Annotated in this window: 55 protein-coding genes and 1 tRNA gene (1 of these 56 running past the window's edge); 27 read left to right on the forward strand and 29 right to left on the reverse strand. The window is 43.7% G+C overall.

Translation table 11 applies throughout. The features are described from left to right. The 3 genes from ACFSR5_RS00005 to putP all read left to right on the forward strand — a co-directional run. Positions 1-256: hypothetical protein (locus ACFSR5_RS00005; protein ID WP_380899402.1), on the forward strand; the 256-nt coding region annotated here is incomplete at its 5' end. Beyond that, positions 253-1,731 carry a S10 family peptidase gene (locus tag ACFSR5_RS00010; RefSeq protein WP_380899404.1) on the forward strand — a complete coding sequence of 493 codons (1,479 nt, stop codon included), beginning with the start codon at positions 253-255 and terminating at the stop codon, positions 1,729-1,731. The genes ACFSR5_RS00005 and ACFSR5_RS00010, both read left to right, overlap by 4 nt. A 21-nt stretch (positions 1,732-1,752) precedes the next feature. After that, positions 1,753-3,258 carry a sodium/proline symporter PutP gene (gene putP, locus ACFSR5_RS00015; protein WP_380899406.1) on the forward strand — a complete coding sequence of 502 codons (1,506 nt, stop codon included), beginning with the start codon at positions 1,753-1,755 and terminating at the stop codon, positions 3,256-3,258. A gap of 50 nt (positions 3,259-3,308) precedes the next feature. Here the strand turns inward: putP and ACFSR5_RS00020 are convergent, their stop codons facing one another. After that, a complete protein-coding gene (locus ACFSR5_RS00020) occupies positions 3,309-5,183 on the reverse strand; it encodes a CocE/NonD family hydrolase (protein ID WP_380899408.1) in 1,875 nt (624 codons plus the stop codon). A gap of 142 nt (positions 5,184-5,325) precedes the next feature. Here ACFSR5_RS00020 and ACFSR5_RS00025 point away from each other — a divergent pair, with 142 nt between their 5' ends. From ACFSR5_RS00025 to ACFSR5_RS00045, 5 genes are read left to right on the forward strand one after another with little or no spacing between them, the layout of a single operon-like run. Continuing rightward, positions 5,326-5,841 carry an RNA polymerase sigma factor gene (locus ACFSR5_RS00025; RefSeq protein ID WP_380899410.1) on the forward strand — a complete coding sequence of 172 codons (516 nt, stop codon included), beginning with the start codon at positions 5,326-5,328 and terminating at the stop codon, positions 5,839-5,841. Beyond that, positions 5,807-6,481 (forward strand): hypothetical protein, encoded by a 675-nt coding sequence (locus ACFSR5_RS00030; protein WP_380899412.1) that lies wholly within the window; start codon positions 5,807-5,809, stop codon positions 6,479-6,481. The genes ACFSR5_RS00025 and ACFSR5_RS00030 overlap by 35 nt, the downstream gene beginning before the upstream one ends. A 10-nt stretch (positions 6,482-6,491) precedes the next feature. Beyond that, positions 6,492-6,968: a DUF4252 domain-containing protein gene (locus ACFSR5_RS00035; protein WP_380899414.1), complete on the forward strand. Its 477-nt coding sequence runs from the start codon at positions 6,492-6,494 to the stop codon at positions 6,966-6,968. A 2-nt stretch (positions 6,969-6,970) separates the two neighbouring features. Then, positions 6,971-7,480, forward strand: a complete 510-nt coding sequence (locus ACFSR5_RS00040) for a DUF4252 domain-containing protein (RefSeq protein WP_380899416.1) — start codon at positions 6,971-6,973, stop codon at positions 7,478-7,480. Positions 7,481-7,533: 53 nt separating this feature from the next. Continuing rightward, the gene (locus ACFSR5_RS00045; RefSeq protein WP_380899418.1) at positions 7,534-8,028 is read left to right on the forward strand and encodes a DinB family protein; all 495 of its coding nucleotides are present in this window, start codon (positions 7,534-7,536) and stop codon (positions 8,026-8,028) included. 79 nt (positions 8,029-8,107) lie between these two features. Here the strand turns inward: ACFSR5_RS00045 and sucD are convergent, their stop codons facing one another. Both sucD and ACFSR5_RS00055 read right to left on the reverse strand, forming a co-directional pair. Beyond that, positions 8,108-8,980: a succinate--CoA ligase subunit alpha gene (gene sucD / locus ACFSR5_RS00050; protein WP_380900298.1), complete on the reverse strand. Its 873-nt coding sequence runs from the start codon at positions 8,978-8,980 to the stop codon at positions 8,108-8,110. 214 nt (positions 8,981-9,194) lie between these two features. Beyond that, the gene (locus ACFSR5_RS00055; RefSeq protein WP_380899420.1) at positions 9,195-9,731 is read right to left on the reverse strand and encodes an RNA methyltransferase; all 537 of its coding nucleotides are present in this window, start codon (positions 9,729-9,731) and stop codon (positions 9,195-9,197) included. A gap of 105 nt (positions 9,732-9,836) precedes the next feature. Here ACFSR5_RS00055 and rpsT point away from each other — a divergent pair, with 105 nt between their 5' ends. Then, positions 9,837-10,091 carry a 30S ribosomal protein S20 gene (rpsT, locus tag ACFSR5_RS00060; RefSeq protein WP_380899422.1) on the forward strand — a complete coding sequence of 85 codons (255 nt, stop codon included), beginning with the start codon at positions 9,837-9,839 and terminating at the stop codon, positions 10,089-10,091. Positions 10,092-10,185: 94 nt separating this feature from the next. On the opposite strand, the gene ACFSR5_RS00065 is transcribed toward rpsT, so the two are convergent. Further along, positions 10,186-11,031, reverse strand: coding sequence for a family 16 glycoside hydrolase (locus tag ACFSR5_RS00065; protein WP_380899424.1), 846 nt, complete (start codon positions 11,029-11,031; stop codon positions 10,186-10,188). A gap of 15 nt (positions 11,032-11,046) precedes the next feature. Beyond that, on the reverse strand, positions 11,047-11,862 hold the full coding sequence (locus tag ACFSR5_RS00070) for a helix-turn-helix transcriptional regulator (protein ID WP_380899426.1): 816 nt from the start codon (positions 11,860-11,862) through the stop codon (positions 11,047-11,049). A gap of 319 nt (positions 11,863-12,181) precedes the next feature. On the opposite strand from ACFSR5_RS00070, the gene ACFSR5_RS00075 reads away from it, so the two are divergent. Next, positions 12,182-13,672, forward strand: a complete 1,491-nt coding sequence (locus ACFSR5_RS00075; RefSeq protein WP_380899428.1) for a succinate CoA transferase — start codon at positions 12,182-12,184, stop codon at positions 13,670-13,672. A 32-nt stretch (positions 13,673-13,704) separates the two neighbouring features. On the opposite strand, the gene ACFSR5_RS00080 is transcribed toward ACFSR5_RS00075, so the two are convergent. The 10 genes from ACFSR5_RS00080 to ACFSR5_RS00115 form a co-directional block, all read right to left on the reverse strand. After that, complete coding sequence (locus tag ACFSR5_RS00080; RefSeq protein WP_449325428.1) at positions 13,705-14,598, reverse strand: Gldg family protein; 894 nt, start codon at positions 14,596-14,598, stop codon at positions 13,705-13,707. A 63-nt stretch (positions 14,599-14,661) separates the two neighbouring features. Next, positions 14,662-15,054, reverse strand: coding sequence for a hypothetical protein (locus tag ACFSR5_RS21265; protein ID WP_449325429.1), 393 nt, complete (start codon positions 15,052-15,054; stop codon positions 14,662-14,664). Next, positions 14,988-15,260, reverse strand: a complete 273-nt coding sequence (locus tag ACFSR5_RS21270) for a DUF7088 domain-containing protein (RefSeq protein ID WP_449325430.1) — start codon at positions 15,258-15,260, stop codon at positions 14,988-14,990. The genes ACFSR5_RS21265 and ACFSR5_RS21270 overlap by 67 nt, the downstream gene beginning before the upstream one ends. Further along, on the reverse strand, positions 15,173-16,117 hold the full coding sequence (locus ACFSR5_RS00085; RefSeq protein ID WP_380899430.1) for an ABC transporter permease: 945 nt from the start codon (positions 16,115-16,117) through the stop codon (positions 15,173-15,175). The genes ACFSR5_RS21270 and ACFSR5_RS00085 overlap by 88 nt, the downstream gene beginning before the upstream one ends. Positions 16,118-16,228: 111 nt before the next feature. Continuing rightward, entirely contained in the window at positions 16,229-16,807 is a 579-nt protein-coding gene (locus ACFSR5_RS00090) for a hypothetical protein (RefSeq protein WP_380899432.1), read from the reverse strand. A gap of 55 nt (positions 16,808-16,862) precedes the next feature. After that, entirely contained in the window at positions 16,863-17,570 is a 708-nt protein-coding gene (locus ACFSR5_RS00095) for an ATP-binding cassette domain-containing protein (protein WP_380899434.1), read from the reverse strand. A 2-nt stretch (positions 17,571-17,572) separates the two neighbouring features. Further along, entirely contained in the window at positions 17,573-18,433 is an 861-nt protein-coding gene (locus ACFSR5_RS00100) for a glycerophosphodiester phosphodiesterase family protein (protein WP_380900300.1), read from the reverse strand. Between the two features lie 79 nt (positions 18,434-18,512). Further along, entirely contained in the window at positions 18,513-19,025 is a 513-nt protein-coding gene (locus ACFSR5_RS00105) for a shikimate kinase (RefSeq protein ID WP_380899436.1), read from the reverse strand. Beyond that, positions 19,026-20,225, reverse strand: coding sequence for a BT_3928 family protein (locus ACFSR5_RS00110; RefSeq protein WP_380899438.1), 1,200 nt, complete (start codon positions 20,223-20,225; stop codon positions 19,026-19,028). Between the two features lie 7 nt (positions 20,226-20,232). Further along, positions 20,233-20,778 (reverse strand): DUF1599 domain-containing protein, encoded by a 546-nt coding sequence (locus ACFSR5_RS00115; protein WP_380899440.1) that lies wholly within the window; start codon positions 20,776-20,778, stop codon positions 20,233-20,235. A gap of 197 nt (positions 20,779-20,975) precedes the next feature. Between ACFSR5_RS00115 and ACFSR5_RS00120 the strand changes: the two genes are divergently transcribed. Genes ACFSR5_RS00120 through cysM form a run of 5 tightly spaced genes read left to right on the forward strand, consistent with a single transcriptional unit; the run spans position 20,976 to position 24,411 of the window. Then, on the forward strand, positions 20,976-21,527 hold the full coding sequence (locus ACFSR5_RS00120) for a DUF4269 domain-containing protein (RefSeq protein WP_380899442.1): 552 nt from the start codon (positions 20,976-20,978) through the stop codon (positions 21,525-21,527). Continuing rightward, a complete protein-coding gene (locus ACFSR5_RS00125) occupies positions 21,514-22,311 on the forward strand; it encodes a HipA family kinase (protein ID WP_380899444.1) in 798 nt (265 codons plus the stop codon). Before ACFSR5_RS00120 ends, ACFSR5_RS00125 begins: the two co-directional genes overlap by 14 nt. After that, on the forward strand, positions 22,289-22,672 hold the full coding sequence (locus tag ACFSR5_RS00130) for a DUF3037 domain-containing protein (protein WP_380899446.1): 384 nt from the start codon (positions 22,289-22,291) through the stop codon (positions 22,670-22,672). The genes ACFSR5_RS00125 and ACFSR5_RS00130 overlap by 23 nt, the downstream gene beginning before the upstream one ends. A gap of 57 nt (positions 22,673-22,729) precedes the next feature. Then, positions 22,730-23,539, forward strand: a complete 810-nt coding sequence (gene epsC / locus ACFSR5_RS00135) for a serine O-acetyltransferase EpsC (protein WP_380899448.1) — start codon at positions 22,730-22,732, stop codon at positions 23,537-23,539. Continuing rightward, positions 23,539-24,411, forward strand: coding sequence for a cysteine synthase CysM (gene cysM, locus ACFSR5_RS00140; protein ID WP_380899450.1), 873 nt, complete (start codon positions 23,539-23,541; stop codon positions 24,409-24,411). Before epsC ends, cysM begins: the two co-directional genes overlap by 1 nt. A gap of 114 nt (positions 24,412-24,525) precedes the next feature. Here the strand turns inward: cysM and ACFSR5_RS00145 are convergent, their stop codons facing one another. Continuing rightward, positions 24,526-25,215 carry a hypothetical protein gene (locus ACFSR5_RS00145; RefSeq protein ID WP_380899452.1) on the reverse strand — a complete coding sequence of 230 codons (690 nt, stop codon included), beginning with the start codon at positions 25,213-25,215 and terminating at the stop codon, positions 24,526-24,528. 173 nt (positions 25,216-25,388) lie between these two features. On the opposite strand from ACFSR5_RS00145, the gene ACFSR5_RS00150 reads away from it, so the two are divergent. Then, entirely contained in the window at positions 25,389-26,222 is an 834-nt protein-coding gene (locus ACFSR5_RS00150; RefSeq protein WP_380899454.1) for a hypothetical protein, read from the forward strand. A 99-nt stretch (positions 26,223-26,321) separates the two neighbouring features. Further along, positions 26,322-27,800 carry a DUF3943 domain-containing protein gene (locus ACFSR5_RS00155; protein WP_380899456.1) on the forward strand — a complete coding sequence of 493 codons (1,479 nt, stop codon included), beginning with the start codon at positions 26,322-26,324 and terminating at the stop codon, positions 27,798-27,800. Positions 27,801-27,855: 55 nt separating this feature from the next. Here ACFSR5_RS00155 and ACFSR5_RS00160 read toward each other — a convergent pair whose 3' ends face one another. The 3 genes from ACFSR5_RS00160 to ACFSR5_RS00170 all read right to left on the reverse strand — a co-directional run bounded on the left by ACFSR5_RS00160 (position 27,856) and on the right by ACFSR5_RS00170 (position 30,008). Then, a complete protein-coding gene (locus ACFSR5_RS00160; protein WP_380899458.1) occupies positions 27,856-28,428 on the reverse strand; it encodes a GNAT family N-acetyltransferase in 573 nt (190 codons plus the stop codon). Positions 28,429-28,521: 93 nt separating this feature from the next. Continuing rightward, positions 28,522-29,856 carry a trigger factor gene (locus ACFSR5_RS00165; RefSeq protein ID WP_380899460.1) on the reverse strand — a complete coding sequence of 445 codons (1,335 nt, stop codon included), beginning with the start codon at positions 29,854-29,856 and terminating at the stop codon, positions 28,522-28,524. Between the two features lie 70 nt (positions 29,857-29,926). After that, a tRNA-Leu gene (locus tag ACFSR5_RS00170) sits at positions 29,927-30,008 on the reverse strand. Positions 30,009-30,209: 201 nt separating this feature from the next. Between ACFSR5_RS00170 and ACFSR5_RS00175 the strand changes: the two genes are divergently transcribed. The 5 genes from ACFSR5_RS00175 (at position 30,210) to ACFSR5_RS00195 (ending at position 35,345) form a co-directional block, all read left to right on the forward strand. Then, on the forward strand, positions 30,210-30,779 hold the full coding sequence (locus ACFSR5_RS00175; RefSeq protein ID WP_380899462.1) for a hypothetical protein: 570 nt from the start codon (positions 30,210-30,212) through the stop codon (positions 30,777-30,779). 2 nt (positions 30,780-30,781) lie between these two features. Further along, positions 30,782-31,084, forward strand: coding sequence for a winged helix-turn-helix domain-containing protein (locus ACFSR5_RS00180; protein ID WP_380899464.1), 303 nt, complete (start codon positions 30,782-30,784; stop codon positions 31,082-31,084). A 48-nt stretch (positions 31,085-31,132) separates the two neighbouring features. Beyond that, on the forward strand, positions 31,133-31,618 hold the full coding sequence (locus tag ACFSR5_RS00185) for a Coq4 family protein (RefSeq protein ID WP_380899466.1): 486 nt from the start codon (positions 31,133-31,135) through the stop codon (positions 31,616-31,618). A gap of 10 nt (positions 31,619-31,628) precedes the next feature. Beyond that, on the forward strand, positions 31,629-33,122 hold the full coding sequence (gene creD / locus ACFSR5_RS00190; RefSeq protein WP_380899468.1) for a cell envelope integrity protein CreD: 1,494 nt from the start codon (positions 31,629-31,631) through the stop codon (positions 33,120-33,122). 129 nt (positions 33,123-33,251) lie between these two features. Beyond that, positions 33,252-35,345 carry a S9 family peptidase gene (locus tag ACFSR5_RS00195; protein ID WP_380899470.1) on the forward strand — a complete coding sequence of 698 codons (2,094 nt, stop codon included), beginning with the start codon at positions 33,252-33,254 and terminating at the stop codon, positions 35,343-35,345. A 137-nt stretch (positions 35,346-35,482) separates the two neighbouring features. Here the strand turns inward: ACFSR5_RS00195 and ACFSR5_RS00200 are convergent, their stop codons facing one another. Both ACFSR5_RS00200 and ACFSR5_RS00205 read right to left on the reverse strand, forming a co-directional pair. Beyond that, the gene (locus tag ACFSR5_RS00200; protein ID WP_380899472.1) at positions 35,483-36,430 is read right to left on the reverse strand and encodes an MlaD family protein; all 948 of its coding nucleotides are present in this window, start codon (positions 36,428-36,430) and stop codon (positions 35,483-35,485) included. 62 nt (positions 36,431-36,492) lie between these two features. Continuing rightward, positions 36,493-37,359 (reverse strand): N-acetylmuramoyl-L-alanine amidase family protein, encoded by an 867-nt coding sequence (locus ACFSR5_RS00205; protein ID WP_380899474.1) that lies wholly within the window; start codon positions 37,357-37,359, stop codon positions 36,493-36,495. Positions 37,360-37,560: 201 nt separating this feature from the next. Here ACFSR5_RS00205 and ACFSR5_RS00210 point away from each other — a divergent pair, with 201 nt between their 5' ends. The 3 genes from ACFSR5_RS00210 to ACFSR5_RS00220 all read left to right on the forward strand — a co-directional run bounded on the left by ACFSR5_RS00210 (position 37,561) and on the right by ACFSR5_RS00220 (position 42,956). Further along, positions 37,561-40,173, forward strand: coding sequence for a putative LPS assembly protein LptD (locus tag ACFSR5_RS00210; protein ID WP_380899476.1), 2,613 nt, complete (start codon positions 37,561-37,563; stop codon positions 40,171-40,173). A gap of 18 nt (positions 40,174-40,191) precedes the next feature. Continuing rightward, positions 40,192-41,454 (forward strand): competence/damage-inducible protein A, encoded by a 1,263-nt coding sequence (locus tag ACFSR5_RS00215; protein ID WP_380899478.1) that lies wholly within the window; start codon positions 40,192-40,194, stop codon positions 41,452-41,454. Between the two features lie 98 nt (positions 41,455-41,552). Beyond that, entirely contained in the window at positions 41,553-42,956 is a 1,404-nt protein-coding gene (locus ACFSR5_RS00220) for a dihydrolipoamide acetyltransferase family protein (RefSeq protein ID WP_380899480.1), read from the forward strand. 37 nt (positions 42,957-42,993) lie between these two features. Here the strand turns inward: ACFSR5_RS00220 and ACFSR5_RS00225 are convergent, their stop codons facing one another. Further along, positions 42,994-44,364: an MATE family efflux transporter gene (locus ACFSR5_RS00225; RefSeq protein ID WP_380899482.1), complete on the reverse strand. Its 1,371-nt coding sequence runs from the start codon at positions 44,362-44,364 to the stop codon at positions 42,994-42,996. Between the two features lie 194 nt (positions 44,365-44,558). Here ACFSR5_RS00225 and ACFSR5_RS00230 point away from each other — a divergent pair, with 194 nt between their 5' ends. Both ACFSR5_RS00230 and ACFSR5_RS00235 read left to right on the forward strand, forming a co-directional pair. Then, positions 44,559-45,050 (forward strand): Sec-independent protein translocase subunit TatA/TatB, encoded by a 492-nt coding sequence (locus ACFSR5_RS00230; protein ID WP_380899484.1) that lies wholly within the window; start codon positions 44,559-44,561, stop codon positions 45,048-45,050. Between the two features lie 76 nt (positions 45,051-45,126). After that, on the forward strand, positions 45,127-47,349 hold the full coding sequence (locus ACFSR5_RS00235) for a Tex family protein (RefSeq protein ID WP_380899486.1): 2,223 nt from the start codon (positions 45,127-45,129) through the stop codon (positions 47,347-47,349). 137 nt (positions 47,350-47,486) lie between these two features. Here ACFSR5_RS00235 and ACFSR5_RS00240 read toward each other — a convergent pair whose 3' ends face one another. From ACFSR5_RS00240 to ACFSR5_RS00270, 7 genes are all read right to left on the reverse strand, one after another. Next, positions 47,487-47,771, reverse strand: a complete 285-nt coding sequence (locus tag ACFSR5_RS00240) for a hypothetical protein (protein WP_380899488.1) — start codon at positions 47,769-47,771, stop codon at positions 47,487-47,489. After that, positions 47,723-48,106 carry a hypothetical protein gene (locus ACFSR5_RS00245; RefSeq protein ID WP_380899490.1) on the reverse strand — a complete coding sequence of 128 codons (384 nt, stop codon included), beginning with the start codon at positions 48,104-48,106 and terminating at the stop codon, positions 47,723-47,725. Before ACFSR5_RS00245 ends, ACFSR5_RS00240 begins: the two co-directional genes overlap by 49 nt. 138 nt (positions 48,107-48,244) lie before the next feature. Beyond that, a complete protein-coding gene (locus ACFSR5_RS00250) occupies positions 48,245-50,251 on the reverse strand; it encodes a calcineurin-like phosphoesterase C-terminal domain-containing protein (RefSeq protein WP_380899492.1) in 2,007 nt (668 codons plus the stop codon). Between the two features lie 179 nt (positions 50,252-50,430). Continuing rightward, entirely contained in the window at positions 50,431-51,681 is a 1,251-nt protein-coding gene (locus ACFSR5_RS00255; protein ID WP_380899494.1) for a BACON domain-containing protein, read from the reverse strand. A 3-nt stretch (positions 51,682-51,684) separates the two neighbouring features. Beyond that, positions 51,685-52,584 carry a BT_3044 domain-containing protein gene (locus ACFSR5_RS00260; protein WP_380899496.1) on the reverse strand — a complete coding sequence of 300 codons (900 nt, stop codon included), beginning with the start codon at positions 52,582-52,584 and terminating at the stop codon, positions 51,685-51,687. Between the two features lie 23 nt (positions 52,585-52,607). Further along, positions 52,608-54,626 carry a RagB/SusD family nutrient uptake outer membrane protein gene (locus ACFSR5_RS00265; protein WP_380899498.1) on the reverse strand — a complete coding sequence of 673 codons (2,019 nt, stop codon included), beginning with the start codon at positions 54,624-54,626 and terminating at the stop codon, positions 52,608-52,610. Positions 54,627-54,643: 17 nt separating this feature from the next. After that, on the reverse strand, positions 54,644-57,671 hold the 3' portion of the coding sequence (locus ACFSR5_RS00270) for a SusC/RagA family TonB-linked outer membrane protein (RefSeq protein ID WP_380899500.1). 131 nt of this gene lie beyond the right edge of the window; only the last 3,028 of its 3,159 coding nucleotides appear in the window; its start codon lies beyond the right edge, outside the window; the stop codon is at positions 54,644-54,646.

Here is a 57,671-nt window from a genome sequence, read left to right on the forward strand (position 1 = left end):
CCGCCAGAGCCGATGGTATTGCCGTAACAGGTGGGAGAGTAGGTCGGTGCCTAATTTTATAGCAAGAGCCCCTTCAGGAAACTGGAGGGGCTCTTTTCTTTTCCTGGATAACGAACAAAACAGCACTTGGAGCAGAGGACTTTGTCTCTTGACGACCACGGATCTCTTCTTCGCTAAAATCTTACTTCTTCCTACATATTTCTCGAAAAAAAGTGGTTTCTTGCAGCTTGTTAATAAACCTTATTATAGCGTATGAAATTTTTAACTTTTTTAGTGCTTCTTTTTATGTTCAGCAGTGAGATGCTGCGTGCACAACGTTTCCCGCCAGCTGATAGTGTGATTGCAACCAAGCATCAGGTAACAGTGAACGGGCAGCGGTTTAATTATACTGCAAAGACGGGAACCCAACCTGTTTGGGACGACAAGGGCAAAGTAACGGCCACCGTACATTACACCTACTATGCAAAAGACGCCGTACAAGACCTGGGCCGGAGGCCATTGGTCATTTCATTTAACGGAGGCCCTGGCTCAGCTTCGGTTTGGATGGAGATTGCGTATACGGGGCCTCGGTTGTTGAATATTGACGATGAGGGATATCCGATACAGCCTTATGGAATTAAAGAGAATCCGTATAGTATACTCGATGTCGCTGATATCGTGTATATCAATCCAGTTAATACTGGGTATTCGCGAATATTGGATGAGAAAGCTGATCGTACCACGTTCTTCGGTACCAATGCAGATATCCGCTATTTGGCAGAATGGTTAACTACCTTTGTAACACGATATAACAGATGGACATCACCTAAATATCTTATCGGTGAGAGTTATGGCACAACACGGGTTTCAGGATTGGCACTAGAGCTTCAAAATGCACAATGGATGTATTTGAATGGCGTGATTCTGGTATCTCCCACAGACTTAGGTATTAAGCGGGATGGAGCTATAGAAAAGGCTTTGCGGCTACCTTATTTCACGGCTACCGCATGGTATCATAAGAAGTTACAACCGGAACTGCAGGGACGAAAGCTAGAAGATCTGTTGACAGAGGTAGAGGCATTTACAATGGATAAATTACTACCGGCATTGGTGAGGGGATACACATTGGAGCCAGCAACGAAAGATAGGATTGTCCAGCAGATGGCAACCTATACATCTCTTTCTCCGACAGTCATATCTCAAAATAACTTGGATATCTCAACATCATTATTTTGGAAAGAACTAATGCGCACAGATGGATATACCATTGGCCGACTAGATTCCCGTTATTTGGGGATTGATTTCAAAGATGCAGGAGAACGACCGGATTATAATGCGGAGCTAACCTCTTGGCTACATTCGTTTACACCAGCGGTCAACTATTACTATACCAATGAGTTGAATTACAAAACTGATGTTAAATACAATATGTTTGGACCCGTACACCCCTGGGATCGTAGCAACGATAATACTGGGCTTAGCCTGCGTCAGGCAATGGCGGCAAATCCTTATCTTCATTTAATGGTGCAATCCGGGTATTTCGACGGAGCTACCGATTACTTTAATGCAAAATATAATATGTGGCAAATGGATCCTTCGGGGAAACTTGCACCTAGGATGCGTTTCAAAGGCTACAAAAGTGGACATATGATGTACCTGCGGAAGGACGACCTAATTCAAGCTACAGCGGATATCCGTGAATTCATTCAGCAATCTATGCCTCGGGAAGGGCAAGCAGCAAAGTATGAATAAGGAAATAAACATTAGATAGGTATGAATATTTATGAACTTATCTCGATAGGATTGTACATGGTCTTGATGATCCTGATCGGATTATATTCTTATAGAAAATCAACCAGCAATTCGGAAGAATTTCTGATCGGCGGACGTAAAATGGGGGCGGCGGTGACGGCATTGTCCGCAGGAGCGGCCGATATGAGCGGATGGTTGCTAATGGGCCTGCCGGGGGCGATGTATTTGTCCGGTTTATCCAGTGCATGGATTGCCATCGGATTAACTATCGGCGCTTTTTTAAATTATGTGCTGGTCGCACCACGCTTGCGTGTATACACGGAGGTGGCGAGGAATGCCATTACGTTGCCCGTTTTTTTCGAAAATCGGTTTCACGATAAGACGCAGTTGCTCAAGCTGGTTTCTTCTGTATTGATCTTGGTTTTTTTTACGTTGTATACATCGGCCGGTATGGTTTCGGGAGGACGACTATTCGAGTCGGCTTTTGGAATGGATTATTATACAGGCCTCTTTGCCACGACCTTTGTTGTGGTGTTGTACACCTTTTTAGGGGGATTTCTGGCCGTTAGTCTAACAGATTTTGTACAGGGAACGATCATGGTCACCGCACTATTGATCGTTCCTATTGTTGTCGTTGCACAGATTGGCGGATTAGATACCACCTTGTCGATTATCGATACGAAAAACTCGAACTACCTGAATTTGTTGCGGGGAACGACGACGGTCTCGGTCATTTCCTTGTTGGCTTGGGGACTCGGTTATTTCGGCCAGCCGCATATCCTGGTCCGCTTCATGGCCATTGAACATGTTCGGGATATACGTAAAGCCAGACGAATTGGTATCAGTTGGATGATCTTTACCGTAAGTGGGGCCATGCTTGTTGGGCTATTTGGTATCGCTTATCTCCAAAAATTTGATGTGGAGACGATGGTTGTTTTTGATGCTTCAAAAGAAAAATCCGAAACCATATTCATTTATCTTGCGCGGATACTTTTTCATCCGTTGATTGGTGGCTTTCTGCTTTCAGCGATTCTCGCAGCTGTAATGAGCACCATTTCATCCCAGCTGCTCGTAACATCGAGTTCCATGACCGAAGATATTTATAAAACGTTTTTTAACAAGCAGGCTACACCCCAAAGTATGCTGTTCATGAGCCGGCTATCGGTGCTCATAGTGGCAGTTGTTGCGCTTGTCCTCTCATTAAACCCGCAAGACAGCATTTTGAACTTGGTCGGAAATGCTTGGGCCGGGTTTGGAGCTGCATTCGGACCTCTGATCATTCTGTCCTTGCTGTGGAAGCGTACCACCGCATTAGCAGGATTATTGGGGATGCTAGTTGGGGGGGCTGTAGTACTTCTGTGGGTGTATCTTCCGCATGAGTACAAAGAACTCTACGAAATTATTCCCGGTTTCTTGTCGAGCTTTTTAACGATTGTCGTTGTTTCTGTGATCACGAAGCCGGTTTCTGCTGAAATTAAGGACGAATTTGAGCAAGTACGAAAAATAGCCAATGAAGCGGGCAAGTAAATGAAATACGAACGGCAAACCCATACGATTTGCCGTTCATATGTAGGCAGTTACTGCGACTGTTTGGGTAAGATTTGTAGTCGGAGGAGACTTGCTTGATTTCCTCCAAAAAACAAGGTATGTTCGTTTCGAATAAAATCATCGGCGGTCGCTTGATAAATATCCATAAATTTATTTGGATTTCGATCCACCAGTGGAAACCACGAGTGTTGGATTTGAACCATCACTTTATGCCCTTTTTTAAAGGTATGTGCGATGTCAGGTAAGGATACCTGTACGATGGTCTCTTGATTCGGCACGAATGGTTCTGGAGAACTATAGCTGTTTCTAAACTTTCCGCGCAGCACTTCTCCCCGCACAAGCATCTGATAGTTTGCCATAACTGTCTCGTCTGCGCGCGGAGATACAGCGGTGCTGGAATCCGGATAAACGTCAATAAGTTTAACGATAAAATCTGCGTCGGTACCGGTCATGGCGACTTTCAGATCCGCTAGAATTGGCCCTACAACGGTGAGATCCTCTGTTAGCGGATCTGTTTCGAAGACCACCACATCTGGTCTATTCGCTACGAATCGCTGATCTGCGATCATATACTCCCGTGTCCGATCCGTAATGAGCCCCTCTTGAAAAGGGACCGGTTTATGGGGATCCGCTACATAAGATATCTTCTTTTCTTGTACATCGGCATGTTCGGTAGTTAACTTTCCCGAAGCGGTGAGATAGAATGAGATCTCTTGTCTTTCTTTTGGCGGCCATTGCTCAAACGTCGTCCATGTGTTTGATCCCGTTAAAAATACCGTTGCTTCGGCAGGTTTAAATGTTCCTTTTCCTTTAAGATAAAATTCGAAAAATGGCAGCTCGATTTCATTTTGATAATAGAGACTGGTCTTTTCGCCAAAACGAATATCTCCAAATGAATCTCCAGATGATCTGACCCAACCTCCGTGGTACCACGGACCTGCAACCAGTATACTATTGTTTTTAGGATTTAAACGCTCGATTTGCCGGTACGTTTCAAAGGCACCATACGTGTCTTCAGCATCAAAAAGTCCGCCTACGACAAGAACGGCCGGCTTGACGTTATGCACATGCTCGGTAATTGTTCGGCCCACCCAAAAGGTGTCTCGCGTGCTATGTTTGGCCAGGTCGTCCCAAAACTTGACTGTATGGCTGAGGTAAGCGTCTTTTAAGCCTTTTAGCGTCGGATTGTCCAAAAAAAACTTATAGTAATCTTTAGCAGCTAAATGGAATCCTTGCGGACTATTTTCGTTGGTAGTCGGTTTGGGACGAGGAGCATCAAAGGTATACATAAAGCGAAAAGCATCCATTAAAAATAAGGCGCCGCCGTGATGAAAATCGTCGCCGATGAACCAATCCGTTACGGGTGCCTGTGGCGAGACGGCTTTTAAAGCAGGGTGTGAATTGATGAGTCCTGCAGTCGAATAAAAACCGGGATAAGAAATGCCGTACATGCCCACTTTGCCATTGTTGTTCTTGACGTTCTTAACCAGCCAATCAATGGTGTCATAGGTGTCTGTACTTTCATCAATCTGTAGGCCATTCTCCTGGGTGCGCGTTGGTCGGATGTTTTCATACACACCTTCACTCATCCACTTACCCCGGACATCTTGGTACACAAAAATATAGCCGGCCTTGCTCATTCCAGGAAAATTACCCAGATAGTTTTTAGCTTTATCAGTTCCATATGGCGCTACTGTGTAGGGCGTGCGGTTTAACAAAATCGGATATTTTTCGTGTTTGTCCTTAGGCAGGTAAATCGAAGTAAATAGTTTTACTCCGTCGCGCATAGGAATGTGTACTTCGATTTTTTCAAAGTGTTTTTTTATATAATCTTCGTCGATTTCCTGAGCATAGCTCCATAGAAAGGAAAATAAAGAAAAGAATAGAACAAAGAATTTATTCATATTGGTAAATTTGGGATACGTTAATCGATTATGAAATTACATAAAAATTAGAAAAGCAGGTTATTAATCCATTTTTTTAAAAAGCAGATAATGGATGTTATATTTTGTCTCCTACAGTTGTCTTCCCTATAAATTGAACTATATGACCCAAGAGACTTTCAAAAATACGGTATTTATCCTGAAAGATGGAATGTATCGCTTTGCGAAAAGTCTATTGATGGACGAGGATGAAGCATATGATTTGGTGCAGGAGGTAATGATCAAATTGTGGCAAAAGAAAGATTCGCTGTGTACTATTTCGAATTTGGAGGCATTCGTAATACGGTGTGTACGTAATGAGGCCCTGAACAGAAAGAAAAAAGCCGATGTGGTAAAACGTTATCAGGATACATTGACTGAAGGTATCGCCCACGAACAATATCCCGCCTCGACCAAAGAACTGGTGTTGAAGCTTATGTCGGTTTTGCCGGAGAAGCAACGGATGGTAATGCATTTGCGGGACATCGAGGAATATGATGTGGCAGAAATTTGCGAAACATTGGCCATGGAAGAGGGAGCCGTACGGGTGAACTTAATGCGGGCTAGATTAAAGATAAAAGCACAGTTACAAAAGATTTTTGACTATGAGAAAAGACAAGTCAACGGAATTGCTAGATAACTATTGGAACGGGATTTCGTCTGTGGAGGAGGAACGTCAGCTGAAGAAGCAGAAAAATGAAGCCTATTTTCAGGCACTGAAGGACAGTCGAAACGAACGAATGGAATGGTCCTTCGACGAATTTCTGCGTACAGCAAGCCAAGGCGACAAACATCTCCAACGGACGGAAAACCGGCACATCATCCGAGTGTGGTCGTGCTGTGCCGCAGCTGTAGTCCTAGTCGTGATAGGAGCCGTCTATCTATATAATTATCAAACTGAAATGCTAGGTGATGATGCCGGAAAGGAAAAGATCAGTCTGGTGCAGAAAGCGACACGTCGGTCCCCAGATCGGAATATAGAGCAACCTTCCCAAATAACTGGTGAATGGGATAATCCGGATTCGGGCGCCGATCGTGTGCTGCCGATAAACAGATCTAAAAAAAGAGAAGTAGCCGCAACTTCCGACAAAAACAAGGCGCTTTTACCTGACGCGTTACCTGACGAAAAAGAGGTATTCGTTGTAGTTAATGGTAAACCCATTTATAATCAAAAAGAGGCGGAAGGCATTACGATTGCATCATTGAAATTAATGGTCAATAATATTCAAGAAGGAAAAGAAGCGTTGGAAAAAGTAAAATATATAAAAGTAAGCTTATAATCTTAAACATATGAAAACTATAGTAACGGTGTGCATGCTACTGTTAGCGACATGGGCAAATGCACAAGTCTCCAAACTCGATAAAATATTCGATACGTACCAGGAAGCAAAAGGTGTGACATCCATAAAAATTGGAAAACCGATGTTCAATATGATCAATAAATTGAACATAGCGGACGCGGACATCGATCAGATTAAGCCTTTGCTCGCCAAAATCAATTCCATCAAAATGCTTATCGTGGAGGAAGAAGGTGAAAACATCAAAATAAAAAACGAAGTAAAACGTGCGTTCTCCAATATCCAATACGAAGAATTGATGGCCGTTCACAGCGATGGTAGCCGGATTAAATTTTTAGCGGAGCATACACAAGATAGTGTATTGAACAATCTGCTGCTAGACATTTCAGCGGATGGGAGTACGATTTTTATGATCTTGGACGGCACTATTAATTTTGAGGATATCAACAAACTGGTCGAGGAGAATTAACTATGGTAAAGATCTATCAACTTACATTTTGTGTGGCACTGATCCTGATCATTCAATCGTGCTATGTAAAACGGACGTCCAATTTGAGTTTTGTCGATCGTTCGGTAGCTGGACGTGACGCAGAAATAGTATCTATTAAAATACCCATGTTCCTAGTGAAACCATTTCTGATCAAGAAGATACACGAAGAGGACGACGAAATGCTTCGTTTAACAATGAAAAAAATCAAAAGTGTTAACCTGACGACGTTATCCAATTCATCCGACAACGAAGGCATCCGCAGTAATTTTAAACGTTTTATTCATCGCGAACATATGGAGGAATTTGCAAGCATCGTCAGCGACGGCGAACGTATTTCTATAAACGGGCAGGTGAAAAAAGATAAAATAAAAAGATTGATGCTGGGTGTATCTTCCGATGACGGCGACCATGTTTTTATTGATGTTAGGGGTAACTTTACGGTAGAAGATCTTACACAGGCGGTTAATTTATACGAAAAGAATAGTAGGTAATACGTGGTACATCGGATCTTTTTGATTATTTTTAGACGATAGTACATGCAAATATGGGAATTAAAAAAAGTCTGTTAATAGAATTAGAGAGAGAGACGCAGAACACACGTCGTGTGTTAGAGTGCTTGTCGGATGAGCATTTGCTTTGGCGTCCGCATCCGAAATCAATGTCGGTTGCAGAATTGTGCTGCCATGTAGTTGAATTGCACAACTGGGTGTCCGAGGCATTAGTAAAGTCAGTATTCGATTTTAAGGTTGATTACAAACGATTGCAAACAAACAGCATTCAAGAAATTCGCGACATTTTGGAGGCTGGTTATCCATTAAACAAACAAGCCATCGAAAACGCAAGTGACGAAAGTTGGGAAGAAGAATGGACATTGCAAGCAGGAGATTGGATAATAGCGAAGGTTCCGAAGGCCGGCGCCATCCGTTTTATTATCAATAACCATATTATCCATCATCGGGGGCAGTTGACGGTCTATTTACGATTATTAGATATTCCGGTGCCAGGATTGTATGGCCCATCGGCTGATGATCAGCAATAGCAACTAAAAAATTATTATAGCAATAAAAAGCCCGAAGATATCTTCGGGCTTTTTATGCTATAATGGGGCTATTAAAAAATTATTTTGCTAATTCTTCCGCTATTGCTACACCGATCTCAGCAGGTGATTCCACCACGCGGATACCACATTCACGCATGATTTTCATTTTAGCCGCTGCTGTATCGTCGGCGCCACCAACAATTGCACCGGCGTGTCCCATACGGCGACCTGGGGGCGCTGTTTGGCCAGCTATAAATCCGACAACTGGTTTGGTTCCAAATTCCTTAACCCAACGAGCAGCTTCGGCTTCCATGCCTCCACCTATCTCACCAATCATAATGATACCCTCTGTTTCAGGATCATTCATCAATAATTCTACGGCTTCTTTTGTTGTTGTTCCAATAATAGGATCTCCACCGATACCGATAGCAGTTGTAATACCTAAACCAGCTTTTACAGTTTGATCGACAGCCTCATAGGTTAATGTTCCTGATTTTGAAACGATACCCACTTTGCCTTTTCTAAAGATGAAACCGGGCATAATCCCGATTTTAGCCTCTTCAGCAGTAATAATTCCTGGACAGTTAGGGCCGATTAAACGAGATTTTTTGTCACTCAAGTAAGATTTTACTTGAATCATATCTTTAGTAGGAATACCTTCCGTGATACATACAATAACTTCGATGCCAGCTTGTGCAGCTTCCATAATAGCGTCAGCGGCAAACGCAGGGGGAACGAAAATAATGGAAACATTGGCACCAGTTGCTTCTACCGCGTCTTGAACAGTATTGAATACAGGGCGGTCTAGATGGGATTGGCCTCCTTTTCCGGGGGTTACACCACCAACCACATTTGTGCCGTACTCAATCATTTGAGAAGCGTGATAAGTACCTTCATTTCCGGTAAAGCCTTGTACGATTACCTTTGAATCTTTATTTACTAATACACTCATTTTTTCTGTTTTTTTGCAAAGCAAATCTACTATTTTGCAACGACTTCTAAAAATTAAGCTGTCGCTAATCGACCTTTTTTTTCCGGAAGCATAGTTTTTTTTGACAACGTGAATTTTTAAGACCGCTGTCATGCTTCATAAGAAATAGGGGCAATCGTTTTTAAGGACAAATGTTACATACAGGGACTGTGTCGTTAAGGCAACGTCTTGTTTATTATGAAAATTGTTTTAGTTGGCAAATAAGCTGCCAAAGGACAATCCCAACGGTTACAGAAACATTAAGCGAGTGTTTGGTGCCGAATTGAGGGATCTCGATACAGCCATCTATCACCTGCATTACATCATCGGAAACCCCGTGTACTTCGTTTCCAAACACGAGCGCATATTTCTTCGACGCATCAAACGATACCCGTTGCAAGGGCATGCTGCCCTCAGCCTGCTCTAAAGCAAATATCGTATAACCTTCGTCACGAAGCGCTCGCACTGCCTCGATACTGTGGTCATAGTAGGCCCACGTGACAGATTGCGTAGCGCCAAGGGCCGTCTTTTCGATCTCTCGATGGGGGGGAGTTCCTGTAATACCACATAACAGGATTTTTTCCGCCGCAAAACCATCAGCAGTGCGGAAAGCCGACCCTACATTATGCATGCTTCGAACATTGTCTAACACGATAACAACCGGGGTTTTATCTTGATTTTTAAATGATTCGACGTCAGGTCGATTCAATTGATCCATCGATAATTTTTGCATATGCAAAGATACATAACGAAAAATGAAAAATGATTTTGAATATTCGAAATAACATGTTATTTTTGCATTCCGAAATTAGTATAGAAAATAAATTAGCTAAGAGAAATGGCAAATCATAAATCAGCGATTAAAAGAATTAGAGCAAACGCAGCAAAACGTTTAAGAAACCGTTACCAAGCAAAAACGACTCGTAACGCAATTAAGAAATTACGTACAACAACTAACGCTGAAGAAGCAAAAGCGTTGTTGCCAAGAGTTGTGTCTATGCTTGATCGTTTGGCTAAGAAAAATGTAATCCACAAGAAAAAAGCGTCTAATAACAAATCGAAATTGACGAAGTTTGTTAACAAACTTGCGTAAGTAATTTCGTTGTATCAGTAATATTTGGGGATGTATTGATTTACATCCCTTTTCTTGTTAGAAAAAACCGAAGATTATTCTTCGGTTTTTTACTTTATAAAATTTGTTGAAGAATCCGATCTAATTTTGCTTTGTCTTTTTTGTAAGGGGCTAGATCATATAGCTCTACCTTTCTGAAATCGATAGGGTGACTTTCACTTTGCAAATGAATAAAACCGCTTTCTAGTAGTTTACCGTCCGGCTTTTGTTTTGGATCGTAATTGTCTACATTACTTCCACCTATTTGAGGTTTGTTGTATTCAAGAACAACCTGTCCATCAAGGATGTGTTTAATGATAGAATCACCTAACACGAGGAATTCCGCGGTTACCCATTGATCGCCATGATAGGTTTTTGAAGTGGAACTCGTGCAATGTGGCGTAAAAAGCTTTTCGTTAATTACCACATTTGTGCCGGGAGTGCATAAGTTCGACGTTGTTCGTTCGTCTTTTCCATTTCCTCCGAGTAGTTGCCCTTCTATAGAAATTGGAAAATCCTGATCTTTAAGCATCGTGTTCGGATCTTGTCCATGCAACATCGCTCCACTGTTTCGCCAGGCCCATCCTTCGCCACCTTTTACCTGTTCATCTACGAACCTGTACTCGAGCCGTAATAAATAATAACTGTAAGGCGTTTTGTACGCGAGGTGTCCGTATTGCTGATTGAATTCGTCATAGCCGTCGTAACGCACTTTAAGCAAGCCATCTTCCACGCGGAAGGTGTTGGCGTAATTGTCGCCAGGTTCATGTAATCGAATTTTGGGAGTCCAGTCCTTTATATCCTTACCATTAAACAGTTGAATAGGTTTAGGAAGTTTGTCTGAAGAGTTCGCATTTCCAGAGCTCGCGCAAGCCAAGAAAAGCGTACAGGCAGCAAAGGCCGGTAAAAAGGTACGTTTCATGCGTTTGGGTTAAGGTTAAAATAATAAATTTTTGTTTTTTACATATTCACTAGGTCTGACACCGATGATCTTGTTAAATGTGTTACTGAATGTAGGCAAACTGCTGTAGCCAACACGAAGCGCAACCTCGTTTACACTGAGTTTGTCATCGAGAAGGAGTTTTAAGGCGGTTAGCATGCGAAGGATCGTATAGTACTGGATAAAAGACATGTTCAATTCTCGCTGAAAAAGTCGGGCTAATGTTCGTTCGCTCACATCAAACTCTTGTGCAAGCGTTTTAAAACTAACGTTCTCGTCGATTCGATATTCCAAATAATTGATGATTTCTTTTAGCTTTTCATGTTTTGGATACGGTAGTGCTAATGGAAGCTCTGTTTGGGATACTTCGGGTAGAATAAGTTTAAAAGCTTTAGCGATAGAGAACTTAGGTTCTTCTACCGGAAAGATATTGCCTGTCCATCGGTTCGTAAACATGATGAATTCGATCAGAAAGTCGTTTACGGGATAGATATTTACCCGGTCAAAAAACGACGTATCGGTGTCGAATTTTGGAAAATATAAATTACGCATTACGACCTCCGGACTACTCGGATGTATACTGTGTTTAACTCCCCCAGGAATCCATATATAATGCCGGGCCGGAAGAAAATATGACTTTTCTTCGGTTTTCAAGAAGACAATGCCACCTTCGGTATATAAAAACTGGCCTTTTTGATGGGAATGTTCGGATATAAAACTTTCCCCCATCATAGCGTGATGACAATAGATGCTGTCTTCGAATGAATCAACTTCTGTCATATAGTATTTATCTACGTATAGGTTTTTATCCATTGTATATTCTCCTGAGCGATTTATAAATTTCCTGTTTTTTGATGAAATAACCAAAAGATGAGTGTTAGCTTACTTATGATAGACATGTTTGGCTTATTATTTAGTGAGTCCTAACTTTTTTTACACGTATTTAAGTGTTTGGTTATTAGCTAATTGAGTTTATTGGCTGATTTTTTTTACTGTTTTAATTTACTGTTTATCAGGGTGTTGTTTCTTTTTTCTGGATTGCGATAATATTGTGGCGATTTTTGATAAAATACGCAACCAAAATATAATTAATATTGCTTATCTTACTAAAAAGCCAATAAAAAGGGAGTATATGGCATACGAGCGTATAAAATTGGAGTCCTTAAAAAACCGAGTGATGTCTGCCGAAGACGCGGTTCGGTTTTTTGAACATGATATGGTCGTGGGAGCAAGTGGGTTCACCAAGGCCGGCGATAGCAAAGAAGTACTAGAGGCGCTAGCTCGACGTGCAAAATCCGAGGGAATAAAAATCACCCTGATGACGGGGGCATCCTTGGGACATGATACCGATGGCAAACTTGCGGAAGCGGGTGCGTTGAAAAAGAGAATGCCGTTTCAGGTGGATCGCATACTGCGCAACAAGATTAATTCGGGAGAGGTTTTATTTATAGACCAACATTTGAGTGAAAGCGCTGAACTGCTCCATAATAAAAATCTACCGCCTGTAGATATCGCGGTGATTGAGGCCGCCTACATTGATCGCGACGGAAGTTTGGTGCCGACAACCTCGGTCGGTAACTCCGCGACGTTTGCAGAATTGGCAGAAAAAGTGATCATTGAAATAAATACGGCAATACCGATGGATATTTATGGTATTCACGATATTTACAAAGCAGAAAATTACCCACACCGGAATGTCATTCCGATTGTTGCGCCATGGAATAAAATCGGACGAAAAACCATTCCAATTAATCCGGATAAGATCGTAGGTATCGTCTTTACGAATAAGAAAGATAGTCCTGCCGATATTGCAGAACCCGATGAAAAGACCACAGCAATTGCACGCCATATTTTGGAATTCTTTGAAAGCGAGGTACAGCTGGGACACCTCAGCGATCGGCTCTTGCCCTTACAGGCGGGCATCGGAAAGGTGGCCAATGCTGTGTTAACAGGCTTTAAACACAGTAATTTTTACGACCTCACTATGTTTTCCGAAGTTTTGCAGGATAGCACGTTCGATCTGATCGATTCAGGCAAGCTTTCGTTTGCGTCTGCATCTTCCATAACAGTGTCGGCAGCATGCTACGAACGGGTGTTTGGTAATTTACAGCGATATCGAGATAAGATTGTGTTGCGTCCGCAGAACATATCGAACACGCCCGGACTTATTCGTCGTTTGGGTGTCATTGCCATTAATACAGCTATTGAATTTGATATTTATGGCAATGTAAACTCTACCCATATTGGTGGGTCGAAAATCATGAACGGAATTGGCGGGTCTGGTGATTTTGCGAGAAATGCATACCTGAGCATTTTTGTAACACAAGCTGCATCCAAAAACGACACGATCTCGCACGTTCTACCTATGGTATCGCATGTGGACCACACCGAGCACGATGTGGACATTTTGGTAACGGATATCGGACTGGCTGATCTTAGAGGGCTGGCTCCACGAGAGCGTGCACAAAAGATTATTGATCATTGTGTGCATCCTGAATTTAGGCAAGAACTGCAGTCCTATTTCGATCGTGCGTGTCAGCGCGGGGGACATACACCTCATCTGTTGGAAGAGGCGTTCAGTTGGCATCTTCGCCTGACAGAAAAAGGATCCATGAAAAAATAGAAACCTCCTCCTTTTGTTGAGCGGAAGGATGGTTAGGCGGAAGGAGTTTTTCTTCCATATCTTCGTTTTCTGATCCATTGTTGCGTCATGCCGATCAGGGACAGAAGCAAGACGGGAATAACGACATTGGCGATTTGCCAGTATTGTTTTTCAGATGTAACTTTTGCCTGATCCAGCAGTCGCAATTTGACTTCGCAGTTGCGTAGGCTGATAAGCTTCTCGTCGTTAAGCAGATAATCGACCATATTCTGTAGTAGTACGTTGTTTGCATACTGCTTTTCTGTATACCGATCCCATCCTAGCGGATAAGGAGATTGATCTTTACTATTAATTTGATTGATCAGCCAATCTCCATCTCCTATAACAATCATTTTTGCTTCGTGGCTTATATCAGTAAGATCTATAGGTTGCTGGATACCTTTTGGAGCCGGTCGGTCGTCGAAGATATATGGAAACCGGCCACGTAAGGCGACAGCAACAGGAAGCGGAGAGGTCCGGAAGGTAGCGGGGTCTGGGTTTTCCTCTACCATCTGCAGGCTAATCGTTGCGGGCGTTGAAACAGTTTTGGCGAAAGGTGAAGATGGTAACAGAATTTCTTTCTTTATAGCCGGCGTCGCAATGGTATCGAGCGTGCTAATAAACTCGGTATGTATACCATCCAGATTTTTGAGCATCGTATTGGCTGAGGTAGGCATTAATATCGGAAAGAAGTACCAAGGGGTTAATTCTATTTGATTTTGCCCGGTGTTGTTTCCTACAGACAGTGATATCTGTCCGCAGTTGAGGTCGGCCACTAAATTGTAATTTAGCCGCACACCGTATAAAAAAAGTTGATCATCCAAATTAAGTCTTCGCCCGATCACCGGCTGTGTTCCGGTTTGGCGTAGGTTGTCTAAACCAGCATCGATCGGATCTATCGCCCACACCACGCTACCGCCGCGCCGGACGAAGTAATCGATTTTATATTTGTCACTTTCGGAGAACGGCGATCACGGCTTCACGACAAATAAGATTTTCAATTGATCCAATGAAGCGTAGGTAACCGAATCAAGGTTGACCCGCCCAACCTGATTTCCGTTCATTAGGCTGTGCATAGCGTCGTATAGGGCGAGATCGTCCGGTTCACCATGTCCTTCCGTAAAGCCAATAAAGGAACCGGACTGTTTAGTTGCCTTGCTGATGGCAGAGCTGAAAGCATACTCTAGGTTTTCAATGGAATTATTGAGTGCTTCTTCGGGTCGCGCGCCTGTTTTTTGCAACAGTAGGTTTACGACAATTTCTTCTTTTGCCGTGCTGATGATCGCTGTTGGGAAAATTAACTTTTGAGTAAAGCCTTGCGCAGTTTTAACGCGCAGGTTGGTCGGAAATACGCCACGTTCCATAAGGGCTTGCGTGAAGGTCTGTTGTTCATCTCGCGTACCAGCGGATCGATGAGCGTGAACGATAGCCGGTCCGGCGCATAGGACCGAAAGTCGTTCGTCATGTCCAACGCTGCCTGTTTTAGCCTGTTAAACCCAGACGGAAGATCACCGTCCAGAAATAGCGTGATATGAACATCTCTGTTAGTGATTTGAGAAGTTCTTTGGATGTCGCGTTCAGTGTGAAACGTTTGTCTTCCGTAAAGTCGATTCGGGAAGTTAGGTTTGGTGCACTGAAGTGATTCAACACTATATATCCTGCAAGTGCGCTTGCATACCAGGCAAGGGTAACTGTCCGTTTTCGAAAAATTCGGCCAGTATGCCCGACGGTAAACAAAAGGAAGAGTGCGCTTACTGAAACAAAATACACCGTGTCTGAAACCGTGAGAACACCTCGGCTTACGCTATGATAATGGGCTTGTATCCCCAAATTTTTTATAAGTTCGGAGTGCGAGCTGACCATGGACATATTGCTAAACGCGTCAATTCCATAATAGGCAATGAAGTTTGCGAAGACCCCCAAGAGAAAAGCAATAATCGGATTTTTCGTTAAGCTTGAACAAAAAATGCCGATCGCACCGTACACACTTGTCAGAAAAAATAGGCCGAGATAGGATCCTATGGTGGCTCCAATGTCAATATTGCCACGCGGAAAGGCCAATGTATTGATTGTGACCGCATACATAATGGTCGGCAGAATTGCTAGAAGGGCGATAGTAAGGATACCGCCATACTTGCCCAATACGATGTCACGCAACCGATATGGCCTGCTACATAACAGCTCAAAAGTTCCATCGGCTCGTTCGCCGGACAGCGAACGCATGGAAATGGAAGGGATTAAAAAAAGAAATAGGTAGGGTGCTATCGAAAAGAAGCCGTCTAATGAAGCATACCCACTCTCGAAAATAGAGGTGTCTGGAAAGATCCACAAAACGAGCCCCGTGACGAGCAAAAATAACGCGATGGCTAAATAACCAATAAGCGAATTGAAAAAGGACGAGATTTCTTTTTTATATATACTGATCAATGTGTGTACATTTTGTTCCTTCGAAAATAGGAAATAGATCAGTGTAAAGCAAGAAGGCACTCCCCCTCGCGGGCAGTGCCTTCTCTAACAAAGTTGTAATTATGCGTTTTTCTATCGTTGTCCCGGCAAATAGATCTGGAAACCAATGCCTACACCGAGACCTGTGGCTTTATCCCCTAAATTTACATTGGCCTTGGTGTAATTATATCCTAAGATGGCTTCTAGCGCTACGGTCTGCGTTATAAAATGCGCATAACCGACGTTAGCGCCTAAAGCTAGGGATACGCCATCCCCGGCTGAACTTCCGGCAATACCTACATCTCCTTGTGCAAAGAAGCGGCTAGTCGACGTCGCGCCTCCCGGGAAGTAATAGCGTACGAACGGGGCGATACCGTAATTCCATTCGTTGTCCATGTCCTTTACGGCGGTTAGTCCTAAAGTTGCCTGGGCACCGACAGCAATCCCATCGGATACGAAATATCCAGCACGTGGTTGAAGCTGAATATTAAATGCCTTTCCTTCAAAGCTATAACCGATGTTGCCAATAGAACCTCCGACCATCCAATTGCCTTGTTTAATAGGAGTCAAGCCTACGTCGGCAGAGGTTTGCGGTACGGTTTCCACTTTCTGCGCATGGGCAGCTACAGCAAAACCTCCTAGTAAAGCGAATAAAATTGTAAACTTCTTCATATCTGATCAAGTGTTAATGTATGTAAAGAACACGGCTCAGGAAAAAATGTTTGATTTATTTTGTAAGTCGAACGAAGATTTCTTCTAAAGATAGTTTAGGGTAACGCTGCGACATGTCGTCTAGCGAAAAATGATCCTGTATCTTTCCCTGGTTTAAAATAATCACTTCATCACAGATCGCCTCCACTTCTTGCATGATATGGGTCGACAATAGGACAGTTTTTTCTTTGCCCAACATTTTGATCAATGCACGTATTTCTAAAATTTGATTGGGATCAAGACCGGTGGTAGGCTCGTTTAAAATAAGCACCGCAGGATCATGTAGAATACACATCGCTAGACCAACCCGCTGTCTGTATCCTTTAGAAAGCTGGTGGAGCTTTTTATGTTGTTCAGTTAGCAGTCCCGTTTGGATAATAACGTCGTCAATGTGTCGGGATTTGTTTTTAATCCTATGGGTATTGGCTCCGAAGGATAATATTTCCCGCACATACATATCCAAATACAGAGGGTTGTTTTCTGGAAGAAATCCGATTGTTTTTTTTGCTTTGAGAGGATCGTGCTGTACAGATACATCATGTATATAGCAGCTGCCTGTTGTTGGAGGAAGAAGACCTGCGAGGATTTTCATGGTTGTTGACTTGCCCGCTCCATTCGGGCCGAGAAATCCAACAATCCGTTGTTTTCCGGTTTCGAACGAGATGGAGTCAAGCGCCTTTTGGTCTCCGTAGATCTTGCTTACGTATTCGACTTTGATCGACATCACTAGTTTATGTAAGGGGAAGAAAGTTCGCGCTTTTGGATATAATACGATAGGGATTTTGCGGCTTGCAGAGGGCGGTCCGTACTCAAGATATCGGCTCCGTTTTCAATAAATTCCGCATAAAGTTGATCTCCCCGTTGTGCCGCTTGATCGTCTAAGTTTCCAATTGTTCCCAAGATGCACAGAATACCATGTTGGTGCAAAAGATCGGTCAACTTTTTATCCGCTTGGGAAGTGCCGACGAACGCTACCAATCGGGTATCGGGAACGTCCCGATCATTTAGACGAACCAGGTCTTCAGAATTTTTTATCGAAGCAGAGATCATCAGATCTGGCGCCAAGTTGTGAACGACGGCCGCCTGATCGGCGCTATACGTAATGATCACAACGTAGGCCTCTGATTTCGTACGGCGTATGGCATCAATGACCATGCGGTACGGTACATTCTTTTTTACATCCAACGTGAAAATAACTTTCCCGACCCCCCATGCCAACGTTTCGTCCAACGTCGGAATACGGTAGTTGGTGGTATTTCCAGTCTCATCTTTTAAATACAGCTCGTTGAGTTCGTCGAGGGTGTGCCGGTTGACACGTCCTTTCCCGGTAGTCGTACGATCCAATGTTTCATCATGGATCAGCACAAGGACAGAATCCTTGGTCAGGGCAATATCGCATTCGATGATTGCAGGGGTTTTATAAGCAACACGCTGAAAGGTTTCCAACGCGTTTTCAGGATAATCTACATCTGGCCCTCCACGGTGTGCACTGACAAGCGGAACGCGTTTTTCCGAATACGTCAAAAACCGATACAAATCTTCAACACCAGCAAAGTTGAAAATTTGGTTATGATTGCTCACATGCATGAAATCGTTACCGGTGTTGTTGCGAAAGCAGCCTGCAAACAACAGTATCAGTAAAATCGATAGCGGATATTTAAGGGGGTTAGGCATGAGCTAAAATAGACTGGCTCAGATCTTCGACCGATGTGCTCAGCTGATCGATCTGCATGTGAGCTCGTTGATAGAATGGTTCTCTTTCTGCTAGTTTTTCTTCGATAAAATGAAGCAACGCATCGCCTTGTAACCCCTTTAAAGCGGGCCTTTTAGCGATATTCGACTGCTGCAGGCGATGGTACAGCGCTTTAGGAGTTAGATAGAGGTAGATTGCTAAACCATTGTCCAGAATCCATTGCATATTATCATAATAGCAAGGGCTGCCTCCGCCTGTAGAGACGACAATGTTATCGTCGGTCAACTGCTGGAGCGTATCCCGTTCCAGTTCGCGGAATTTTTGTTCCCCAAATTCTGCAAAGTACTCAGGAATAGACATTCCGGCATGTTCCACGATCAGATGGTCCATATCGACGAATTTGCGTCGCAGATGATGGGCTAGCTTTTTTCCAAGGGTGGTCTTGCCACTCCCCATAAACCCAATTAAAAATATAGGCCTGTCCATTTATTTCGCTAAATATTCTTTTTCTAATTCTTCCTTGGAAGGAAATGTTATTTTTGACCATTTTTTTATGACAACACCATTCTGCAATAAAAGAATGCCGGGATTGGAACGAACCATACTTTTCAATGGAACCGCGTCGGCATAAAAAGTTTCTAAGACTAGATCCATTTCATCATTCAGTCCCATCGCTACCTGTGACGAGCTTGCCGTGAGCAATACAGCCCGAAGGTTATAATCGGTAGAGAGATCACGAATAGTGCTGTTGATACGATCTAATGCGATGATGTCTGCAGTTGATAAGTTGTCGGCATACGTGCTTACAACGATAAAATTATAATATGGGTTGGTAATAATTTCCTGCGTTACGTCGTTGCCGTCCGCATCCGAGATCAATAAATCAGGAATGGGAATTTGATAGCCTTTCTTGACGAGCTTGGTGGACGGTTCACCCACGACTTCCCAGTTCTCATCCTCCCAAATGCCATTCATATATTCTTTGTCGGTTACTTTTTTGGTTTCACCGGTTGTTTTATGTTTGATTTCATAAATATATTCGTAAACATCTCCTTCTTTTCCCTCTGGGAGAACCATTAATTCTGGGATATTGTTCCCTTCCTTATAAGGTAAGAAATCGATAAATGGAAGGAAATAAACGGTATAAACACCAATGCCAAATGACAGGATAACGACCAGTGCGGCTACCAAGCTTCTGGTAGAGCCTTTTGGTAGCAGAGGCCGGATGCGATTTCGGTACGTGAAAACGATCAGAATGAAGACTAACAGTACGAGATCCTTACTAAAAGACTGCCAAGGAGTCAGAGGTATTGCGTCCCCGAAGCAGCCACAGGAAGTAACGACCTCAAAAAAAGCGGAATAAAACGTGAGAAACGTGAAAAAAACAGTTAGAAAGAGTAATCCCCAAGCTACTTTCCGCGCATAGAAGCCCAAAAGCAAGAATGCCCCAAGAATAATTTCGAAACCACAGATGAGAACCGCGATCCACGTGCTGTAGTCATTCAGGAAACCGAGGTGGAAAACATGAAAGTACTCCTGTAGCTTGTATCCGAATCCGGTAGGATCATTTGCTTTTATCAAACCCGAAAAAATAAAAAGTACACCAACGAAGATTCTACTGAAACCGAGGAGAACGCCTCCTGTGTTTGTCTTTTGTTTGCGGGTAGGGTTAAAGTTTGTTTCCATTTTACATTTATTTTTGCTCAGCAAGCCCTAATTTTATCAATGCGAAGACCGCGTAATTTAACATATCCTGGTAGTTGGCCTTTAAGCCCTCCGATACCAGCGTCTGTCCATCATTGTCTTCAATCTGCTTAACGCGGTGAAGTTTCATGAGAATCAAATCGGTCAGCGAAGAGATACGCATATCTCGCCAAGCCTCTCCATAATCGTGATTTTTGGCAAACATGAGATCTCTCGTTTCATCTACTTTTTGTATATACAGCGAGGCTATGCTGTCATACGCTAAATTGTCACCAGCATTTTCTGGTAGTTCCAATTGGATCATTGCAATAACACAATAGTTTATAATGCCTACGTATTCGTCGAGGATGCCTTCGCCGACTTTTGATATTTTTTTTAATTCTAACGTACGTATGCGCTGGGCTTTAATAAATATTTGATCCGTGATAGATGATGGACGCATGATCCGCCAAGCGGTGCCGTAGTCTTTTGTCTTTTTTAAAAATAAATCTCTGCAATAATTTATTACGCTGTTGTATTCGGCGTTTGTATCCATCCTTGTCTAATTAACTGTATTTAGTGTATTACAAACTTAGATAAATTAGCAACTATATGCAATACAATTGGTTTGACGATCTTATTTATCTTGTTCGTCAAAATCCCCACCACCATTGTTGTATAGTATTCCAATGGCCCTATTTTTAGCATGGGGGCAGTATGCTATTTGCCAAAAAATATTCCGTTATTTGAATAATGAACAAAGAAGCTTTCAATAGGTTTGACCAAATAACCTATTTAGCATCGGGTACACCACAGCAGCGAAAGGCTTATGATCTCTTGACCAAACACCAAATCATGCCTATTTTGAGAAGGTATGATGCGGTGCTGGTGGGGACGATTCCGCTCGATATCGCGATTCCGTCGAGTGATTTGGATGTTTTGTGTTCTGTGGCAGACTTTACAGCATTTCAAGCGTATGTACAAACACAGATGGGACATCATCCTGATTTTAAGATTACACATGCATATGTTCGTGGAGTGGAAAGCGTATTCGTTAATTTTCGTGTTGAAAACTTTGCTGTTGAAGTGTTTGCCCAGCATATGCCGGTTAAACGACAACACGGCTTCTTACACTTGATTAAAGAATATGAAATTCTGACACGCTGCGGACAGGATTTTAAGCAGAAAATTATAGATTTAAAGCGTGCAGGAATCAAGACTGAACCTGCTTTTGCACAGCTATTGCAGATTTCGGGAGATCCTTATGAAGGATTACTTAAATACGAAGTACATGAAAATTTTTAAACCAGAGATAAGGGAGGTGCAAATCATACGTTATGTGCAGCCCTTCAGGGAGGGCGGATCGTTGCCTGCATTGGTAGACGCTGACGATGGATTTAGTTATGTTATTAAGTTTCGCGGTGCTGGCCAAGGAAAGAAGGCGCTGGTCGCTGAACTTATCGGCGGCGAGCTCGCTCGCTTTTTAGGACTTCGTATGCCGGAGATGGTCTTTGCTGATCTTGACGAATCTTTTGCCAGGACCGAACCAGATGAGGAAATTCAAGACTTACTACGTTTTTCAGTAGGAAAGAATTTAGGCGTGCATTTTTTGAACGGAGCTATCACTTTTGATGCCAATGTGGATATGATACAAGAAGAAGAGGCTTCTAAGATCGTTTGGCTAGACGCTTTGCTAATGAATGTCGATCGTACCGTACGTAATACCAATATGCTAATATGGCATCAAGAGTTGTGGCTAATCGACCACGGCGCATCGCTCTATTTTCACCATGCATGGGATAATTGGGAAGAGCAACTTGCAAAACCCTTTGTGCAGATCAAAGATCATGTTCTCCTTCGATGGGCGAGTAAGGTGGCTGAAGTGGATGAAACCTATAGGTCTTTATTTACGGGAGAGAACCTCTGGAATATTCTGAAGATAGTGCCTGATGATTGGTTGGTAGACCAAGTACGGGGATTGACAGCAGATGATGCGCGAGCGGTATATGTTTCGTTTTTACTGGGAAGAGTGTCCCATTCGGCAAATTTTATAAAACAAATTGAGCATGAGCGAGCGAACCGTATATGAATATGTTGTGGTACGGGTCGTGCCTAGGGTGGAGCGCGAAGAGTTTGTGAATGTCGGCGTAGCCCTCTATTGCAAAAAACAGCGCTATGCCGCAGTCAAGGTCTTCGTAAATGAGGAAAAATGCAAGGCGCTTGATCCGGAAGTGGATCTGGAGTTAATTAAAAAACATCTGGATTCGTTTCAACGTATATGTGCCGGCGATCGGTCGGCCGGCCGACTGGCAACATTAGAACAGGCAGAGCGATTTCGCTGGTTGACAGCAAAAAGGAGCACGCTCATACAATGTTCCTTGAGCCATCCAGGTCTATGTTTGTCCGCTGAAGAGACGTTGGATGAATTATTTGAAAAATTAGTCCTATAGAAATAGTAGTTTTTTTACTAGGAATGTTAAATTTGACGCATCGATTATCATCACATAATGGAAGACTTTTATCAATATATCTACCAAAAGCAAATGGAAGTTCAGGATATGCCAAGCAATACCCGCATTGCCGACTGGGCAATGCACGTATTGCATTTGCTTTTTCCTGAGCGGGCTTCGTCCAATTTTAAAGGAGTAGATGACGTACGAAAAGCTTTTGAGGAAGCAGAAGAGGAATTGTTGGAATTGCTACAAAAAACGAAGGCTTGCTCGCACTGTGATAACAAATTGATTGCAAACCGTTTTTTTGAAGAGCTTCCTTCCATCTATGAGGTAATGTTAACCGATGCGCAGGCGATTATGGATGGAGACCCAGCAGCGCGTAGTTTGCGAGAGGTTATCCGTACTTACCCGGGGTTCACGGCTATTTGCGTGTACCGTATCGCCCATCAGTTGTGGCAGGCCCGCGTTCCGCTGATACCCCGAATACTGACAGAGCACGCACACTCGAAAACAGGAATAGACATCCATCCTGGGGCGCGCATAGGTCAATATTTGTATATCGATCACGGCACCGGAATTGTCATTGGCGAGACTTGCATCATCGGTGACCATGTCAAATTATATCAGGGGGTAACACTAGGTGCACTTAGCGTGGAAAAGAATATGGCGAATACGCAAAGACATCCGATTATTGAGGATCATGTCATCATCTACGCTGGAGCGACCATACTCGGTGGCCAAACGGTAATCGGACACCACTCTGTAATTGGTGGAAATGTATGGTTGACATCTAGTATTGATCCGTATACAACCGTGTATCATCAACCCAATTCTAAATTTATTGATTCTAAACCGATTGTCTGATGCAAAATTTAATAGATACTATTGGTAATACGCCGCTTGTAGAAATCAACGGATTTCATACCAATTCGAACGTCCGGATATTTGCGAAAATGGAAGGAAATAATCCAGCGGGGTCGGTAAAAGATCGGGCGGCTTTGAATATGATTCGCTCCGCGTTGGAACGGGGTGAAATCAACCCACAGTCCAAATTGATTGAAGCGACTTCTGGCAATACGGGTATTGCATTGGCTATGATTGCAGGGTTGTACGGTTTGGATCTTGAGCTAGTCATGCCTTCTACCTCGACGCGGGAACGTACGTTGACAATGGAGGCATACGGCGCCAATGTGACACTGTTAGAATCGATGGAAATCTGCCGTGACTATGCGGAGGAGAAAGCCGCCACAGGCGAATATTTCATATTGAATCAATTTGCCAATCCCGACAACTACAAGGCACATATCAAAACCACAGGCCCAGAAATATGGCGCGACACTGCCGGTAAGATCACCCACTTTGTGAGTGCGATGGGAACCACAGGTACCATTATGGGATGTTCGATGTATTTGAAAGGACAGCGGGAGACCGTTCAAATTGTAGGGTGTCAACCGACCGAAGAATCGTCGATACCCGGTATACGACGATGGCCCCAAGCTTATCTGCCTAAGATTTTTGATGCTTCCCGGGTAGACCGCGTTATTGATATTGCACAATCAGATGCTACCACACGGTCACGCGAGTTGGTAAAACGAGCCGGTATTTTTGCGGGAATGAGTACGGGAGGAGCTTTTCATGCAGCATTGCAGATAGCCAATGAAATCGAAGAAGGACTGATTGTTTTTATTGCGTGCGATCGAGGAGATCGATACCTAAGCTCTGATTTGTTTGGATAAGAAAAAGATTCAAAATGCAGCGATTTGCTGATTCAAAAGTGGCGTCCGGTCGTAATACATGACCGGACGTTTTACATAGGGGCATATGTTCTTTCCGGGGAAGTTCTTTATATGTTATTGATGGTCCCTGCTCCATATCTCATTAATGGGGTCTCCTTTCGAACTCAGGCCACTATGGTGCCAATCGTCCTTTTCTAGTTTTCCATCAAAGCTTAAAGTGGCCCCGACGCGGGAATTGTCCCGAGAAAAAAATAAGATATATTCCGTATACTTTCCACCTTTAAAGGTATACTTTCCCCCACCAGTACCGTAAAACCCTTTCACTGCCGGATTGATCGCTATCCATTGAAAATAACCGTCTATCAGAAGCTTGATTGTTTTTCGATCCCCACGTGGGATTGTCTGCATGTTCGCCTCCTGTTTACGGCCAGTGATGCGCCAAAGTCCATCTAAATCTTGATCTTTAGCATCTTCTTTCGTCCATAGTACGCCGCTTTTCTCTTGTATGGTGTTGGTTGTGATGGTTACAGGAAAAGCCTGTAATTGCCCCACTTGGGTTGGGTCGGTATCGTTATACTCGATCTGTACGGCCACTTCGCCCTCCTTTTGCACAAAAGGTCCGCCAAATGTCGATATATATTGTTTGTCTTGGTAAGTAGTTTGCGAACAGTAGCCGTCCACAAACATCCAAATCCTATGTGTATTACCATTTTTGCTACTGAATACACCATGTAGTTGGTAAACCTGTGCAAAAAGAAAGCTAGTTAGGCAGCTTAGAAAGAGGGTAACGTAGATCGTTTTCATGACTGTATAAATTGGTTGCTGTATAAAAATAACAAATTATCTGCCAGCATGTTTCCGTTTTTTTTATATTAGAAAATAGACAAGAAAAGTATGGTATGATTCGGATCGTGATATTAACTATATGCTTCGGTATAACGCTTCTTCGAGGGCAGGATAAAGCGTTGTTTCTGTTTATGACAGCAGATAGTCTGTACCAAGGGGTGAAAGATGGCGATAGCGCTGTTATCATTGCAGCGGAGTACCCTGTTATAGGACCGTGGATTTCAGGTGAATCGATTACCGATTCCATTATCGATTTTTATGGATTACCAAAAGGTATAACGTGGACGTTCGATTCTTTGCGTGCGGCTCATACGTTTAACACCACTTTTAATAGAAATGGACAGGTATTGTATCACCCCTTTTTATATGATAATGGTGCGGATTATATTGAGGAAGGTGCGCGACGTTTTGTAGACGTCAAAACAGGAAAGATGGGGCTGGTGCATCCGTACGGCCGAGTATTGATACCTGCAAAATACGATTTTCTGATGCCGCTGAAAAATGGTTACACAACAGCCTATAGGGGAGTCAAACGGAAATCGGAAGCGAGGGGTGAACATTGGTCAATAGTCCCCGACTCAACTAAGCAGTTTAGACATACAGTGGTCAACAGAATGGGATTGGAAGTGAAGGGCCATGGAGAAAAAGATGCGGAAAATTCCGTCCGGTTGGACGACGGAAACTATTATCCGACCGTTTATACGATACAAGATCCTGAAGAACAGAAAATGTTGGACATGCTGTCCACTGATCAACTTGTTATGAAGGCTGCTGGTCCGCAACCGGAAAAATGGCAACTGAAGATTATCGAACGGCCATCGCCTAAGTTTCCGTATTATGTGCTGGGCAATATCCAATCTATCCTGCCGATATATATTGCAGTAGACGCGAACGCTCGATTATATTATTTCGACTACTACCGCATGATCCCGTTAGCTGACTATCTAGCAGCGCGCGAATATTAGCGAGATTAACAGGCTGTTTTTTTATGTCACCTATGGGTCGGTTTTTCTATTGTTTTCGCCATAGTGAAACACAAAATTTATTTTTGTTGGTTTAACACTATGATGAAAATATTACACGATTGTTTTTTGGTTATATTCTGTTTATTGGCAAATCTGACAGCTGAGGCACAGCACTTCTATCCGCTTACTGGTATAGATACGACGGTTCAATTGTTAGACACAACGAAGCGATGGACATGGTTAACACAGGAACCGGATACGTTGCCTAAATTTGCGCGGAGCACAAAAGAGCCTAAACGGGAGAAAAAATTTTTGCGGGCCGGATCGGAATGGTTTTTGGCGCAAGCATTTCCTGCTTTGTTTAATCGGTTTATCACAAAAGATCCTTATTCTTACATCACGTTCAAAAATTTTATAGATCATCAGCGTTTCTCAGCATGGGATTGGGATGACAACCAATTTACAACGAATCAGATTGACCATCCGTATCACGGTCAGCTTTATTTTAATGCATTTCGTAGCAACGGGTATAGTTTTTATAAATCGAGTATGGCGACTTTTGCTGGAAGCTATATCTGGGAAACCGCGGGCGAAACGCAACATCCGTCCATTAACGATTTGGTGAATACCACATTTGGAGGTATTGTTCTGGGGGAAATGACCCATCGCTTGGCGCGAAATATATTGGGACGGGCTAGCCGAAACAGAAAAGCCATGGTCTCCAATGAAATAGGCGCATTTTTTATTAATCCGGTCAACGGATTAAACCGCTTGCTTGATGGTAAATGGGGCAAGGTGGACAGTTACAATGCAGTAGATTCTTCATCTATCTGGGCGGAGGTGAATATTGGGGTGCGTAGATTTGATGCACAGGAAGGTGATATTCTGGAGAAAGGAAAAAATGGATCATATGGGAGGCTACGCTTATGGTATAGCAATGGACCGGAAAACATTAAAAGACCATTTGATCAATTTTATGTGAATCTAGAGTTGGGTAGGGGTGACAGTTCGTTTATCAATGCGGTCAATGTGCACGCATTGCTGTATGGAAATAAGTTTTTCAAAACCAAAACCGGTAGTCATTACGGGATACTTAGTGCAAACTATGATTTTTACAACAATGATGCATTTTTCTATGGTGCACAGAGCCTAACCTACAATTGGAATTCGGAATTTAGATATAAAAAATTGAACAGACTGAATATGAGTTTGGGCGTTGGAGCTGTGTTACTCGCAGCGGTGCCGGATCCATATTTGCTTTATGGCGCTAGTCGTAACTATAATTATGGATCGGGGGCAAGTTATCGGTATCGGGCCGAATTAAGCGTGTTACGTCGATTACTTATCTCCGGAGATTACAATGGTGGCGTTTTCTTTACGATCAGCGGAAACGAATCCTATTACATATTGCACGCTGCAACTTTGGAGGCTAGTTTACGAATTGTGAAGAATTTCTCCATAAACGTCAGTTCTGGATATTTTGCGCTTGAAGGACATTTCGAAGAAGAACAGTATCCAGATTTCAATCGAAAATTTCCGTTCGGAAGATTATCCATTGGTTACAATGTCCGATTTTAGGCGAGGTTTTATTTAGCCGATTTAAGCATGCACTTTGGCTTAGATTTGTCGCTTCTTACGCCAACACCAATGGCGCGTACTGTAAGTGTTCCATTTCTTTCTCGAAGATATGTATATCCTCCACGAATTTGAAGCCTAATTGGATATATAGCGTTTTTGCTTGGGGGTTTTCCTTGTCAACCAATAACCCCAAGGTTTTTTTGTCACGTTTGACAAAACGGTCGACGGCATACAAAAGCATCATTTTACCTATGCCTTTGCCTTGGGCATTAACAGACACTGCAATGGTATCGATATACACCTCACCAGCTTTTGTTTCTTGCTCAAGTAACAGGTGTCTACTGTATGTCGACTGTAAAAATGTTAGGATGGGCTCTCGGAGTTTCTCAAGCATTTCTCCGGGATAGAGGCATATTTGTCCAACAACCACATCGTCCTCTTCGGCAACGATAATATATTCGTAAGAGTATTGATTCCCGGGTTTGGCAATATGATGAGCTAAAAAGTTGATGGCTTCTTGATAATTGTTCTGTCCAATAAAGTAATAGATAATCTCTTCCATAGCCAACAGCATAAGAGGCGCCAGTGCGGTCGAATCGAAGGGAGTTGCTTGTCGTATGCGTATCATGATTTAAAATTAAAGAAAAAATCGCACCTAAATGCAAGAAGGCTATCCGATCAATCGGATAGCCTTCTGTTTTACCTGTCGACTGAGGTTACGTTATTTATCGAGTTTTTCAAACGCTACATAATCTATCTCTTTCGAGTTCAAAGTCACATTTTCTTTCAAATGATTGAAAACTTTAAGTGCTTTTGCCTCTTCGAACAGACGGTTTGCTTGCTCTCTATCTTGTAATAACTGAATAGCGAATTGATTTAGTTGTTCATCGGTTGGCTCTTCGTTAATGTTGTACATTTTGATTTGCGCGTAAATGCGCTCTTTCGCCAAATTGATCACTTCGTCATACTTCACTTCAAGGCTATTTGCCGTCACGATGCGGTTTTCAATGATCGTCCACTTTAAGTTGTTTAAGAAATCAGCGAATCCTTCTTCCAATTCTTCATCAGAAATGTTAGGGTTTGTTGCTTTCAACCATTTCTTCAAGAACGCTTCTGGGAATTGTACGTCCACTTTTTCCATGCCGAATGTATACATGTCGTTGCGTAACTTTTGATCGGCATTTTGCTTGAATAAATTCTCTACTTCCTCTTTTACTTTAGCGTGGAATTCCTCTTCCTTTGTCACCTCTCCAGCAGGAAATAATTTGTCAAAAAACTCTTGGTTTAGATCCGATTCTTCTAGGCGATTGATGTTTTTGACAGTCAACTCAAATTTCGTAACGTCTAGCGCTAAAGCTTCGTCCTCTGTTATGCCCAAAATACGCGCTAAATCTTCTACTTTAAACGCTTTTTTAACATCAATCTTTACCGAATCGTCTTTTTTAAGACCAACAAGTGCTTTTTTTATTTTAGCATCTTCAATAATGTCTGTCCGCACCGACGTTGTTTTTTCGATACCTTCTTCTTTATCTTGCTTTAGTGTTGCATAAAGAACATCTCCTTCTTCAGAAACTTCCGGATTCGTCATCTTGCCGTAGCTGCGACGTAGATTTTTGACACGCTCCGTCAATGTGGCCTCGTCGGCCTTGATATCATATGCCGTGAATTGCGTTTCTTTTGCAAAGGGAACATCAAACTCGGGAGCTAGACCGATCTCATAGTTAAACGAAAAAGTATCTTTGAAATCCCAGTTATAATTCGCATCTGCATCACTATCCAAAGGAAGCGGTTGACCTAAGACCTCCAATTTATTTTCGCCGATATATTCAGCGATCTTGTCATTGACCAATTTATTGATTTCATCAAACAAGATTGATTTTCCGTAAGTACGTCTGATGTGGCCAGTTGGCACCATGCCCGGACGAAATCCCGGTAATTTTGCTTTTTTCGCTTGATCTTTGATGGCTTTATCTACCGAAGGATTGTAGTCTTCAGGTGCTAATTCAACCTTAATGTTTGCGTTGACATCGTCAACTTTTTGGTGTGAAATATTCATACTCTCGTTTAGCTTTTACGCATTTTACAAAAAAAATCCTCCCGAGTATTACGTTCGGGAGGAAATCAAGTGCGGAAGAAGGGACTCGAACCCCCACGCCTTGCGGCGCCAGATCCTAAGTCTGGTGCGGCTACCAATTACGCCACTTCCGCAGTTATTAGGACTTTTATTGTGGCACAAAGATAGGAACCCAAGTGATATCTTGCAAGTCTTTTTAGAGATTATTTTTAAATTTTTTAAAAATATTTTTTTGTTCTTGCATAAGTGTTTTATATTCATTTACTTTGAAACGCAAAGTACTTTTTATGGATCAACACGATTTAATTAAAGAAATAGGACATATCCGTTCCATTATGGAAAGATCCTCTAAGTTTATTTCTATATCTGGACTTTCAGGCGTGCTTATTGGCTTGTATGCGTTGATTGGCGGCGCATTGGCCTACATAAAAGCGTACGGATTCGAGAGTGGATTCGATTATCGCGATCATTATGTGACTGACCCGGGCGTCGTTGACTATCTTGTCATAGTGGCTTTGAGTGTTTTGCTGACATCTTTGATAACAGGGGTGTTAATGGCTAAACGCAAAGCAAAAAAAATTAAACAGTCCGTATGGAATCCAACAAGCAAGTCATTGCTTGTTGCACTGGCTGTTCCTTTGTTGACGGGAGGAATATTTGCCGTGATCCTGATTGCTAAAGGATATTATGGATTGATCGCATCTTCTTTGTTGATTTTTTACGGCTTAGCCCTCGTTTCGGGCAGTGTTTATACCTTTAAAGAGGTAAAATGGCTGGGACTCTTGGAAATAATGTTAGGATTAGTAGCTTTGTCGGCTCCCGGCTACGGATTGTGGTTTTGGGTGGCAGGATTTGGTGTGCTGCATATTATCTATGGTTTTATTGTCTTTAAAAAATACGAATAAGGGTGGGATTAGACCTTTCATTATACGATAAAATTTTTGAAAATAGGATTCGTCTGCAGGTCATGAGTATTTTAGTTGCGAACGAGTCGTATGATTTTAGCTCGCTCAAAGAAATACTCGATGTGACTGACGGCAACTTAGCCTCGAATTTAAAAACACTGGAAAAGGAAGAGTATATCAGTGTAGAGAAAAGCTTTGTCGATCGAAAGCCGAACACGCGATACAGAAGAACTGAAAAAGGGAAACGGGCATTTGAAAACCACCTAACAGCACTGGAAAGCTTGATCAAACAGCAACATAAATAATTTTTTTATTCATAAACTTTGAAATGCAAAGTACTTTAATGTAAAAATATGAAAGAGATTCGTTTATCATTTATGATCTATTTGTACGAGTGGTCGTCCGCAGTCTATGCGCGTGTTTTTAAATGGAAAAAACATGCATGGGGAATCAGCAAGGGAGAATTTGCATCCTATGCACCCGGAACATTAGGTAAAGCACTTGCTGAGTTTTATGCCTCGAATGGCTTTGAAGTAATGCCAAAATTGGAGAACCATGATGTCTTTCACGTGCTTACGCAGACTGGAACAACTATCCAAGACGAAATTGCTATGCAATATCTATTACTAGGGAATGGAAAACTAAGTCTCTATTTATTCGCTATGATTAGTATTGGAACAATGCTCTATCCCGAACATTGTGCCCATTTCCAAGCGTGTTTCCGTAAAGGCCGACGGTGTCAACCTTTCTATCAACTTGAATTTTTGCATTTGCTTGATTGTCCGCTGGAGACCTTGCAAATGATTTTAATAAATAAATCAGAAATCGTGCACATTTAATCCCCTTGTTATGGAAAATACAAATCCACAAATTCCCCCTGTTCAAGAGACAACAGGTTCTTCTTTTTTCGAAAGACTGGCAAACTCCGTCGTTTTGAAATTTGTAATCATGTTTATTCTGGTCCTTTTTTTACTTATTCCCATGGAATGGGTTCACGGCCTAATCGGCGAACGGAGAGAGCGTGAACAAACCGTTGCTAGCGAAATCGCCGGCAAGTGGGGACAACCACAGGTGATTTCTGGACCAGTTATCGGCATTCCCTACACGTATATGTCGTCTGTAAACACAACGGACGACAGAGGAAAACCGAAGGTCGAAACCTATATCGAAAAGGACTACGTATTTCTTGCAGCCAAAAAAACGGAGTTCTCCTCGGAAATAACACCAGAGTATCTCAAGCGCGGTATTTACCAAACAGTGGTCTATAATGCAACCTTGAAGCTTCATGGTCATTTCGAGGAGCTCGATCTGGCTAAACTCGGCATCCCGGCGGATGATCTGCAATGGGAACATGCAAAAGTTTTTATCGGTTTGAGCGATTTGAAAGGTTTGACAACGACGCCACAGCTGAAATGGAAGGATGAAAACCTTGGATTTCAGATGGGCGCTGGCGATGTAGGCTTGTTCGAACGTACAATGGAAAGCGATATCAATTTGTCCGGAAAATCAACTAAAGGACAATTTTTAATACAGATGGATGTGCGTGGGTCGCGTTCTTTAACGTTCTTTCCGACGGCGGAAGAAACAGCCATCCAAGTTGCTGGTGGGTGGGAAAATCCGAGCTTTGATGGAGGTTTTCTGCCGGAAGATCGCACCGTGGGAGCAGATACGTTTGCAGCATCTTGGCGTATTCCAAGTTTCGGACGTAAATTTCCTCAACAATGGACGGGCGCAAAGAAATCGTTGTATACGATTCTTAATACGGATTTTTCAGACACAGACACAGACACAGAGGTAGCAGCGGCTACTGTTGATGCGGGCACAACAGCGACGGCAGCACAAGCAGTGGAGATGTCGACCGAACAGGACATGGTCCGTATTCATTTTCTGGAATCGGTCAATAATTATCAAAAAACAACCCGAGCAGCTAAATATGGAATACTCATCGTCTTGCTCACCTTTACTTCGCTGTTTTTTACCGAGGTAATTAAAAAGAAACGCATCCATATTGTGCAGTATGTACTGATCGGGTGTGCAATGGTTCTTTTCTATTCGTTATTACTAGCCATAGGTGAACATGTTGGGTTTAATTGGAGCTACTTCATCTCGGCACTGGCTACGATTATCTTGATTGCTTCATTTATATATGGAATAACTAAGCAAATGCAGATTAGTTGGCTGTTTAGCCTCATTCTTGCGGTGTTTTATGCATTTATTTATTTGCTCATGCAATTACAGGATTTTTCGTTGATTGTGGGAACAGTTGGTGTATTTGTTATTCTAGCCATTTTGATGCGTTTGTCGACACGCGTGAATTGGTATCAATTTGATCGAAGAAATTAAGGCACGTATAACATGAAACTTTTTCTTTGGCGATTATGTGTTTATGTAACAGTCTTGTATATCCTACGGCGTCGCGGATTTCGAGAAAGACGTTACATTTCTTAACTTGCAGGGCTAAACAACATTTTTATGAATAAAGTCTCTGTATTAACCTGCGCGATATGTATGTCATTGAACGCGTTTGCGCAAGAGGCACGGGAAATGCGTGTAGATCGTGCTTTAATCACCAATAAATTACATCATTTGGAAAAGGATGTCATGACGCCTGAAAAGCTTTGGCAATTGGGGCGTGTTTCCGCGGAGGGATTATCCGCAGATGGTCAGTTTTTAATATATGGCCTTTCTAATTACAGTTTTGGAGAGAATAAATCGGAAAAAAACCTGTTCGTTGTCCCGGTGGCAGGCGGTACTCCGGTGTCATTTACCGATGATGCGGGAGGAGCGTCCGTCGTAGAGATTGGCAAAGATGGAACGGTCATCTACCTCGTTAATGGACAACTCTGGTCGAAACCGTTACAAGGAGGAGAGGCCAAGCAATTGACGAATATTGAGGGCGGGCTGGAGAATGTTAAACTATCTCCGGATGGTAAGCACGTGTTATTTAGTCGATCGGTTCTCATTCATCCGTATCATAGTGTAGACAAGTACGCGGATCTTCCAAAGTCGAACGTTTACATTTACGATAACCTGGATTACAGGCATTGGGATACGTTTAATAATGGACGGTTTAACCATCCATTTGTTGCTTCGTACGATAGCGGCACGCTAGGGGATCCAATCGATTTGTTAGACGGGGAGCCCTTTTATAGTCCGCAGGCTCCGTTTGGCGGTGCGGACGATTTTACATGGTCTCCCGACGGGAAAGCGGTTCTTTACGTCTGTAAAAAGCGATTCGGTAAAGATTATGCGACAACTACCAACACCGATATCTACCGATACGATTTGGTATCAAAGACAACGACTAACCTGACCGAGGGGCTGAAGGGCTATGATACGCACCCGCTGTATAGTCCAGATGGACAAAAGCTAGCTTGGCTAAGCATGAAAACAGACGGCTACGAAGCCGATAAGAATGATATCATCTTATTTGATAGAGGAAGCACGACCCGGGTTAATCTAACCGATGCATGGGACGGTACGGTCAATTCTTTTATCTGGAGCAACGATAGCCGTCGGCTGTATTTTACGGCTCCGACAAAAGGAACCGTGCAATTGTTCGCCATCGATCTCTCGTCTGCACGCAAAACGAAAACGCCGGAAGTTCAGCAGATTAGTGAAGGGGCATTCGATATCGGTGACCTCGTTGGAGAAACTGCTCGCGGACTTGTTGTGTCTTCAACAACCATGACACGCGCGGCGGAGATTTATATATACGATTTAGCGAAAAGATCCTTGACGCCGATTACGCACGTGAACGATGAGGTGTTCGATAATCTTGCAGAAACAAAGGTCGAGGGTCGATTCACGAAAGCATCGGATGGGGCAGACTTATTCTCTTGGGTTATTTACCCGCCCGACTTTGATCCGACGAAAAAGTATCCCACCTTATTGTTCTGTCAGGGAGGGCCACAGTCCGCGACTACTTTAGGCTACTCTTTCCGTTGGAATTTTCAGTTGATGGCATCACAGGGCTACATTGTTATTCTTCCAAACCGGAGAGGCATGCCCGGATGGGGTGTGGAATGGAACCATGCCATCAGTAAGGATTGGGGCGGACAACCGATTCAAGATTATCTGTCTGCCATAGACGATTTAGCGAAAGAGCCCTATGTGGATAAAGCTCGTATCGGGGCGGTTGGCGCTAGCTATGGTGGCTATTCGGTTTTTATGTTGGCGGGGGTACACGAGGGGCGATTTAAAACATTTATCTCACATTGTGGATTGTTTGATATGACCTCTTGGTACGGTACGACTGAAGAGCTGTTTTTTGCCAATTACGATCTGGGAGGCCCTTATTGGGATAAGCAGAATGAAAAGACATATACAACATTTAACCCAATAAAGCATATTGATAAATGGAATACACCGATATTGATATTCCAAGGTGGTAAGGACTTTCGTGTACCTGTAGGGCAAGGACTGGAGGCTTTTCAGGCAGCACAGTTGAAGAATGTGAAAAGTAGATTGGTTTATTTGCCCGAGGAAAACCACTGGGTACTCTCCGGACACAATGCACAGGTTTGGCAAAGGGAATTCTTCGCCTGGTTAAAGGAAACTTTATAGTTCAATTTGGAACTGTGTCCGAGCTCTTTTAGAAACATGGAGTTTCACTTTTCCGGCATACGATTACATAAATCTCAGATAACAGCAAAGCCATTTCTTAAATAATGGCTTTGTTGTTTATAAACAATACACCGAAATTATTTGGTGTCTTTTTTTCCGAAAATGCTTAATCGTATATACCGCCCTGGGCGTTCTTTCACATCTTTGACAAGGTTGTCTAATTCTGCAGATGCATTGTTCAAGTTGTGGTACAGCTTGTCGTCATGCAGGAGAAGACCGATAGAGCCTTCACCATTATTGATTTTACTAGTGATAGCTTGTACATCTTTCATAGCTTGGTTTGCATTATCTATAGTCGCTTTGATTTCCGTCTTGGAAAGGTCGTCTGAAAGATGATCCAAATTAGCCAATATGTTGTTGATTTTGTCGTTGTTGTTTTTAAAGTTGTTGGTAATCGATTCCAGGTTTTGCATAATCTTCACTAACCGGACCTTCTCGGATCCCATAAGTCCTTCGACATCACTTGTAATACGTTCCATGTTATTTAGGGAAACAGAAATACTACGGAGGCTATTTTTAAAATCACGCTGAAACTCTTTGTCTAAAGCCGTATTGACTGCTGAAAGAACAGAGTCAAGCTTGACGACTAGATTTTCCACCTTTTTCTGTAGAGGTTCTACTTTTTCCAATAAATTAGCTTGTACATCAGACAGTAGTGGATCTCCGTCTTTTGCCATTGTCTTACTGTTGCCCAGTTCAAATACAATCGCTTTGCTTCCCAATAGGTCTGCACTTACGATTCGAGCGACAGAATTGGATGGGATGTCGTATTCGTTCTTTATTTTAAAATGTGTACGGATCTTTCCGTTAGCCAATAGATCCATCTTAGAAACGCGGCCAATCTGATAACCATTGACAACAACAGGCTTGGATACGGTCAACCCATCTACATTGTCGTAATCTGTGTAGAACTCATTTTCGCTACTGAAGACGTCATTCCCCTTCAGAAAATTGTAACCTATAAATAGTAATGCTAGGGCAACGATCGTAATGATGCCTACTTTTGTTTCGTTCGTTATCTTCAAAATATGGTGTGCGTAATATTAAATCTACTATTGCAATAACAACAAACTAATGTACTAAATGTTTATCGTTCTATAGCAGTTTTGTATGTTTTTATTGCATTGAATAAATTTGTTACAATTTCATTTTGTCCAGCGGAAGATAACATATATTCTTCTTCAGACGGACTGCTGATAAATCCGATCTCCGTCAGGACAGATGGCATACCTGCGGTGGCAAGCACGGCCAATGATAATTCCTGAACGCCACGGTTTACACGCGATGATTTCACAAATTCGTCCTGCATATTGGAGGCGAGCTTGATGCTTTCTCGGCGGTATTGATTTTTCATTAATTGGAACACGATCATACTAGATGGATCTTTCGGGTCAAATCCGCCGTAGTTTTCCTTGTAATTTTCCTCCAGTAAGATGGACGCATTTTCCCGGATAGCGACGTCCTGACTTCCCAACCTATTGAATCCACAGACGAAGGTTTCGGTGCCGTGTACCGATGGTTTTCTAACCGTTGTCGTTACGTAACGACCTCGTTTGTTTTTTACGCGTCTATCGGAATCCGCCGAGTTACAGTGAATAGAGATAAATAAGTCTGCCTTATTTTTGTTCGCAACAGCTGGGCGCTCGTAAAGTGGAATAAACACATCTGTTTTACGCGTAAAAACAACATTTACTCCGGGCAATTCTGCTTCAAGCTTTTTGCCGAGTTTTAAGGCAACGCTGAGGGCAATATCTTTTTCGTTGGATTGACGGCCGCGCGCACCATAATCATGGCCGCCATGCCCCGCATCGAGCACGATCGTCCTAACTTTTTGGGCTACACCTTGGGGCTCTTGTTTAGATGGAGGCGGGATGATGGATGAGGTGGAAAAGGTTAACGTAAAAATCGCCGTAACTAAGACACTCAGTTTTTTTACATTTAAATTTTTTGTCATGTGTATAATATCCTATTGTATCGTCGTTTAAATAATATGCAAAAGTAGCGTAAAATTTATTTTTTTCATTCGTGTTCGTTGGTCACGCTTTCTAAATGTTTTTTGACTATTTTTGCCCAAAGAAAGTTTAAATTCTCACAAAAATAACATTCGTAATTAACATTGAAGGCGTTAACTTGTTTTTTCTGTAGTATCTTGTTTGTGTTTGCGGCCTCTTTGCCAACTTATGCACAGATAGCTGACCCTTCGAAAACTACATCTTCTAACGCTCAAGACACCTCATTAATTGTAACGGACACTACAAAAAATCATTTAAAAACGACAGAAGGAACGGATACCGTCGTGATGAAGGATCAAGATGGCCTGGAGACCGTGGTGACGATTGTAGCCAATGATTCCTCTTGGAACCAGGTCAATAAAAATATCCTTCACCTGTATAAGGGGGCAAAAGTGAAATATCAAGAGTTTGAGTTGGCGGCCGATTATATTCGTCTCGACAGAAATACCAATGAGCTTTTTGCTAGCGGGGTGACTGATCATAATGGGAAGTACGTGGGACGGCCCGTTGTCATTTTTCCCGGTGACACACCAAAATCTGTTGACTCCCTTATTTATGACTATAAGACGAAAGAAGGGAATACCTATGGAATCATGACAGAGCAAGATGGAGCATACATTCAAGCCAAAGTCGTTCGAAAGAACCTCTATGACGAGCTGTCCCTAAGAACGGGAATGTATAGTACCTGTAACCTGCCCTTTCCGCATACACACTTTGGGATTCAGTTTACAAAAGGCCTGATGGCCGGTAACCATATTATTGTAGGACCGGCGTATTTGGTGGTCGAGAACATTCCTATAAAATTTGTGGCGATTCCTTTCGGCTTCTTCCCCCGTCAGAATAAACGTGCATCAGGTTTCCTATTTCCGTCCTTTGGAGAGGACGCTACCCGTGGATTTGCCCTCCGTGATATCGGTTGGTATTTGGCATTTAACGATTATTGGGATTCCGAAATCCGGGCGAGTTTGTATTCCAAAGGATCTTGGGAAGCGAATGTACGTACGAATTATCTCGTTAATTATAAGTACAGTGGTGGTTTTAATATCCGCTATGCATCTACAAAAGCCGGGGTAGAGGGGACGGAAAATTACGGGACGAACAAAGATTTTAACGTGACCTGGAACCATACGCAACGTCAGGAAGCAAACCCAGGAACATCCTTTTCCGCTTCCGTCAATTTCGGTACAGGCTCATACTTCCGAAATACAGGGTTCAACCAGACCAACAGTATTGAAGACGTCACACGTAATAATATGTCTTCGTCCATTTCCTATGGTAAAGTGTTCGCCGACGGAAAGGTCAACTTCACCTCCAGCTTAAGTCATCGCCAAGATATTTCAACAGGACAGGTCGATTTAGAGTTGCCTACATTTAGTTTGAATGTGTCAACTTTCAACCCATTTGATTCGAAAAATCGCGTCGGTGATCAGAAGTGGTATCAACGTATTACCGTAGGGTATAGTCTGCAAGGGCGGAACTCAATCTCGATCAAAGATTCACTTTTATTTAAGAAAGAAGCATTGAACCAATTCAGCAACGGCTTTCAACATAATATCCCGATAAGTTTAAGCTTGAATGCTTTTAAATATTTCCAATTCAATACTTCAGTAAATTATACCGAGCGTTGGTATTTGCAATCTACGCGAAAGCGGTTGGTAAATGAAATTAACGGATTTTCACAAGTTGTCGATACCGTCCAGGGTTTTCGTCGTGCGTATGATTATTCAGTGTCGTCCGGCCTATCAACGAAGGTATATGGGATGTATCCAAAAATGGGCAAAATTGAAGCGATACGACATGTGGTTACCCCCTCTGTCAACCTAAACTACCGGCCGGATTTCTCTGATCCCAGATATGGTTACTACCGGGAGTTTGTTAATGAAAATGGTCAGCTGGAAAAATATTCCATTTTTGAAAAAGGTATTTATGGTTCTCCAAGCGCCGGAAAATCTATGGGAATAGGATTTTCGGTAGATAATAACTTAGAAGCAAAGATCCGAAGCGAAAATGATACTACAGGTAAGGGATTCAAGAAGGTGAAAATACTTCAAGGGTTAACGTTTAGTGGTAACTATAATTTCATGGCCGACTCTCTGAAACTCTCTACCATAAGTTTTTCAGGCCGAACGTCGCTATTCAATGAAAAAATTAACCTTAACTTCAATGGTACGTTAGATCCTTATATCGTGAACAGTGAAGGAATGCGTGTTGATCGATTTGTTGTGCAGGAAGGTGGTTTGGCGCGCTTGACGAACTTCGGTTTATCCTTCGATTATAGCTTGAACCCACAGGCAAACAAGAGCAGGAACAATAATTTAGATTCCCTACGTAATCAGATGCCCAATATGACCAAAGAGCAAGCTGATGCTCTGGCCCGTATCAGTACGGATCCGAACGCTTTCGTAGATTTTAATATACCGTGGAATTTAAATGGTTCGTTTAGCATGAACTATAACAAAAACTGGGATTCCGAGCAACGTCGCATGCGGAGTATCGTTACAGCTACCGTCAACTTAAATGGCGATTTTAACGTGACACCGAAGTGGAAAATCCAGTTCAATACTGGGTACGACTTTCGTCAACAAGCGCTTTCCCTGACACGCTTTAGTATATATCGTGATTTACATTGCTGGGATATGTCGGTGGGGTGGACTCCATTTGGGCAATATAAGAGTTATAATATTACCATCCGCGCGAAGGCCTCCGTCCTTCAAGACCTCAAATTGACGAAACGCGAGAGCCACTACCGGTATTAATTCAAATCGTTCAGCTTTATGAAAGCAGAAATCATTACTATAGGCGATGAGATACTTAACGGTCAAATCGTAGATACAAATTCCGCTTGGATAGCCCAGCAGCTGGCTCCGCTACATATTCGTGTATTGCAAATCACATCGATTGCCGACACAGCAGAAGCGATCAGCCAAGCACTTAGCGAGGCCGAAACGCGAGCAGATATTGTTTTAGTCACAGGGGGGCTCGGCCCAACGAAAGATGATGTGACAAAAACAACCGTTGCCCGCTACTTCGACACGACATTAGTTCGAGATCCCAAGGTTTTGGCGCATGTTGAATCCTTGTTTCAACGTACCGGATATAAAGATATGCCGGAGATAAATAAACAACAGGCCGACGTGCTGGCGAATGCGAGAGTCCTGTTCAATGATGTAGGAACAGCCCCGGGCATGTCTGTCGAGCGAGGAGGCAAGTATTTTGCTTTCCTGCCTGGTGTCCCGTTCGAAATGAAATTTTTGATCACAAACCGCGTGTTGCCTATTCTTCGTTCCCGCGAACAGGAAACACGTGTATACAACGCATATCTGTTGACCGTCGGTTTAGGAGAGTCGCATTTGGCCCGACAAATTGCGGATATTGAAGAAGCAATGCCTGCACATATCAAATTGGCCTATCTCCCGAAGCTAGGGCTAGTACGTTTACGCTTTACGGCCGTGGGGGCCAATTTGTCGCAGCTGACGGAAGAGACAGAACAGATTGTCGAACAAGTTAAAATGCGTTTAGCTGCGTATGTGGTCGCGCAGGAAGATATTTCCTTTGAAGAGACTATTGTTCGTTTGTTCGCACATGCGGGACAGACATTGTCTACGGCAGAAAGTTGTACCGGAGGATACATTTCTTCGCTTATTACCGGCGTTTCGGGCGCAAGCGCCGTGTTTCAAGGGGCAGCTGTAACCTATTCGAACGAGGCAAAAGTGAATCTATTGCATGTTGCCCCGCACACGTTGGAAACAGAAGGAGCGGTGAGTGAACAGACTGTCCAAGAGATGGCCGAAGGGGCAAAACGTATATTTCACACCGACTACGCGATCGCTACGAGTGGCATAGCCGGGCCGACTGGCGGAACCGATACCAAACCCGTGGGTATGGTTTGTATTGCGGTAGCAGGGCGCTTCGAAACCCTTGTAAAAACCTATTATTTTAAGAACGACAGAACAATTAATATCGAGCGCAGTGCCGTTGCCGGGCTTACTATGCTGTATAATTTGTTTAAAAAGGAGTATATGTTGGATGTAGAATAATATTTTGTGTTGTTCTTATTTTAAAATATTATATATTGTTTATGGTAATTACGTAGATTAAATGTTAATTTAGTAATTCATTCAACGAACATATTATTATGGGAATATATAAACTGGTGCTTCCGAAGATGGGAGAGAGCGTATCTGAAGCGACCATTACAAAGTGGGTGAAGGAGGTAGGCGATTCTATTGAGGAGGACGAAGCTATTGTCGAAATAGCAACAGACAAGGTCGACTCTGATGTCCCTTCTCCCGTTGTAGGCAAATTAGTCAAAACGTTATTTGAAGAAAATCAAGTCGCTCAGGTGGGGGATATCATCGCTTGGATTGAGGTAGATGGAGAAGGAACTGAGGAATCCGATCATTCAAATAAAAAAGAAGATGCGCACCCTATGGAAACGGTTACAGCTGAGCCCAGCGAACACCATGTACCTCCAATTGCAGCAGAATATACGGAGATGCCTCTGATGGAGGACGCGATTCCAGGTACGGATCTTTTGCAAGCAGGAACGGCTGAGCGTGTCACATTACACTCCGGAGCTCGTTTTTATTCGCCCTTGGTCAAAAATATCGCACAAGAAGAAGGGCTCACACAAGAAGAACTTGATGCCGTCCCGGGGACAGGAGCAGAAGGACGCGTCACTAAACAAGATATTTTGGAGTATGTGCAACAACGCGGAACCGGATCTTCTTCATCTGTGGTCGCTGAAAAAGGGACTCAGCCCCCCGTTGAACAGGTCGCAAACAAAGCGGTTGATCAGAAAGCTGCTGCTACGCCGAAATTGTCCGCTGCCGGTGACGAAATTGTGGAGATGGACCGCATGCGCCGCCTGATAGCCGACCATATGGTGCAGAGCGTTAAAACTTCTCCACATGTAGCTTCTTTTGTGGAAGCCGATGTCACGCATTTAGTCAACTGGCGAAATAAAGTAAAAGACAGTTACAAAAAACGAGAAGGAGAGAATATAACGTTCACGCCGATTTTTATCGAAGCTATCAGCAAAGCGCTGAAAGATTTTCCGATGGTAAATGTCTCGGTAGATGGTCACCAGATTATCAAACGCAAACATATCAATATTGGAATGGCTGCTGCATTGCCATCGGGCAACCTTATCGTTCCTGTTATAAAAAATGCCGACCAATTAAGTTTAGTGGGACTAAGTAAAGCGGTAAATGATTTAGCTGTCCGTTCGCGCGAGAATAAGTTAAAACCGGATGACACACAAGGTGGTACGTTCACGTTTTCAAATATTGGTGCCTTCGGAAATATTATGGGTGTACCGATTATCAACCAGCCACAGGCCGCTATATTAGCCGTTGGAGCCATAAAGAAGCGCCCAGCGGTATTGGAGACCGAACATGGTGATGTGATTGCCATTCGACATATGATGTACTTATCCATGTCCTATGACCATCGCGTTATCGATGGGGCATTAGGGGGCACATTTTTAAAACGGGTAGCGGATTACCTAGAGAATTGGGATGTGCATCGGGAGATTTAACCGACGACATAAAAAAGCGCGTATTTCCGCGCTTTTTTTATGTCGTTGTCATGGCAGCCTTTCGGATCTTAATGATGTGTCGATACCGGAGGAAAAGCAACAAAGACGAAGTCAGTAGACCCAATGTTAGGCCATACCAAACGCCCTGTATTCCTATTTGAAAGTGTATCCCAAAGAGATAGGCCGTCGGAATGCCTATCACCCAGTACGCAATAAAGGTGATCAATGTCGGAATGTTCACGTCACCCATTCCACGCAGAACCCCTAGTCCGACCACTTGCGTGCCGTCGAACAACTGAAATAAACCAGCGATAATCAAGAGTTGTGCTGATATCGTGATAACCGCTTGGTCGTCGCTGATGAGTAACGGTAAATACTGGTTGAAAACAGCAAAAATAAGCGCACAAACGATCATAAATAGTAAAACGAGGTGGTACGAAACGGTCGCAAATTTTTGTACGTGTACCATATTGGCTTTGCCGTAACTATGGCCCGTTTTTATCGTTGCAGCAGATGCTATGCCGCTCGCCATCATGTAGGTCATGGCGGCCAATGTAATGGCCACCTGATGACTAGCCTGTTGCACGGCACCAATCTTCCCGGCAATGACAGAGGCCGCGGCGAATGCTCCGACTTCAAACACGTATTGTAACGCTACCGGAGCGCCGATCTTGAAAATGGCCTTCGTTTGTGCCCATTCAAAATGAACGAAGCGAAATTTTTTGGTGTATGCCTTAAACGTTTTCGAGCGGAGCACATAAATTGACATAGCTAGCATCATCAAGATGCGATCAATCAATGTTGCATAACCGACGCCTGCAATGCCCATGGGTTTAATGCCAAACAGTCCTTTCACAAAGACAATGGCCAAAATAATATTCAGTACGTTCCCCCAGATCGTAATATTCATGGCCTGTTTGGTAAAGCCAAGACCTTCCGCAAATTGCTTGAAGGTATTGAAAACCATGAGCGGAATAATGGAGAGCATCAGGATGAGCAAATAAGGTTCGGCCGCTTCCACCACCCGCGGATCCTGATCCATATGTTGTATGGCGTACATGGAGCCAAAGTTGACGACGGCAAATAAGACAATTGCCGTTATGACATTCAGCCAAAGACTATTCGAAAGTAAACGACTACAGGTTTCTTTATTTCCTTTCCCGTTTTCTTGCGCAATCAGAGGAGTTAGGCCATACGATACCCCCAAGCCAATCACCATGACCACGATAAAAACAGAATGTACTAAGGATACCGCCGCCAACGGAATCGTACCGGCAAACTTGCCTACAACAATCGTATCGGCCGTCTGCACCAGTGTTTGCCCGAGCTGCGAGATCACAACGGGACCTGCCAACGCAAATGCACTCCAATAGAAGTGCTTATTTTCTTTGTAGAATCTGTGTAACATAACGAAGCGACAAAGGTACGGAATCCCGTATCGATAGCTGTGCTTTCCAGCTTGCAAATTATCAGTTTTTAATTTTGTTAATCTTCTATGACGATTGTGAAATTGTTACCAAATATTTACACCAAAATTTGGAGGAAAAGTAAATTTACACTTACCTTAGTCTTCATATTACGTTAATCAAAGAGAAGGAGAACATGGTTTTAGGATTCTTGAATATTGGTACGCAGGAGATGATATTTATCGTCATTATCATCCTGTTGTTGTTTGGTGGAAAGAAGCTTCCTGAATTAGCAAGAGGTCTTGGACGTGGAATTCGCGAGTTTAAAGATGCATCAGAAGGGATAAAGCGCGAAATTTCTGATCAGATCAATAATTTTGAAAAAGACTTAGATGTAACGGTCGAGGATACTCCAGTACAACCGGTTCAAGCAAAAATAGAGGAAAAAAAGGACGAAGAAGAAATTGTTCTGGCAGAACAGGAAGGAGAAATGGAGAAAAAGACTTTCCCGCAGTTTACAACGCCCGAAAATAGTATGCCGCATCACCCGGGAGAGCAACCCAGTTCTGGTGATCAACACTATACGTATGGGTATAGCGACCATTTTGCCGCCGAAGGAAACGATGCACCTGCTGCAGAGTCAAAAGGAGAGGATACGCAGTCTACCGATCCTACAAAAAACGCATAAACTTATTTAAAATATACAAAATGAGAAGCTGTTGGAGACCGTTCAACAGCTTTCTTTTTCAATACATTACGATTTTATGGGATACGAAATTACGATTTCCAAAGAGCTGGACATTACGAGCCGTCAGGTAGCAACCACACTTGAATTATTGGATGAAGGAGCGACCATACCTTTTATTTCACGCTACCGGAAAGAGTTAACGGGTAGTTTGGACGAGGTGCAAATTACCGCAATCCGAGATCGCGCGCAACAACTACGCGATCTGGACAAACGTAAAGAGGCGGTGTTAAAATCAATTTCTGACCAAGGAAAACTGACTGCTGCATTGGAAGAACAAGTGAAAGGGGCGGAGACGATGGCCATGTTGGAAGACATCTACCTACCATACAAGCCAAAGCGGAGAACCAGGGCGTCGATCGCGCGTGAAAAAGGCTTGCAGCCATTAGCTGATCGTTTGTTGGACCAAGAAAAAGAGGATATCGACGAACTGGCTAAAGCCTATGTGGATGCCGAACAAGGAGTAAACAACATCGAGGAAGCGTTGGCTGGTGCTCGGGATATTATAGCCGAACAAGTGGCCGAAGATGCTGAGGTCCGGGCTAGAACGCGGAAAATATTTTTGGAACAAGGGACTTTTGTTTCCCGGGTGGTACCTGGAAAAGAGGAGGCAGCGCTTAAATATAAGGACTATTTCGAATGGTCCGAGTCCCTTAAGGATGCACCATCCCACCGCGTATTAGCGATGCGTCGGGGTGAAAAAGAAGAAATGCTCTATTTGGATATCGCGGTAGACGAAGAGCGTATAATTCCGTCAATTGAGAAAGTATATGTCAACGCTGTAAACGATGCTGCCGGACAGGTTAAGTTGGCTATTCAAGACAGTTACAAACGTTTGTTAAAGCCATCCATGGAAACAGAGGTGCGCGTGCTAACGCGGCAACGAGCAGACGAAGAAGCGATACGTGTGTTCGCAGACAACGTACGTCAGTTGTTGTTGGCTGCCCCTCTTGGGCAGAAGCGATTGTTAGCTATCGATCCAGGGTTCCGGACGGGCTGTAAGACTGTGGTGTTGGATGCACAGGGGACGCTTTTGGAAAATACAGCGATTTTCCCGCATACCGGAGCAGGAGGTTTGGCCGAAGCGGAGAAAACGGTAAGACGATTGGTCGAAAAATATCAAGTAGAGGCGATTGCCATAGGAAATGGTACTGCTGGACGAGAAACCGAGGAGTTTGTGCGGAAATTAAATTTGGACAATACAACCATCGTGATGGTGAATGAGTCTGGAGCGTCTATTTACTCGGCTTCAGAGGTCGCTCGAGAAGAGTTTCCAGACTATGATGTTACAGTGCGCGGAGCCGTGTCAATAGGCCGTCGGTTGATGGACCCGTTGGCGGAGCTGGTTAAAATAGACCCAAAATCAATTGGTGTGGGGCAGTATCAACACGATGTCGATCAGCACAAATTGCAGGCTGCATTGGATGATACCGTTGTTTCGTGTGTAAATGCTGTAGGAGTAGAGTTAAATACCGCATCTAAGCAAATTTTGTCGTATATCTCCGGTCTTGGCCCATCACTTGCGCAACAGATCGTGAACTATCGAACTACAAACGGACCTTTTAAGTCACGTAAAGAATTGAAAAAAGTCCCCCGTTTGGGTGACAAGGCTTTTGAACAAGCCGCAGGCTTTCTCCGTATCCGACACGGCGAACACCCGCTAGATGCATCTGCTGTACATCCGGAGCGGTATGCACTGGTTGAGCAGATGGCGAAAGATGTTCAGGCCAACGTAGCGGAACTACTAACAAATGAACAGCTTCGGAAGCAGATTGATCTGAAGCGATATGTATCCGAACAAGTGGGGCTTCCTACATTAAACGACATTTTGGCGGAACTCTCTAAACCAGGAAGAGATCCACGGGAGCAGTTTGAAGCATTTTCGTTTACAGAAGGAATCAATCATATTTCTGATCTACGTGTCGGGATGAAACTGCCCGGCATTGTGACGAATATTACGAATTTCGGCGCCTTTGTTGACATTGGCGTACATCAGGATGGATTGGTACATTTGAGCCAATTGGCCAATCGGTATGTAGCCGATCCTCATGAAGTGGTTAAAGTTCAGCAACAGGTTTTAGTGACCGTCACGGAAATCGACGAACGCCGAAACCGTATCGGGCTATCGATGAAAACCGAAGAAAAACGATCCATAGTCAAAAAAGAACGAGAGCGCAGATCGCAGCAACCCGAAACGGATATGGCATCCAAATTGGCCGCATTGGCCAGCAAATTCAAATAAGGATAGCTATACGTTCTGGGCGCTTTTGCCGTATGCCTAGAAAAAGCAGTCTTCTCGACGTGTTCAAGTTATAAACTCCGCGACCGACGAGGAAATTGCTTCTTCTCAGGCTCATTGTATGGCTCTGCATCCCTTTGTTAAAGCCCTATACCCAATCCAATGGATAAAACCTTATTTTTGACGCTGTCTGACCATTTGTAGTTCGTATTGGCGATATTAGCAAAACCCAATCTATAGGAAATATGGAACGATAATTTCCGTAGGAATTTAATACCGCCTAGAAAATTGACGCCATAGTCGACACTCTTCAGCGCGTTGTCTTTATAAATGATTGCGGCGGTCGTGTTACCACCTGCATAGTTATTTTCACCATTTATTGGAAAACCAACGTACGGACCTGCACCAGTAAAGAAGTGCCCCACATTTTTCGCGGGTATTTGACCAAAACATTGGCTGTAAAATCTAACCACACAACGCGTTGCGTAACCTTTGCGTTCCCCCAGTTGCTCGATTCTTTAAGCTTGGCACCTTTACCTTGCAAGGAAATTTCAGGATGGAGATCTATCCTTTGGGTCATTGGGGTGTTTAGATATCCGCCGATATAGAAACTCGTCCTGGGACTCGCGTCAACAAGCTGATCGGATGTTGCGTATTTGTATGAAGCGAAGTTAGCACCAGCTTTCAATCCAAACTCAGTCTGCCCCTGGACCATGGAAAGCATTAGTATCGCTATTACAGACAATAGAATGTTCTTCATAATGTAATTGTTGAGTTTTCCGTTATGCTACCAGTAGACGAATCTGTGCGTGTGTTAATGCGCATCCGTTGGCGCATGGTTTCACGGTTTCTGAGCGTCATCTAAGGTTCATAGAACGTATAGTACAAGTCTCTTATTCTACTTCATTAAATAGTCAAAGGATTTCGGTCGGATCATCGTCTCCTCATAGATTCGGCCAAAACGGTCGGTCACTTTGATCTGTAGTGTCGTTGTCGGCGAAGTTGCTTTTACCTTAAACATATGTGCTGTCAGCGCCGTCACGAAGTCCTCCGTTGGTACCGCATTTCTGTTGAGCCTTTGGGCTGAGTACGAGATGATGTGCAACGGATCGCGTGTGCGGATCCGCATGACTTCAAGGGGCAATCCGTTTTCTGTCACCTCTACTTTCCAATCTTTATCATAGTTCCAAACGTTGATTAGCACTTCATTCTTTGTGTTCGGCTGCGTATAGCCTGTAGCGTAGGCATCCCATGAGGTGCCCGTGTAAGCGGGTGCATATTTATCTTTGGTCAGGTGAACTTGATTGAGGTCATATGCCCTAAACTGGTAATCGGCACGTTCGCCGATACTTTTGTAACGCCATTTTAAATCGGTATCGCGGATCTCCCAGATGGCGTAGCCGCCGGGAGTACCATCTTTACAGATATGGTTACCTGCGTAGCCGATGTTTCCAGTCCACCACCATGTTGCACATACAGCAGCCGTATTGTGTTCCATAATATGCGGAGTTAACGCTGTTTCAACGTTGTAATTTATATGTGTGTGACCTGTTACTAGGTGCACCGTTTTAAATCCATTGAGCGCTTCGATGAATGCAGCTGCATTTGAAATTCGATAGCCCGTGGTTTCGTGACCACTGTTATTTAGCGATGGATTGGTGTGTAAATGAATGTGCATTGCGACGACAATCGGTGTGTTCTTGTCGGCGATGCTGGCCAGGTCTTTTTTTAGCCACTCGATTTGATGTTCGATAATTTTCGAATGGTAATTTCGCTCGCTGTTGGTATTGAGGTATTCAATATTATCCAATACGATGTAATGTATTTTTCCGAGATTAAAAGAATAATAAGTAGGACCGATGATATCCCTGAATTTGTCTTCGGCGCCCCAATCGGTAGCAAAGTTTGGATCGTTATCGTGATTGCCCATCGTATGGAATACCATGGCATCCATCTTGTTTATTTCCGTAAGATAGTGTGGAAGACCATAGTTATTGGTGTACCAATAGCCGTCCCAAGTCATGTCTCCTAAGGTTAATGCATAGACTTTATTACCGGCGTTTCGATAGGACTGAATAGATTGGTTGACATCGGGCATAAAGCCTTTTCGAAACTGGTTTAGGTCATCGGTACGTTTGGCCAGGTGCATATCTCCCAAAACCATGACCACATGGTTATCGTTGTGTACCGGTTTAAGCTCAAAATCCTTTATTTCGACAGTACTTGCAGATTGGGTCAACCGCTGAAAAAACTGTGGAATGTTTGAGTTTGTTTCCACTTCGTAATTGCCTGGAATAGAAATAAAGACGTATTTGCCTTTCTTCGCCGAGGGAAGATAGTAGATGCCGTTCGCATCGGTGCTCGTTACTTCGAACCCGTCCGAAACCACGACATTGGCCAAACCCACGCCCCCGGCGTATACCGTACCTTTGACGGTCATTCCAACCCGATTGGGGATAGACGCATTAAAATAAATATGGAGTGCAGTTGTCCCTAATACGGCTACTTGCTCTCCACGTTTGATCGAGACCCGGTATTTGTCCGAGACAATGTCCTGGGGTAGGAGGAAAGATACACTAGTTTCTGTCACCGATTTGCTAGCAATTACATATTTCGCCTTGCTGGCATTTGAGAGCGATTCAAGAAGAATTTGATCGTCGGTAACGAAGCCCCTCCCGAGTATGATTAGTTCAGCACCTTTGTTGGACTCAATTGCTGTAGGTAAAGAAACACCGCTAATTTTCAGCTTTCCCTTGTTTGGCTCATCTATGCTTCCATCGTCAGGCTTGCCGTCGGGCGAAGCATTTGATTTTGTACAACTGTATAATTGCAGGCCGACCGCAAACCCCGTTGCCAAAGAAGACGCGATGAATCTCCTTCGGGTATAGTTGGTTTTTTTCTTCATTGCTGTATGGTGAATAATAGGTTTATAAAAATTTCTCACCGTATATCTGCTTTGGTCTTAGGGAAAAGATCCGGGCAGATTGAATAGTCTACTCTCGGTAAAACGTGTCGTTGTCCACAAACGGAGGAGAAACAACGACACGTTTTGGGTTTCAGATAGCTTGTTATTGTTCGTTCAATCTATTCCTGAACGGTCACGACAACATCATCCAAGAAAATACGATTTTTGTTTTTCGGTTCCCGACCGCGTAGATCAAAGTCGCCGCCCAAAAATCGAATTTGTGTTTCTGCCGTTGCTCCTGTGATCACGAATGAGCGCTCTGTAGACGGATTTTTCCAAATTTCTGTACAGTTCGGATCAGCGGCGTAGTCTGGCCAATTCGTAATTTCAAATTGGCTTATACCAACAGTTCCAGGACCAATCACATTTACTTTGAGGATCACGTCATCTTTTGTGCCACCAGCCGTCATGTACGGTACGGCTTTGAATTTGACCAACAGATTTTTTGTGCCCTGAATTTGACTTAGCTTTGGTGAGATCAGATCGGCTCCATAATTCGTTTTTCCAAGTTTAACGAATCCTTGTCGTGCATAAACAGGTCTGCTGTTGTCGGCAGATGGAGAGCTTGTCCAACCTCTTGCCGTTTCGTCAGCCGTCCAATTGGTTATAATGGTTTCGCCTCCTGTTTCATAGAAAAGGACATTTCCGTACCGCAGCCAATTGAAATCCTCATTTAAAATAGCCGTTGCGCCGGCTTGGTGAATAGGTAATGAGTTGGATTGCAGCACGTCGTCCAGATAAAAATTCAGGTTGATGGTGCGGGCACTTCCTGAATTTTTGTTAATTGTCAATTGTACGGGTGTATCGCCTATGCCCTGCATGGGTTCCATGTTCACCCAGTCGGCCTCTTGATCCGACAGTTCAACGCGCCATACACCGGTAGCGCGTATGGTATGCTGTGCTGTGACGCCCGTCTCCGGTACTTGAAGTATTGTTAAATCGTCCAGTCTCAGATACGGATCCGTTTCTTGGCCAGTGTCAGATCCTGATTTTTGATGGATTTCCAAGATGTTGTCTTGCAAGCGTCCGTCGACCATAAAGGTCAACATCGCTAGACGATCTTCTGGGGTGGTATTTTTTGCTACGGTGAGGGTAAATGTTCCATCTCCGGTACCTTCTGCCGGCGCGATCTTTATCCAATTTTCTTGCGTCAGGGGCTCAATTTTCCACGTTCCGCTGGCTCTGAATGTGTAGGTCTCAGCGATTCCTTCCGCAGGAGCTTCCAGTTGTGCACTCTTGTCGGTTAGCTCAAAGTATGCCGAACGTTCGTCTGCATCTTTCTCGCACGACAAGAATAGCGTAGCAAGAAGTATACAAAAAGCATACATGGGACTTGGCCATGCCGTTGGTTTATAAGTATTCGTTCTCATGATTTATTTTGTTACTTCCAACCGTAATTCTTCTTTCATGACTTTCGTTACACCGTTTAATGTATATGCATAGGATAGTAAAAAAACGTTGTATGTGCGGCCAAACAATGTTTCTTCCCGGAAAACATTCGGATATTGAGGGTCATTATCCAGCTGGTTTATTAGGATATCTTTATATGGCTTAATGGTCACACTGTTGTCTTCGTTGACTTGCAGGATGATGGACGTCTTATTGATAGCATCTACATTGGGTTCAAAATTTTCTGTACCCGCTACTATACGTACGCTGTTCTGGGTCAGGGGAAACATTTTTTTATTACCTGCAGTTACCATTCCGTCACCGAGTCCGCGCATACTATAGAAAACATCATCAGCCTGAGATGCATAGTCGTTCTGGACAACTACCTGATACAGGATGGTCTTCTTTTTTGCGTTAAGTTCAATACCTGAAGCATCGCTCGCTTTCAACGCGATGAAATATGTCGAGTCGGGAGAAAGCCCATCTGGGAGGATCTTGACCGGGGTACGTCCTGTGCGTTCGCCTGCAGGGATGCGGATGGTATACGATTCAATTTCATACTTGTCTTTAGGTAATAGTTTAGCGTACAAGGTTTCGTCAGCATCGAATAGTGCCCAATTGTAGAGATCCAATGGTTCCTGATCTTCGGTAAGCTCGATAATTAGATCTTTGCTTGGTGCATGTGTCCCACCGGCAGAGGCGGCGATATATCCAATGACTTCCTCGCCTGTTAAAGGCACAATTTCCTCAAAGGTATTGTGGTAATCGCTGCTGATTAGTGCGACCTCGTTCTTATACATTTCCTGTTCAAACAGTTCATTATCTTTACACGACGCGAATGCGGCGACAAAGAAAAAGAACGCTATATAATAATTTCGCTTCATTTTTTTTATTTTTAGTGATACACCTAATATCCTGGATTTTGATCGAGTGAGGGCAGCCTTCGCATTTCAGCACGGGGGATCGGTACCCATACAGAGCGTTTGTTAACTTCGCGCTTCAGGAAGGATGATGTTCCGGGAATGACACGTTGGTAGTACGTCTCTTTTGTAGCACCATCAGGATTCATCCCGCGGATGGGTTCACGTTCTGTTTGTTCGTAGATTCCCCACCGACGCACGTCATAGAAGCGTCTGTTTTCATACAGAAATTCCACCATACGTTCGCGTTCGATTTGTTTTTGTATGTCCGCAGTAGCAAGCTGGTTCGCGGCCAGCCCAGGTAGTCCAGCCCGGTAGCGTACAAGGTTAAAAGCGGTTTTAATTTCTTCGACATTTCGGCTCACGGTATACTGTTCTTCTCCCACCTGCACGCTATGGCTTCCTGTAAGATTATTAAGCGCCTCCGCATAGGATAACAAGATTTCTGCGTACCGGATGATGGGGTACGCTTTTTCCATATGCCGTGCCCCTGTTCCTTGAAAAGCATCCATGGCGTGATTATACTTCTTGATCACATAGCCGGTAATCGGATAATTGGGTGAAGCGGCAGTTACTCCGCCACGCCCGTCAACGTCTTGGTAATAGTACTTGGCGGTATGGTTGGTAGGCGATTGACTGGATGCGGCTTGCCACACGGCTTCATTAAATCCAATGGATGCGTAAAAACGCATCTCGCGGTTCGCATACATGTTGTAGACACCCGAGTTAAGCGGATAACCCGAGAAATTCCGTGGCTGCGTAGTGAAGCCAGTTTCCGAGTAATAACCGTCCGTTGCAGCTTCCTCCTTGGTGCGTCCATCGTCCATCAAATAGGCATCGACCACTTTTTGTGTCACACAAAAGCGCCCCCAGCCGCCGAGAGAAGGAGGCATCGATCCCTGACTGATGGTCGTCACCAAATAACTTGTTTTTCTACCCCATATCAGTTCTGGGTTAATGGCCGCAATCGCTTCTCCAGTGAACATATCGGAATACGACTTGAACGCATCGATCCCCGAAGCGCCATTGGGATATGCCCCATAAAAGTTGGGGTCGGAGGTCACACCATCCGGTAGTGTTGGCGTTCTATCATCTGCTAGTACCGTATGAAGTTTGTACTGTCCAAGGTCCATGACCCGCTTGGCGGCCGCTGCTGCGATCGCCCAGCGCTTTTCATCATATTGTTGCGATACGTAATGCACGTTATCTGTCTTGCGTCTCCAGTTACCAAAATAAGAGGCTGCGACGGGACCTCCGTTAAATAACGGGCTGGCATGGATTAAGCGTAATCGCGCGACTAATGCCATTGCCGCTCCTTTGGTTGGGCGTCCAAAATCTAGAATATTACTTTCTGCCGGGAGGAGCAATGCTGCTTTTTCAAATTCGGCGCAGGTGTAGTCCATTGTCTCGTCATAGGTAGCCCGGGTACGGTCGTAATACTCGATCGGTTCGTTTGTGTTGACCACTTCGTCGCCTAACAAGATTGCAGGACCGTAGTCCACAAGTATGTTGTAGTAAGCATAGGCACGGATAAAACGGGTATAGCCTTCGAGGCGGGCCCGATCCATATTGGTCATGTCCGCAGGGCGGTCAAGATTCTGCAGGATAAAGTTGCATTTTCGGATGATTTTGTAATAATTACCCCATTGGTTCAGGTTGGGGCCAGCGTCACCAAAAAAATCCGGTGTAATACGGCCATTGGCAAAGTCCATACCGAAATATACGTTGCTTGAACCACCACCTGTTAGGCCATTAATGGCTTCGTCCGTGGCCATAGGTCCCGGTGTGTAACCATAGCGAATGGTATTGGATTCGTCTGGAAACATAGTTGCGGCGCCCCACATGTATGCTTCCATGTACCGCACATTCGAAAATACCGAGTCGATGTTAAATTCATCGTCAAAGTAGTTGTCAATATTCAGGTAGTCTTTACAGGATATAGCCATGACAAGCAGCTGTACAATCAGGACGGCCTTTGCTATTCGTTTTATGATGGATGTTCTCATATCTTTTAGTGTCGATGTTAGAAATTGATATAGGCTTGTACGGAATATGTGGACGGTATCGGGTATTTACGGCCGTTCCATGCGGCCTGTTCTGGGTCGAATATTTTCACATTGTCCCATATATACAGGTTGTTTCCTACAAACTGAAGATCCATCGAATTCACGCCAAAACGCTTCAGGAAACTTGGACTTACCCGGTAGCTTAGGGTAACTTCCTGCAAGCGTATATAGCGGGCATCTTCCTGCCAAAAGCTGGAAGGCTGGCTATTGTTGCTGTTGTTTCCGTACTGTAAGCGTGGGAAGCGGGCGTCTGGATTTTCAGCCAAAGATAAATCAATCCCGTTCGCTGCAGCATATTCCCGGGGTATCCATCTATTTTTTGGATCTGCCGCTAAGGTCAGGACGTTGCCCGTAGATCCATTAAAGAAAGGCATGTACCCAATTCCGTTTGTGATGTATTCTGTCCTATTCTCCCAACTGTACCATCCGTCATTAACGTTTTGTTTTACGGATTGCCCTACGTAGAAAAAGGAAGTTTTGCCGGTTCCTTTAAACAATACACCAAGTGTCAGATTTTTGTAGCGGAACTCCCCGCCAAAGCCATACATGGTTAGTGGGTAATTGCTGTGGGTCAAGGGTACCATATCCAGGTCGTTTATGATCCCATCTCCGTTTACGTCTTTGTATTTGATGTCGCCCGGCAAGACAGTGCCAAATGTCTGCTTTGGACTATATTTGATGTCGTCTTCGTCTCTGAACAGACCCAGCGATTGAAAGCCACGTATGGAATTATACGGAAAGCCGTTATACTCTAGATAAGGATATTCCAAGTAGCTTTGCTCCCAATTTTGCACGACGTTTTTAGAATAGGTGAAGTTTCCACGCACTGTAAAACCTATATCAGGTGTAATGTCGTGTGTGTAACTTATGTTTCCATCGGCTCCTGTGCTCTTCATGCGGCCCACGTTAGCAAAAGGATTGGATACAACACCTACATATTCGGGCACTTGTACCCGTTGTTGGAAGATGCCATTCCGCTGGTCTTGGAAGAAGTCGATAACAAAATCGATCTTATTGTTGAAGAGCTTTCCTTCGACACCCAAATTCGATTTTATGGCGCGCTCCCAAGCTAGATTGTCTGCTCCGATCCGTGTTTCTTTGATGGTTTCGATACCGCCGACACCCCAAACGGACCCGAAGCCTTCATTGACCTTCGTTAAGTAAGGAAAACGAATGTTACTGATTCGATCATTACCTACCGACCCATACGATGCCCTGATCTTGAAATAGTTCAGCCAAGGAGCTTTTTCCTGCATAAACTCGTAGCTTGTTGGTACCCAGCCTAGTGCGACGGAAGGAAAAAAGCCATACTGCCTGCCGGGCTGAAAGTTCTCGGAACCGGTATATCCAAAGTTGACATCCAGCAAATAGGTGTCCCGGAACCCATAAGTAAACCGGCTAGAGACGCCCTGATAGCGAAGAGGGATAGCGGAAAGATTGCTGGTAGCGTCTTTGGTGTCCTTAGAATCGCTGATGTAATAATATATCAACGCGGATGTGCGGTGGTCGTCGTTAAACACACGGTCGTAGTTAATAACAGACTCCATAAAATATTTGCGATACTGACGGGTAAGTTGATCGTATGATGCCGCTCGTTCTTGTACGGTCTCTTGGGTGATCAGCTCGCCATTATAATTTCTTCCAATGGCACGGTACAAGGCCGGCTGAATGTATCTCCGTTCTTTGAAGTAACTGTGGATGTCGTATGCTCCTTGTACACGAACTTTTAGTCCATCCAATACGCTGGAAAGGTCTTGATTAATGGCCAATGTGGCTTTGCCTTTATAGGTTTCATCGGCCGTTTTACCGGTGCGGTTGATCAAGACCGTTGGTGAAGACAGGAAGCCTGCACCGAAAGCAGGCAATTGTCCATTGGAATACTGCGTGGGTAGCGCCAACGGCGTAAGTTCCGATTGGGCTTGCCAAATAAAATCCGTGTTTGCGACGCCTGGCTGTGTCAACTTCGATAGAAAACCATCCGATCCCAGAAAGATTTTTGTTGTTTTCGTTAAGTTGATATCCAAATTGATCCGGTAATTGTAAGTATTAAAACCAACGTTAGAGCTATAAACACTGTTCTTGTTTGTTTTATAGGCTGCGGTTTCGCTTTTTCCGCCTAAGCTGAGAAAATAACGCGCCACTTCACTTCCGCCTCGTCCACTGACATAATAACCCTGGCGCCAAAAATTGTCGTTGAGAATCTCATCTTGCCAGTTCACATTGGGATACATATCGGGATCCAGTCCATCGCGGATAATGCCCATCTCAGTCGGGTCATATAATGGACTTTCGCCGCGAACGACGCTGGCTTCATTAGCCAATAATGCGTAATCGTAAGCGTCTAAATACTTCGGAAGGCGGTTGAGACGAGAGAGTGTTGAATTCGCTCGAGCCGTAATCTGTATGCGGTCTACCAAACCTCTTTTTGTCGTGACCAATACCACGCCATTCGCGCCCCGAACACCATATACGGCCGTGGCCGAAGCATCTTTCAGGATAGAGAAACTTTCTACGTCAGCTGGATCAATGGTATTGAGGTCGCCTTCCAGACCATCGATAAGTACCAACGCACTGCTGTTCGCGCCGAACGTTCCAATTCCACGTACCCAGAATTCGGCTAGATTCTGTCCGGGCTCGCCGCTGCTTTGGAGGGAGATAACCCCGGCCGCCCGGCCACCTAGGAGATTGGTAATGGATGGGGCAGGAGATTGTAAGTCTTTGACATCAACGGAGGTAATGGCTCCGACGGAGCTGATCTTCCGTTGGGCAGTTCCTAATCCGACGACGACAACTTCCTCGATAGCGTCACTCGCTTCAGTAAGCGAGATGGTTAAGTTAAGGGTCGACTCGACTGCGAGATGTTCGACGGGGTCATATCCGACAAAGCTAAAAGCTATCTTATCCCCGTAGACAGCCTTGATGCTAAATTTTCCATTGATGTCAGAAGATGTTCCAACGGCAGGTTTGTCCTTGACGTAAATCGAC

It is taken from the genome of Sphingobacterium suaedae, from assembly GCF_042684625.1.
GTDB lineage: Bacteria > Bacteroidota > Bacteroidia > Sphingobacteriales > Sphingobacteriaceae > Sphingobacterium > Sphingobacterium suaedae.

What these genes read in the sequence shown, in the direction of transcription:
- ACFSR5_RS00010 (WP_380899404.1), top strand. Translation starts at nt 253, where the DNA reads ATGAAATTTTTAACTTTTTTAGTGCTTCTTTTTATGTTCAGCAGTGAG.
- putP (WP_380899406.1), top strand. Translation starts at nt 1,753, where the DNA reads ATGAATATTTATGAACTTATCTCGATAGGATTGTACATGGTCTTGATG.
- ACFSR5_RS00020 (WP_380899408.1), bottom strand. Translation starts at nt 5,183, where the DNA reads ATGAATAAATTCTTTGTTCTATTCTTTTCTTTATTTTCCTTTCTATGG.
- ACFSR5_RS00025 (WP_380899410.1), top strand. Translation starts at nt 5,326, where the DNA reads ATGACCCAAGAGACTTTCAAAAATACGGTATTTATCCTGAAAGATGGA.
- ACFSR5_RS00030 (WP_380899412.1), top strand. Translation starts at nt 5,807, where the DNA reads ATGAGAAAAGACAAGTCAACGGAATTGCTAGATAACTATTGGAACGGG.
- ACFSR5_RS00035 (WP_380899414.1), top strand. Translation starts at nt 6,492, where the DNA reads ATGAAAACTATAGTAACGGTGTGCATGCTACTGTTAGCGACATGGGCA.
- ACFSR5_RS00040 (WP_380899416.1), top strand. Translation starts at nt 6,971, where the DNA reads ATGGTAAAGATCTATCAACTTACATTTTGTGTGGCACTGATCCTGATC.
- ACFSR5_RS00045 (WP_380899418.1), top strand. Translation starts at nt 7,534, where the DNA reads ATGGGAATTAAAAAAAGTCTGTTAATAGAATTAGAGAGAGAGACGCAG.
- sucD (WP_380900298.1), bottom strand. Translation starts at nt 8,980, where the DNA reads ATGAGTGTATTAGTAAATAAAGATTCAAAGGTAATCGTACAAGGCTTT.
- ACFSR5_RS00055 (WP_380899420.1), bottom strand. Translation starts at nt 9,731, where the DNA reads ATGCAAAAATTATCGATGGATCAATTGAATCGACCTGACGTCGAATCA.
- rpsT (WP_380899422.1), top strand. Translation starts at nt 9,837, where the DNA reads ATGGCAAATCATAAATCAGCGATTAAAAGAATTAGAGCAAACGCAGCA.
- ACFSR5_RS00065 (WP_380899424.1), bottom strand. Translation starts at nt 11,031, where the DNA reads ATGAAACGTACCTTTTTACCGGCCTTTGCTGCCTGTACGCTTTTCTTG.
- ACFSR5_RS00070 (WP_380899426.1), bottom strand. Translation starts at nt 11,862, where the DNA reads ATGGATAAAAACCTATACGTAGATAAATACTATATGACAGAAGTTGAT.
- ACFSR5_RS00075 (WP_380899428.1), top strand. Translation starts at nt 12,182, where the DNA reads ATGGCATACGAGCGTATAAAATTGGAGTCCTTAAAAAACCGAGTGATG.
- ACFSR5_RS21265 (WP_449325429.1), bottom strand. Translation starts at nt 15,054, where the DNA reads ATGGAACGTGGCGTATTTCCGACCAACCTGCGCGTTAAAACTGCGCAA.
- ACFSR5_RS00090 (WP_380899432.1), bottom strand. Translation starts at nt 16,807, where the DNA reads ATGAAGAAGTTTACAATTTTATTCGCTTTACTAGGAGGTTTTGCTGTA.
- ACFSR5_RS00095 (WP_380899434.1), bottom strand. Translation starts at nt 17,570, where the DNA reads ATGTCGATCAAAGTCGAATACGTAAGCAAGATCTACGGAGACCAAAAG.
- ACFSR5_RS00100 (WP_380900300.1), bottom strand. Translation starts at nt 18,433, where the DNA reads ATGCATGTGAGCAATCATAACCAAATTTTCAACTTTGCTGGTGTTGAA.
- ACFSR5_RS00105 (WP_380899436.1), bottom strand. Translation starts at nt 19,025, where the DNA reads ATGGACAGGCCTATATTTTTAATTGGGTTTATGGGGAGTGGCAAGACC.
- ACFSR5_RS00110 (WP_380899438.1), bottom strand. Translation starts at nt 20,225, where the DNA reads ATGGAAACAAACTTTAACCCTACCCGCAAACAAAAGACAAACACAGGA.
- ACFSR5_RS00115 (WP_380899440.1), bottom strand. Translation starts at nt 20,778, where the DNA reads ATGGATACAAACGCCGAATACAACAGCGTAATAAATTATTGCAGAGAT.
- ACFSR5_RS00120 (WP_380899442.1), top strand. Translation starts at nt 20,976, where the DNA reads ATGAACAAAGAAGCTTTCAATAGGTTTGACCAAATAACCTATTTAGCA.
- ACFSR5_RS00125 (WP_380899444.1), top strand. Translation starts at nt 21,514, where the DNA reads ATGAAAATTTTTAAACCAGAGATAAGGGAGGTGCAAATCATACGTTAT.
- ACFSR5_RS00130 (WP_380899446.1), top strand. Translation starts at nt 22,289, where the DNA reads ATGAGCGAGCGAACCGTATATGAATATGTTGTGGTACGGGTCGTGCCT.
- epsC (WP_380899448.1), top strand. Translation starts at nt 22,730, where the DNA reads ATGGAAGACTTTTATCAATATATCTACCAAAAGCAAATGGAAGTTCAG.
- cysM (WP_380899450.1), top strand. Translation starts at nt 23,539, where the DNA reads ATGCAAAATTTAATAGATACTATTGGTAATACGCCGCTTGTAGAAATC.
- ACFSR5_RS00145 (WP_380899452.1), bottom strand. Translation starts at nt 25,215, where the DNA reads ATGAAAACGATCTACGTTACCCTCTTTCTAAGCTGCCTAACTAGCTTT.
- ACFSR5_RS00150 (WP_380899454.1), top strand. Translation starts at nt 25,389, where the DNA reads ATGACAGCAGATAGTCTGTACCAAGGGGTGAAAGATGGCGATAGCGCT.
- ACFSR5_RS00155 (WP_380899456.1), top strand. Translation starts at nt 26,322, where the DNA reads ATGATGAAAATATTACACGATTGTTTTTTGGTTATATTCTGTTTATTG.
- ACFSR5_RS00160 (WP_380899458.1), bottom strand. Translation starts at nt 28,428, where the DNA reads ATGATACGCATACGACAAGCAACTCCCTTCGATTCGACCGCACTGGCG.
- ACFSR5_RS00165 (WP_380899460.1), bottom strand. Translation starts at nt 29,856, where the DNA reads ATGAATATTTCACACCAAAAAGTTGACGATGTCAACGCAAACATTAAG.
- ACFSR5_RS00175 (WP_380899462.1), top strand. Translation starts at nt 30,210, where the DNA reads ATGGAAAGATCCTCTAAGTTTATTTCTATATCTGGACTTTCAGGCGTG.
- ACFSR5_RS00185 (WP_380899466.1), top strand. Translation starts at nt 31,133, where the DNA reads ATGAAAGAGATTCGTTTATCATTTATGATCTATTTGTACGAGTGGTCG.
- creD (WP_380899468.1), top strand. Translation starts at nt 31,629, where the DNA reads ATGGAAAATACAAATCCACAAATTCCCCCTGTTCAAGAGACAACAGGT.
- ACFSR5_RS00195 (WP_380899470.1), top strand. Translation starts at nt 33,252, where the DNA reads ATGAATAAAGTCTCTGTATTAACCTGCGCGATATGTATGTCATTGAAC.
- ACFSR5_RS00205 (WP_380899474.1), bottom strand. Translation starts at nt 37,359, where the DNA reads ATGACAAAAAATTTAAATGTAAAAAAACTGAGTGTCTTAGTTACGGCG.
- ACFSR5_RS00215 (WP_380899478.1), top strand. Translation starts at nt 40,192, where the DNA reads ATGAAAGCAGAAATCATTACTATAGGCGATGAGATACTTAACGGTCAA.
- ACFSR5_RS00220 (WP_380899480.1), top strand. Translation starts at nt 41,553, where the DNA reads ATGGGAATATATAAACTGGTGCTTCCGAAGATGGGAGAGAGCGTATCT.
- ACFSR5_RS00225 (WP_380899482.1), bottom strand. Translation starts at nt 44,364, where the DNA reads ATGTTACACAGATTCTACAAAGAAAATAAGCACTTCTATTGGAGTGCA.
- ACFSR5_RS00230 (WP_380899484.1), top strand. Translation starts at nt 44,559, where the DNA reads ATGGTTTTAGGATTCTTGAATATTGGTACGCAGGAGATGATATTTATC.
- ACFSR5_RS00235 (WP_380899486.1), top strand. Translation starts at nt 45,127, where the DNA reads ATGGGATACGAAATTACGATTTCCAAAGAGCTGGACATTACGAGCCGT.
- ACFSR5_RS00245 (WP_380899490.1), bottom strand. Translation starts at nt 48,106, where the DNA reads ATGAAGAACATTCTATTGTCTGTAATAGCGATACTAATGCTTTCCATG.
- ACFSR5_RS00250 (WP_380899492.1), bottom strand. Translation starts at nt 50,251, where the DNA reads ATGAAGAAAAAAACCAACTATACCCGAAGGAGATTCATCGCGTCTTCT.
- ACFSR5_RS00255 (WP_380899494.1), bottom strand. Translation starts at nt 51,681, where the DNA reads ATGAGAACGAATACTTATAAACCAACGGCATGGCCAAGTCCCATGTAT.
- ACFSR5_RS00260 (WP_380899496.1), bottom strand. Translation starts at nt 52,584, where the DNA reads ATGAAGCGAAATTATTATATAGCGTTCTTTTTCTTTGTCGCCGCATTC.
- ACFSR5_RS00265 (WP_380899498.1), bottom strand. Translation starts at nt 54,626, where the DNA reads ATGAGAACATCCATCATAAAACGAATAGCAAAGGCCGTCCTGATTGTA.